Raw genomic sequence first — 56673 nt, forward strand, 5'->3', positions numbered from 1 at the left:
CCGGCGGCCGCGGGGGCCAGTCGACGGCCGCGCGCGCGGCGGCGTGTTGCGTACGGTCTGTGCATCTCGTATCTCCGTCTGGTCATGGGGGATGTACGGAGCCGGGTGAGTCGGGGGAGTCGGGGCGGGCGGCGGGGAGACCCGGGAGGCGCCCATCGGCGTGGCACCTCCCGGGAGTTGAGGCGGCCCGTCCCCCACCGGTCAGGGAAGCTCGTGGTTCTCGTCGAGCACGGCGCCCTCGTCCGGGTTGTTCTGGTCGTAACCGCGTGTGTCGCACTGCAGGCCGCCGACGATGCAGTGATCCACCATGGCCGCCAGCGTCCGGTCGTCCCAGGCGCTGAAGAAGTCGTAGTGGAAGCTGTACGCCGGCCCGCTGGCCAGGCTCAGGCCCGACAGATCACCGCTGACCGGGAACGCCATCTTGAACTCGATCATCGGCAGGGCGACGGGATGGTCGTCCGGGCACACGTTGTTGTTCGTGCCGGACTCCACCAGCGGATACGCCATGTGGCTCTGGTGGTCCGGCGAGTCCAGGTTCTTCCCGTCCCAGCAACTGGGCGCCTGGAAACGGATGTTGACCTGGTTGTTCTCGGTGGCCGGGCAGTCGGTGGGGAAGTCCACGTTGAAGTAGTCCTCACCGCACTCCCAACCCTCCACGAAACCAGGGTGGTTGCGGAACTCCTCGGCCGTCTGCATCGGACTGCCGACCACGAACCGCATCCCCTTCGGGAACGGCTGCACGCTGGTGTAGTCCGTGATACCGGCCTTGTAGTAGATCGTCTGCTCACCGACGGGCAGCACCGGCTCGCCGTCGTTGAGCATGGTGGGCATCCAGTACGCGGACTTGTCGCCGGGCGCGAGGCAGTTCGTGGAACCGCTCTCCAACGACTCCGTGGTGCTGTGTGCGTCCGTGGTGGTGTTGCCCATGAACGTGTGGTCGTGCGACTTGCCCGGCTGCCCCGGGTAGACGACCGGGTCGTCCGGCGCCGTGTGGCCCACGAAACAGTGCGCCTGGAACTCGTGGAAGTACCGGTGCGGCGGATCCGCCTTCGAGGGCTTCACGCCGGTGACGGGCTCGTCGGCGGGGACGTAGCCGTCGCCGTTCCGGTCGTCGGCCGCGGCCTTGGTGGAGGGCCGCATCTTGTGGCCCTCGGCCTGCCCGGCGTGGTCCTGGTGCCCTGCCACGGCACCGCCGCTTCCACCGGCCGCCGGCTCCGCATTCGCGCTCACAGCGATCCCACCGATCCCCAACGAGGTCAGCAGCACCGCCCCTGCGATCAGAGCCCGTGAAACGGTCTTCGCTCTCCGTGCCGTCTTAGCAGTACGTGCCGTCTTCGCTCTACGTGCCATGGAGAACTCCTGCCATGCACTTGGGGGTTGTGGAGGGAGACGGCCTCCCATCCGGGAATCCGGAAATCCGGGAGACCGGGAAACCTGGGAGAGCGCTCTCCCAAACGGGAGTGTCACGGGCCGCCATGCCCGTGTCAACCCTTGCGGCCGCGGGCCGCAGGCGGCGCCGGGACCCTTACGGCCCCCTCTCCCCTCCCCCGCGAACGGCCCCGACGCCGCCCCACCACTCCGCGACGGGGACAACCACCGATCCGGTACCCTGTCCGACGAGCGCCCTACGGGACGCCCCACCGCCTGCCCCGGTCCCACCCCGGCACAGGCAAACCCCGCCTTCGTAGCTCAGGGGATAGAGCACCGCTCTCCTAAAGCGGGTGTCGCAGGTTCGAATCCTGCCGGGGGCACTGCATTTGCTCAGCTCAGAGCACCTTTCACCCCCTCGGAGATCACTCCGAGGGGGCTTTTTCATACCCCGGAGGGCAAGCCGGGAGACAGATCGCAAGCTTCCGGTAGTGCCGAAGTCCGGAGCGGTCATCACCACCTTGAGGAGCGGGCATCACCACCTTGAGGCAGAGTAGACTTGCATAGAAGAAAGTTTCACCAACGAAACTTTCAAGCATCCCCTGTGAGGTAGTACGTCATGAGCGGGTTCATCGGCCGCCAAACTGAACTCGGCCTCCTGAACGATCTGTTGCAGCCCGTCAGGACCGGTGGGCGCAGTGGGCGTCCCGGGCGGGCAGTGGTGATCCGCGGACGCCGCCGTGTCGGCAAGTCCCGACTGGTGGAGGAGTTCCTGGAGCGCACCGAGCTGCCCCACGTCTTCTTCACTGCCGTGGGCGGCTCGAAAGAAGAGGATCTGGCAGGCTTCTCCGCGGAAGTGGCAGCCTCCAGCCTGCCCGACGCGAGCCGCTTCGCGGACTTCACCGCACCACACACCTGGGACTCCGCCCTGAGTCTGCTCGCCACCGCGCTACCGACCGATACACCCAGCGTCGTCGTCCTCGATGAGATGCCCTACCTCGTGCGTGCGGATCCCACCTTCGAGGGGGCCCTGCAGAAGGCCTTCGACCGAACCCTGTCGAAACTGCCGGTGCTGCTGCTCCTGATCGGCTCCGACATCGCGATGATGGAACAGCTCAACACCTACGGACGCCCCTTCTACCAGCGCGGCACCGAACTGGTCGTCCCCCCGCTCAACCCGGCCGAAGTGGCCACCATGCTCAACCTGCCACCCGCCGACGCATTCGACGCCTACCTCGTTTCCGGCGGACTCCCGCTGATCCTGGAAGAGTGGCCGCACGGTGCCGGGCTGTGGGACTACCTCGCGTCAGCTCTGCGAAAGCCGACCTCCGCCCTGCTCGTCAGCGGCGAACGCACTCTGGCCGCCGAGTTCCCGACCGAAGCGCAGGCCCGAACCGTGCTCGGCGCCATCGGCCACGGTGAACGCACCTTCACCTTGATCGGCCGTGCCGCCGGCGACCTCAACCCCGGCTCGGTCAAACGCTCCCTTGAACTCCTCACCACCCGTCGCATGGTCGCCGCCGACCTGCCCCTGTCCACCAAGCCCAGCAGAGAGACCCGCTACCGCATCGACGACCCGTACCTGCGCTTCTGGCTCTCCTTCATCGGTCCAGGCATCTCCGCCGTCGAACGCGGCCGGGGCGACCGTGTCCTCGACTCCATCCGCACCAGTTGGACATCCTGGCGCGGCCGGGCGATCGAACCCATCATCCGCGACGCCCTCTGGCAGCTGGCCGACGACCAACTCCCCCGAGGCACCAACGCTGTCGGCGGCTACTGGACTCGCACCAACAATCCAGAAATCGATCTCGTCGGTGCGGACCGCTCGCCCATCGCCAAAAAGATCACCTTCGCCGGATCCGTCAAATGGCTGGAGAACAAACCTTTCGACCACCGCGACCTCGCCCGGCTCATCACCCACCGCTCGCAACTTCCCGGCGCCGACGAAGACACTCCTCTCCTCGCCGTCACCCGCAGCGGCTGCAGCATCAAGGGCATCCACATCGTCACCGCCGACGACCTTCTCAAGGCCTGGACCTGACCCACGCTCGGCACCAGGGTCCTCTCTCCGGTGTTGGACCTGTCGAACCCGGCTGGGTTCACTGCGCGCCGGCGAGCAGCTCGGCCAGGCGCGTACTGGTGAAGTCGGTGCACGGCACGTTCTGCATCACCGGCAGGGAGCCGAGCCGATGGTACGGCTGCGGATCAGGTCGGCGGCAAGAGCCTCGGCTCCCAGCTGGGGGATGCACCTGCTGACCCGCAGCTGGGCAGAGGAGATCCTCGCCAACGCCGTGATGTACCGGGGGCATTGGCCCAGCGCTGTGCGCCGCATGTCAGCGTTTGCGTAGGCGCCAGATGCACTCGACCGGCCAGCGCCGCGCCCAGGCATGGGTTCGTGCGCCCCAGTACGAGCTGGTCGCGTCGGCAGCCGGACGGGGCTCGATCAGGTCGAGTACCTCGAGGCCGTTCGCGCGGAACAGCCGGATCCATCCGCCGTACGGCAGGTTGTACGTCACCCCGTCGTCGGGGTCCAGCCGGTGGAGGCTGAAGTAGTCGCGGTGCAGTGACTCGTCCGGGTCCTCGGCACCGTCTGGCCAGCACAGTTCCGAGAGCGGCGACATGTGTGAGAACGCCAGCAGCCCGCCGGGCCGCAGCAGCCGGGCCGCCTCCGGGACGGTGCGGTACGGATCAGCGAACGACAGCGCGCCGTGGTCGCAGAACACCACGTCGAACGACTCGTCCGGCAGCGGAACGGACTCGGCGCTGGCATGGACGAGCGGAAAGTCCAGCCCGGCTGCCGTCATCGCGCGCCGGGCATGCTCGAGCTGGCGTTCCGACAGGTCGAGCGCGACCATCCGCGCGCCCTTGCGGGCAAGGCCGATCGACCACTGCGCGGCGCCGCAGCCGAACTCCAGGACGTCCAGGGCGGCGACCTCGCCGAGCACCTGCAGTTCCGCCTCGGGGACGCTCCAGCCACTCCACGTCAACCCGCCGTGCTCGGCCAGCGAATCCCCGTGCTCGGCTTGGTACTGGTCCGCCCGGGTGTTCCAGTCGGCCTGATTACGTGCGGCGTACTCACTGACGCTGTCAGCCTGCTCGCTCATGGCCGACAGCATATTCCCGGGCCGGCGCGCGCAGGCTCCGCAGAACCGCCTCGGGCGCCGGGACAGGTGCCGACGACGTGGCTGATCTCCGATCGGGGCAGGGATCGGAACGTGCGCTGTCCGCATTCCACGAAGCCGCCGTCCGGCTCGTCGGCGGGGTGCGGAGCGGCCAGGGCGGATGCAGGCCGTGCGGACAGCGCAGGGCACGGCGCCGCTCACGGGCCTGTGTACTCGAAGACCCCTCCCTGCGGATGCCGCAGGATCGCGCGGTGACCATTCGGGGTGGGAGCAGCGGGCACCACCACCTCCGCCCCCTCGGCCACAGCCGCCTCCACCGCCGCGGCAAGATCCGCAACCGGCAGCGTCGCCTTCACCCCGGCCACCCGTCGCACGGCCTCCTCCTCACCACTGACGAGCAGAAAGGGTCCGACAGCCGCCAACGACACACCCGCGAAGGCGAAACGAGACGCGACGCCTCCGGTCATCTTCTCGTAGAAGGTGACGGCCGATTCCAAATCATCAACCTGCAGCCTCACTACCGCCGACTGAATTGTCATGCACCCATCGTCGCAGCCCGACGCTCCAGCCACTCGCGGAGATTGGAGGAAGATTCAGACGGCACCCGGCGCCCGCCCGAAATTCGTTGGCGACCGAAATTCGTTGGCGGAGGTCTTGGGGTCGTGGCTAGGGTGCGGTGCGTATTGCCGGTTGTGTGCCGGGCCCTCGTGTCCGGTCGTTGGGCCTGTGGCCGTGGAAGGGTGTCTTGATGTTCCGGATCGCGCCGAGCGCGCCTCGCCGTAACGCGTAACGCTCCGCTCGGGGTGACCTGATCCGCGTCCGTACGCGGAAGGGCACCTCTGGGTCGAGGCGCCGCTCGGCCTGCTCTTGCTGTCATGTCTGACCTCTCAGCAAGGAGCACCGGGTGTCCACCCACAGCACCTCGAACAACACACTCGGCATCGGCACCTTCGCCTGTGCCTGGTGCGGGCTCACCGTGTCCGCCACCGCGGCCGACGGTCGTCCGCGCAATCACTGCCCGTCCTGTCTGCATTCGCGGCACGTGACCGACCTCGTCGAGGGCGGCGCCGGCGAATGCCACGGGCGGATGTCGCCGATCGCCATCGCCGTGCTGCGTACGGGCGACTGGATGGTGATCCACCGCTGCGTACGCTGCGACGAGCTCACCTCCAACCCGGTCTGTGCGGACGACAATCAGCTCGTCCTGATGCGTATGGCCGTACGTCCGCTCGCCCAACCTCCGTTCCCGCTCGAAGCGTTCGGGGCCCTGTGACGGGCCTCGGGAGGGACCCGGGGAGGGGCGTGGGGAGAGACGAGTGGGGAGGCGCGGACAATGCCGCGGCGTAACACCACCCGGGCACGGGCTTCCGTACGCCGCCGTCCGCAGCGGCACAAGGACGTGCTGCACACGCAGGGCGGGCACCGCGCGAACGACTTCAAGTGCGCCGGCTGCCTGCTCGACGTGCCCCTGGACGCGCCCGGCACCGGGCATCGCAATCACTGCCCCAACTGCCTGCTCAGCCTGCATGTGGACGCCCGCGTCCCGGGCGACCGGGCGGCCGGCTGCCGGGGCCGCATGGAGGCGGTGTCGATGTCGGCTCGTCCCGACGGCGAGTGGTTGCTCATCCATCAGTGCCTGACCTGCGGAGAGCTCAGCGCCAACCGCATCGCGGGCGACGACAATCCGCTCGCCCTGGTCCGCCTGGCGCTCAGACCGCTCCAGGGCACGGGGACGGGTATGGCCCGCAGCGCCCTGCTCAGCCTCTGAGCGACGGCCCGGCAGCAGGCGGCTCGGCAGTAGCCGGCCCGGCAGCAGCCGGCGCGCCCCGGGCCGCGGTCCCGCGGCCCGGGCCTCGCGCAGCGAGTGGTGTCCCCAACTCGGCTGCCTGTGCTAGATGTTGAGCCGACCGGCACGGGGGGTGCGGATGAGGCGGGCGACGGCGAGCGTGGTGGTCGATGTCACCTGGGCCGAGCGGGTCGTGCCCGCCGGGGCGGAGTGGCGTGCAGGGCCGCTGACCGCCAGGTGGATCGACGGGACCGTCGCCGATCGGGAGCGGCGGATGACATATTTCGAGCCGCGCATCGCCGCCTCGCTGTACGGCACGCCCGGGCGGCCTTCGCGCTGGCACCGGCACGGTGCCGGCAGCGGGCGGGTGCGCGCCGTGGAGCTGCTGCGCGCACCGAAGTCCGCCGGGGGCGGAGGGCTCGCGGTCCTGCATGTGACACTCGGCGAGGACGCCCTTGCGCAGCTGCCGGAGATCGGTCGACCGGCCTTCGCGAAGGAGGAGTTGGCGGGTCTGCTGCCGCTCGGTGTGACCGTCGCGGAGCAGGCGCGGCGCCCCTGGGTGCTCAGCCACGTCACGTTCGCCGGTGGGCGGCCGCCCACCGTACTGCCCGGCCCTGAGTACGCCGACTGGTCGCCACGCGACCAATGGCTGTGGCTGCTCGCCTCGGCCACGCCCTTCGACCGGTTTCCGCCGGACCCGCAGGACGCGTCGCTGTTCGCGGGCCGGGTGCGGTTCTCCGCGGACTGGCAGGCGCTCGTCCTACGGGACGGGACGGCCTTCCTCGGCACGTCCCCCGATCCGGGCGGCGACAGCACGTTCCACGCGGCCGCCGCCCGCCTCGTCCACACGCTCTACCTCGACGTGTTCCTGCTCGGTCGCCTCCAGCTCGCGGGCACCAACGCCCTGGCCAACACCCTCGCCGCACTGCGCGCGCCGCAGGCCGACGCGGCCCGGCTGCAGCAGTACGAGGAGCGGCTGATCGAACTGCGCCGCACCCTGTGGTCCACCCACATCACCGCGCACGGCAAGGCGAACGAGCTGCTGGAGAAGTTCCAGGACCAGCACCGGATGCCGCAGCTCGCCGAGTTCACCGCGAACGGCCTCGCCGACGCGGCCCGGTACGTCGAGGCGACGCGCGCCCGGCGCAGCGGCATCGCCCTCGGACTGCTGTCCGCCGTGGGCCTGCCGTTCGGCCTCGCCTACGGCGCCGGCGCCCTGTGGGGCGAGCCGAGCCCGGACACGTTCGCCCTCTGCACCGTGATCGCCATGGCCGTCACCGTAGTCCTGTTCGCCCTGCTGCCCCCGCTCCGCAGCGGGGCCGCCGAAGCGCTGCGCCGACCGGAGGACTGATCCACCGTGCTCACCGCCCTGTACCGAACGAGCCCCCTGACACAACGGCCGGCCAAGGCGTACACCGCCCACGACCCGATCGGCACCGGCCTTTCGGCACAGCGCGTACCGGAGGCGGCTTGTCGCGGTAAGGGACGGAATGCCGGCCCGCGGCTACGGTAGGACGGCCGACGTGGTCGCCTAGCACACCGCACGGGTGTGCCCGTCGACGAGGCGTGACCCGAGGGCGTCACCCGCGACCAGTGGCTCGCCAGTCCGCGGATCGGCCGCCCCCAGCCCCCCCCCTCACGAACTCAGCAGAGCCTGTGCAGCTTGGCCGAGAAGGTGTTGGCCAGCTTGGGTGTTGTCTTGAACTTGTCGGTGCTGCCGTTGACCTTGAACTCGACCTTGGTGCCGCTGAAGGTGAACGTCGCGCGGACGATGCATTTGTCGCCGGCGTTGAGGTCCTGCACCTTCCCCTCGACGAACGAGAAGACGTTCTTGTCGAGGCCCGCCGAGCACCGGGTGTACGTCACCTTGCCCCAAGCTGCGGTGATGGACTGGGCCTTGGTGCATTTGTACGATCCGGCCGCCGCCGGAGCCGCCGTGAGCACGCACACCCCTGCCACCGCCACAGCCGTGCTCCCCAGCACCGCGATCGAGCGTCGTACTGCCTTCATCCCGTATCCCCCTTGGTCTTCCGATGGCTGTGGGGGGCGCAGTGGCCTCTATTCAAGGCCCAGTCAATTCGCCCCCATGGGACAGTAAATCAGGCGCCAGCGTCCGAGGCCCCACCGTCCGGGGCCCCGCCGTCCGAGGACGGACGTGCGGCCGCCAGTAGGTCCGCGGTGGTGGTGACCCGGGCGAAGCCGCCGCCGTGGAGGGATGTGGCGGTCGCGCGGGAGAGGGCTTCGGCCGACTGGTGCCAGCCGAAGGGGCCCGTCAGGTCGAAGGTGTGGGTGGCGTCGAGGGGGAGCAGGACGCGGTAGCCGAGGTTGCCGCCCATGCGGGCCGTGGTCTCCACGCACATGTTGGTCTGGATGCCGGTCAGGACCAGATCGGTGATCCCCGCTTCCTGGAGCCAGGCGTGCAGGTCGGGGGTGCCGTAGAACGCCGAGTTCACCGTCTTCGAGACCAGCAGCCCCGGTCCGGTGCCGGACCGTTCGCGGCGCAGCTGCACGTACTTCTTGAAGTCGTTGCCCGCGTATCCCGGCCGCAGGGGCGAGTCGGGCTTGGCCGAGTCATGTCGTACGAAGACGACGGGGCGGGCCGTCTGCTGCCAGGTGTCGATGAGTGCGGCGATGTTGTCGTCGGCGGCCGGATTGTTGCGCGGTCCCCAGAACTCCTCCTCGTCGAAGCCTTGTTGTACGTCGATGACGAGCAGGGCTGCGTTCCGTGTGATGTCCATGGCTCCATGCTGCGCTGCGCGTGCGCCTCTCTTCCAGATGTCCGGAAGTCGGCGATCGATGGTTTACTGCCAGGGTGTCCACACAGCAGCCTGCACAGCCCGCACCCCGTCGCATCGCCATGCTCGCCTTCCCCGGCATCCGCGCCTTCGACGTGTCCGTGATCTCCGAGGTGTGGGGCGTGGACCGCACCGACCGGCAGGTGCCCGCCTTCGACCTGCGCCGGGTCGCCGCGAGCCCCGATCCGGTCACGATGCGCGGCGGGCTGTCCGTCACCCCGGACCGGACGTTGCGCTGGCTGGCGCGCGCCGAGCTGATCCTCGTACCCGGATTGGACGACCGCGTAACTCCCGCCCCTGCAGCGGTACTTGATGCGCTGTGCCGCGCCCACGCCCGCGGTACCACCATTGCCGCGCTGTGCGGCGGCGCGTTCACGCTCGCCCAGGCCGGGCTGCTCGACGGCCGTCGCGCGCTCACCCACTGGAGCCTCACCGACCAGCTGGCGGCACGGCATCCGCGGGTGCGGGTCGAGCCCGATGCGCTGTTCATCGAGGACGGCAACCTCTGGACCTCGGCGGGCACCGCCGCCGGCATCGACCTCTGTCTGCACCTGGTACGGATCCGGCACGGCGCGGAGGCCGCCGCGAGCATCGCCCGGTCCATGGTCACCGCGCCGTTCCGGACCGGGAGCCAGGCCCAGTTCATCGAGCGGCCCACGCCGAGCGCCGACTGGGACGCGGACGCGCTGGCCGAGGTGCGCACGTACGCGCTCGGTCACCTGCGCGAGCCGCTCACCGTGGCCGCGCTCGCCGGGCGCGCCGGGATGTCGCCGCGCACCTTCGCCCGGCACTTCTCGGCCGCCACCGGGACCACGCCGATGCAGTGGCTGCTCGACCAACGCCTCGCCACGGCGCAGAAGTTGCTCGAACGGACGGACCTGGCGATGCCGGAGGTGGCTCGGCGGTCCGGCTTCGGCAGCGAGGTCACGATGCGGCAGCGTTTCGCGTCCCGCTTCGGCACGAGTCCTCGTGCGTATCGCATTGCCTTTGCGGAGGGTGGAACGCCCCAGTCCCGCCGCTGAAGACAGCCCCTCCGGCGTGTTTGAGGATGCCCGTCCGGCAGGACTTTCGGGAAGGGGCGGGGAGGGGAACACCACACCCAGAGGGAGAACACACCCGATGAACACGTCACCGCTCCGCATCGGAGCCCTCGCACCCCTGACCCGCCCCGGCTGGGTCGCCGCAGGGCAGCAGCTGCTCGCCGGCCTCGAGTCGGGCGTACGGGACGCCAACGCGGCGGGCGGGGTCGACGGCAGGCCACTGGAGTTGGCCGTACGGGACACCGCGGCCGACCCGGCACGCGCCGCCGCGGCCGTGGACGAACTGGCCGACCTCGGCGCCGCGGCCGTCGCCGGCGAGTACCACAGCGTCGTCGCCCGCGCCGCCGCCGCGCGGGCCGACGCCCGCCGCATCCCGTTCCTCTGCTCGTCCGCGGTGCTCGACGCGCTGACCGACGAGCCGACCGAGTGGGTCGCGCGCGTGGCGCCGGCCCAGTCCCACGGCTGGCGGGCGTACGCGGACTTCCTGGTCGGCGCGGGACGGCGCCGGATCGCCGTGGTGACGCAGCCGAGCGTGTACTGGGCGTCCGGGGCACGCATCCTGAGCGAGCACCTCGGCACCCACGGCGGCTCCGTCGTCGAACTCGACGCGAACGCCCGCACCCCCGAGGCCCTGTGCGACGCGCTAGTCGAGCAGGAGGTGACGGCGCTGCTCCTGCTCGTCGGGCATCCGGAACCGGCGGTGCCGATCGTCCGGGCGGTACGGGCCGACCGGCGGCTCGCGGACGTCCTCCTCGGAGCGCCCGCCGGACAGCCCGAATTCGCCGACTGGGGAACAGAGTTGGGTGCGGACGGCGCGGAGGTCCCGTTCCTGCGTTATCTGCCCGAGCGCCTCGGCCCGCTCGGCGAACGCGTCGCGAAGGAGTTGACCGCGCGGATGGGCGCGGCACCGTCGTTCGTCGCCTTCGAGGGGTGGGACACGATCGCCGTACTCGCCGACGTCCTACGGGCGGCGCGCGGCACGGACCGGGCGGCCGTGGCCGAGGCATGGACGAAGGTGGCGGTCGAGGGCACCCGGGGCCCGATCCGGTTCTCGCGCGTCCCCGGGATCGGCGTGCGGCAATGGGCGTGGGCCCCGATCCAGGTCGTGGACCGCGACCCGGCGGACCCGGGCCGCTTCCGCGTACTCCACACCGGCTGAACGGCGGCCCCACCCAGACCCCTGAAAACCGGTGGCCCGACACCGCAGCGCCCTATTACCGTGCAGCCGGATCACCGTGCAGCCGAATGACCGTGCAGCCGAACCGAGTTGCCCGGGTTCCAGGTGCCCAGGTGCCCAGGTGCCCAGTCGTCCAGGTAAGGACGTGCCGTTGTACATCGCGTGAGACCTCCCGAGAGCTGATCTGTCGCGCGTCGCGCAGCTGCGCCGCGCTGCTTCCTGCTGCGGACTTCTCACTGGAACCGGTGTACTTCTGTGCTCACCTGCTGGGTGGTCATGCCCACCTGCCTACCGACCGTTCTCCGCCGTTGCCGCGCCTGCCCGTCCGGCCGTCTCCGGCCGAACGGCAAATTCCGTGTCAACGCCCATCACAAGCTCATCGACGCCTGGCTCCTCGCGCTGTGCACGACGTGCGGGGAGACGGCCAGGATCACAGTCCTCGAGCGGACCCACGTACGCTCCGTACGGCCCGGCCTGCTCGACCGACTGCACGCCAACGACCCCGACCTGGCAGCCGAGTTGCTCCACGATCCGGTCGTCCGGCGCCGCAACCGCCTCGCCCTCGACTGGGCGGGCGCCTGGCGCCTGGACACCGACGACGCGGATCATCTCGACCACGAGGTCGCCGACGTCACGGTCCGCTTCGCCGCGCCGATCCCGGTACGGCCGGCCCGCCTGATCGCCGACGGCTGCGCGCTCTCACGGGGCGAGGTCGTCAGGCTGGCCGAGGAGGGGAAGCTCGTCTCGGCGGTCCGCCTGGACAGAAGGACCTCCGTCGGCTTCACCTTCACCCTCAAGCGCTGACCGCGCCCGACCGATCAGGAGGACTCCGCATGCGCGGGACGGGACAGGAGCCCGGCCACCGGTCCGAGGGCCGGCCGGTGGTCACGCCCGCAGATAAGCCAGCACCGCCAGGACGCGGCGGTGGCCCTGGCCGTCGAGGCGGAGGTCGAGTTTCTGGAGGATGTTGCCGATGTGTTTGTTGACCGCGGCCTCGGTGACGTAGAGGTCGCGGGCGATCTCCGTGTTGGCGCGGCCCTCGGCCATCAGCGCGAGGACCTCGCGTTCGCGCGGGGTGAGGTGCTGGAGCGGGTCGCGCCGGCGGTTGAGGAGCTGGCCGACCACCTCCGGGTCGATGACCGTCGCGCCCGATGCGACCTGCGCGACCGCCGCCGCGAACTCGTCGACCGCGCTGACCCGGTCCTTGAGCAGATAGCCGACCCCGGCGTCACTGCCGAGGTCGAGGAGGTGGGCGGCGTACGACTGCTCGATGTACTGGCTGAGCACCAGGACCGGCAGGTCGGGGCGTTCGCTGCGCAGGGTGACCGCGGCGCGCAGGCCGTCGTCGGTGCGGTCGGGTGGCATCCGTACGTCGGTGACGACGATGTCCGGGGCGTGCTCGCGCACCGCGGCGATCAGGGCGTCCGCGTCACCGACGCCGGCGGGCACCCGGTGGCCGAAGCGGGTGAGCACGCTGATCAGGCCGTCCCGCATCAGTACGGAGTCCTCGGCCACGACGACGGTCAACGACACGGCAGCTCCACATGCAGCAGGGTGGGCCCGCCGGGCGGGCTGGAGACACGGAGTCTGCCATCCGCCGCGGCGACCCGGTCGGCGAGGCCGACGAGCCCGGTGCCGCCCTCCGGGGTGGCGCCTCCGCTGCCGTTGTCGCTGATGGACAGGGTGAGGACGTCGGTGTGCAGGCGGGCGTGCACTTCGGCCCGGGTCGCGCCGCTGTGCTTGAGGGCGTTGGTGAGGGCTTCGGCCGTCACGTAGTACGCGGTGGTCTCGACGGCGGCCGGCGCCCGGTGCGGAAGGCGGATGTCGACGGTGACGGGGAGCGCGGAGCGGGCGGCGAGATTCTCGACGGCGTCGGCGAGCCCGTGATCGGTGAGGGCTCCCGGGTGGACGCCGCGGCTGAGTTCCCTCAACTCCTCTACAGCGAGAGTGACTTGGGACTGTGCATCGGCGAGCTGCGCGGCCTGCGGGGAGTCGGGCTCGGCGTCCAGGCGGGCCAGGCCGAGCAGGACGTTGAGCGAGACGAGGCGCTGCTGGGCGCCGTCGTGCAGATCGCGTTCGATCCGGCGCCGCTCCGCGTCGAAGGCGTCGACGAGACGGGCCCGGGAGGCGCGTACGTCGGTGAGTTCGCGACCCAGTTCGCTGTCCCGGGGCGCCAGCATGAGGCGGGTGACCGCGGCCCGCGCACCGGCCCAGGCGGTGACGGTGTACGGGGCGGCCACCAGCAGGCACCCGCCGAGCACCGCGACCGGCCAGGCGCCGGGGTCGCCCACCGGCGACATCATCAGCAGGACCGGCACCACCAGGGCGAAGCCGAGCACGAGAAAGTCCATCCACCACAGCGCGGTCGCCGACACGGCGGTGAAGCCCAGCTCCCGCCAGGTGGCCGGCTCCGCGAGACGCGTCTGCAGCCATGCCTTGAACCCGGCCCGCTCGGGCGGCCGGTGCGGGTCGGGCACCGGGTCCAGATCCACCAGACGCAGCCGCCACCGTTCGAAGCGGGTGACGACGATCCCGGACAGGGCGACACCGAGCAGGACCACCGCCCCGACGAGTACGACGAGGAGGACGACTCCCGTGACGAGAGCGGCGGCCAGTACGGCGATGGCCACGGCGCCGAAGGCGACGCCCGACAGCAGATAGCCGAAGGACCGCCACGGCCAGCTGGAGCCGAGCACTTTCAGCGGGTTCTGGCCGAGCGCCTGCCACGCCGTTCGCTCTCGCACCCGTCCCTGTCGCGACCGTCCCTGTCGCGCCCGTCTCTCTCGCACCCGACGACCCTACTGAGCAGGCGCGACGAGGGCAGTAGTGCGGGCACCACCATCAGGACTCCCCTGCGCACCCGTGCACGGGCAGGGGGTGGACCGGTGCACTGGTCGGCATGAAGATCCTCACCGGCCGCACCGGGTTGCGGCGCAGAATCGGTGTCCTGGCGGCCGTGCTCGGCATCGTGGCGGCAGCCGCGGCGCCGGCCTCGTCGGCCGCCCAGGCCACCGGGTCCACGGCCACCGCGTCCACGGCATCCGAGTCCACGGCCACCCTCGACCCCGCCGCCATCGACCGTTTCGTACGCGACTACATGGCGCAGACCCGGCTGCCGGGCGCGGTGGTCGCCGTGACCCGCGGCGACCGGGTCGTCCACACGGCCGGATACGGGCACACCGCGTCCGGCAAGGCCATGACCGCCGGGACCCGGGTGCCCGTGGCGTCCCTGTCGAAGGCGATGACGGCGCTGGCCGTGATGCAGCTGGTGGAGGCGGGCAAGGTCGATCCGGACCGGCCGGTGCACCGGTATCTGCCGGAGTTCACCATGGCCGACGGGCGCGCCGGGAAGATCACCGTACGGCAGCTGCTGACGCAGACCTCGGGGATGGCGGACTCCAGCTACCCGGACCTGACGCGCGCCCAACCGCACTCGCTGCGCGAGGCGGTGGCCGCGATGCGCGAGGCTCCGCTCGCCGCCGAGCCCGGCACCCGGCACCGCTACCACAATCCGAACTACTTCGTCGCGGCACGGCTGGTGGAGGTGGTCTCCGGGCAGCCCTTCGACTCCTATCTGACCGAGCGGCTCTTCGGGCCACTGGGCATGACGCGCACCGCTTCCGTCGACACCAGCACGCAGATGCCGGACCGGGCCCGCGGGTACGTCCGGGCCTACGGCAGCACGGTCCCCGTCTCCCATCCGCGCTGGTTCACCGCGGGAGGCCACGGGGTGGTCAGCACCGCCGACGACTTCGCTCAGTGGCTGATCGCGCAGAACAATCAGGGGGTGTCCGGCGACGGCCGTCGCATCGCCGACGCGGCCACCCTGCGGGCCACGCACACCCCGCCCCGGTCTCCGGACGACACGGAGTACGCCATGGGCTGGCGGGAGAGCCGGGAGGACGGCGAGCCGCGGCAGCTCCAGCACACGGGGCAGCTGCTCACCCACAACTCGATGGCGACACTGCTGCCCGGCAGCAAGGTGGGCATCGCGGTGGTCACCAACACCGGCATGCTCGCCGGGGACGACGCACCGCAGATCGTGCAGGGCCTCGTCGACCTCGCCGAGGGCAGGAAGCCCCAAGTCGCCGAGCCGTTCTCGATGACGGCGGATTGGGTGCTGGCGGCCCTGACGCTGCTCGCCGCGGCCCTCGGTGTCCGCGGCACGCTGCGCGCACGCCGCTGGGCGCGACGCACGGCGGGGCGGCCGTGGTGGCGAGTGGCGCTGCGGCTGCTGCCGGGGACCCTGCCGATCCTGCTGCTGTCCCAACTCGCGGCACTGGCAGGCCTCTTGATGAATCGCTCCGGCACCCTGCAGCAGGTCTGCTACGCCTGGCCTGCGCTCGTCGTATGCACCGCCACCGCGGCCCTGGCCGCCACTGCGGTCCTCGTCGGCCGTCTGCTGGCCGCGCTCGGACACCGGCGGCGCACCCGGGCGACCGCTCCCCCGAACGGCTATGCAGCCTTGACCAGTTCGGCCCGCACAGCGGCGGACCACGCCTCCACGAGTACCTGATACTCCTTGCGCTGGGCGTCGTTCAACCGGCCGGCCGAAGCGGTCATCAGGGCGCGGATCTGTTCATTCAGGGCGTCGGCGGACCGTGCGGTGGTAGGGGTCGGAGGTGTGGAAGGCATGCGTACAGACTAGGGGCCGGGACTGACAGTGGCGCCCCATCAACAGAGAGGCGCCGCTCACACTCGCCGCGGACTCAAGTCGCGGCGGTGCTGGGCGAGTTGGCGAAGCGGGCGGGCGGTGCCTACTCCGGGCGCAGCACCGTCCTGGTCGAGGGCGTGTTGTAGCCCGGGGACTCCATGACCTCCAGGATCGCGGCGGACACGGCCTCCGGCTCGATCAGCCCCGCCATGACCTGCGTCGGGACCGAGTCCGGGTCGTCCAGGACGGCGAGCATCAGGTGCTCCACCCCCAGATACGAGTGCCCCATCCCGGCGGCCTTCCGGTCCGCGGCTTCGAGTATCCGCCGCGCCCTCGGTGTCGGTACGGGCACGGGTACGGGCCGGTCGAGCGCCGCAGCCGCGGCCGCCACGAACGCCCGCGGATTGTCGAGCATGATGTTGTGCCCGCAGTCCGGGACGGCGACCACATGTACGCCCGCCTCGGTGAGAGCCGCGGCGCCGGGGAGCGGCCCGTCGTCCTCGGGCAGCAGGTACGTGCGCGGGATGCTCAGGTCCGTCAGGAGCTCGCGCAGGGTGGGTACCGTGCCACGGGCGAGGTGGACCGCGCTGCGGTACAGCGCCCGACGGTCCGTCAGGCGCAGGGTGGACCACCAGTGTTCGCCGGCCCGGTCGCGGAATTCGGCCCAGCCGCCGGACAGGAACTCCTGCTCGGAGTACGCGGCGATTCCACTGCTGCCGACGGCGCCGGGCGCGGGCGCCGCCGCGTCCAGGTTGGCGTCCACCAGGACCAGGCGGGACACCAGATGCGGATGCCTCGCGGCCAGCACGACGGCCACCGAGCCGCCCATGCTGTGCGCGATCAGCTCCGCGCCCGCAACGCCGGCCGAGGTCAACGCCTCGGCCAGCGCGTCGGCGTGCGAGGGGAGGGAGTAGTCGAAATGCTCGGGCCGGTCGCTCAGCCCGTGGCCGAGCAGATCGATCAGCAGCGAGCGGTGGCCGGCGAGACCGGGATCCGCGGCCACCTCGGTGAAGTACGCGGGGGACGAGGCACCGAGGCCGTGGACGTACACACGGGTCGGTTCCCGGCCCGGGAGTTCGACCCAACGCATCCGGTCACCCTCGGGTGTCACCTCGGCGTCCCGCACTTCGGCCCCCTCCGCTGTCGTCGCCCCACGCGCTGTCGTCGCCCCACGCTGCTCGCGCTGCATCGCGCTGATCGCGACGGCTCACGGTACGCGAGCCGGAGCACGCGGCACGAGCCTCGGGCGGCGGCCGCCCCCGTCACGCCTCCTCGATCACATGGACCGCCGCCTCCTCCGCCGTGGCCGCGCCCGCGTCGATGCCCACGTCGCGCGCGTCCAGGTCACGGGACGGGAAGAAGCCGGGACCGTCGCCGTCGGACCAGCCCGGTACGTCGGCGACCAGGCGTCCCGCCCGGCGGCCACCCACCTCGCCGTCGAGGAGTTCACCGTCCGTGTCGACGCTGTCACCGACACCGTCGCCGTCCGCCGGTGCCACGTCCGGCACTTCCTCGGCGAGGCGCTGGTCGAGGGTCTCGCCCCGGGAGCGCTCGGCCGCGGTGACCCCGGTGTGCTCGACGGCCCACGGGCGATCCGGCGGTACGTACCCCTGGTCGAGCGGGCTGCTGCCCAAGGGGCCGTCCAGGGTGTCCGAGGCGTCCAGGAGACCGGCGTCGTCCTGCACCTCGCTGCCGTCGGGCTGGTAGACCTCGTCGCCCCACGTGGCGTTCTCGCTCATGCGGCACTCCTGACGGTGTCCGGCCCGGCCTTCCTCCCGTACGGCCTGGCGGACGGCCTCCGTCCGGCCCGTCACCGTACGCTCCGGGCCTCCCCCGTACCTCCCATGCTCCGCGAGGAAGGACTCACCCGCCACCGCGCGGACCGCTCGCGCGCGGCCCAGCCGGGGAACCCGGGCCGGGACCCGGCCGGATGCCGGCCTGCTGCGCGGCGCGCAGGGCCTCCGGGGCGGCGGCGGCGACCGCATCGTGCACGGCGGCCACGGCCCTGCCGGCCGTCGGCACGTCAGCGAGGACCACGAAGGGCCCCGCCGGTCCTCGGACCGCGGTCGCGATCGCGGTGCAGGGCTCGGCGGGGCCGGTGGAGCCGTGAACTCCCGCCGGATCAGCCGAAGTTGACGACGGCCTGGTAGTACGTCCACGCGGTCGCGTTGCAGCTGGTGCGCTGGGCGCCGGAGTAGGCGTTGCAGACGCGTTTGAGGTCCTCGTGGAAGGCGTTGTCGAGACGGGGCTTGTTGGCGTCGAAGGAGCCTGCGGCCTTGTAGTTGCGGTAGCCGAAGTCGTGCCGTGCGCAGGCGGTGCTGAAGGGGAAGCCGAAGGGGTTGTCGGGCGACGAACTGCAGTAGTCCGTCGTCCAGTTGAACTCGTAGGCAGACCAATTCCCCTGGTTCGCACGGGCGTCGACCCAGGCGTTGTACGAGCTCGCGCTGGTCTGGGTCCACTGGCTGAGCACCTGCGGCCTGTCGGCGGGGGCGGCCGACGCCGTCCCCGACAGGCCGAGCACGGCGGACAGGGATGCGGCGGTCACGGCGAGCGGCACGGCAAGGCGGCGGCGCATGGCGTCTCCTCGGAGTCTGCCCGCCGGCCGGTGCCGACGGGGGCCGATCCACTGTTGCGGACCGCCGAGCGGCGCCACCAGACACTCGGGGTACCGATGGCCCGGGGTCGCCGGAATTCACTCCTTCGGCCCTGCCCGTACGCCCAACAGCCTTTGTTTCAGGCTTGCATGACGATCCGTCGGAGACGCGGGCGCAGAGCGGATCCGCTGCCTCCGCCACCCGGGCCTGCGACTCGGCTCCGTCCGCCCCGCTCTGCCCACAGCGAATCTGCCCACGGCCGAGAACCCTCACCGGACCGCCCGCGCGGGCCGACAGTGGGAGGGCAGACGGCGATCGGCGCCGCACCAGTACCGGGAGGACCAGTGGGAACGTACGGCACGTCCCTCGCGCCAGGGCCCCACCAGCGCACGCCAGACCTCGCGCCCCGCGCCGCGGGCGACGCGGGCGCGGCCCTCCGCTTCGACGAACAGCTGGCCGCACAACTGCAGCAGCAGCGCATCGTGCTGCTCGGCACGGAGGTCGACGAGACGTCGGCGAACCGGGTGTGCGCCCAGCTGCTCGTCCTGTCCGCGGAGGACCCGCGCACCGACATCGCCCTCTATGTGAACAGCCCCGGCGGCTCCGTCAGCGCCGGCCTCGCCATCTACGACACGATGCGCCTGATCCCCAACGACGTCTCGACCCTCGCCATGGGATTCGCCGCGAGCATGGGGCAGTTCCTGGTCACGGTCGGCACGCCGGGCAAGCGCCTGGCGCTGCCGAACGCGCGGATCATGATGCACCAGCCGTCCGCCGGCATCGGCGGTGCGGCCGCCGACATCGCGATCCAGGCGGAGAACCTCGAATTCACCAAGCGCGCGGTCGAGCGCATCACCGCCGAGCACACCGGCCAGAGCGAGGAGACCATCTCCCGCGACGGCGACCGCGACCGGTGGTTCACGGCCGAACAGGCCAAGGAGTACGGGATGGTCGACCGGGTCGTGGAGTCGCTGCACGACATCCGCCCGGACACCACACGGCAGCGCATCGGACTGGGGGTCTGAGAGCCATGGGCCAGTACACGATTCCGAACGTCGTCGAGCGCACCCCGCAGGGCGAGCGGTCCTACGACGTGTTCAGCCGGCTCCTGTCGGAACGCATCATCTTCCTGGGCACCGAGATCGACGACGGCGTGGCGAACGTCGTCATCGCCCAGCTCCTCCACCTCGAGTCCGCGAGCCCCGACACGGAGATCGCGATCTACCTCAACTCCCCTGGCGGATCGGTTACTTCCCTGATGGCCATCTACGACACGATGACCTTCGTACGGGCGCCCATCTCGACGTTCTGCGTCGGCCAGGCCGCCTCCACCGCAGCGGTACTCCTTGCCGGCGGCGATCCGGGGCGCCGCTTCATCCTGGACCACGCCCGCGTCCTGCTCGGGCAGCCGGCCAGCGGCGGCCGCCAGGGCACGGTCTCCGACCTCACCGTCCAGGCCAAGGAGATGGCCCGGATCCGCACCCAGATCGAGGAGGTCCTCGCGCACCACACCGGCCACGACGTCACGGCCCTGCGCACGGACATGGACCGCGACAAGATCTTCACGGCACAGGAGGCGGTGGCCTACGGACTGGCGGACGAGGTGCTGACCCGACGTGGCGTCAGGGCACTTGCCGCATAACGGAGTTGCTGCTCCGGGCCGCGGTGGGCGCGGCCGCGACGAGGGTGCGCCGCCCTCCCGCCGAACCCACCTACCGCGGCCCGGAGACCGTCCGCGCCACCCGAAGCTCCGTCAGATACCGCTTGGTCACCCGGCCCCCGTACCGCCCGTCGATCAGCGCACCGATGCACGCGAGCAGCGCCTCCCTGGCGCCCTCCGCCAGCGTCCGGTGACCGGAGTACGTCCGCAGCACGTCCAGATACCCGGCCGTGGTGTACGTCAGGTCCCACTCGTAGCGGCGGAACACGACCGGCCCGAACCGCCCGCTGCGGGCGACCTCCTCCGCATGGTCGGAGGTGTCGACATCGTCCGCGGCAGGCAGCCTCAGCCCCGGCGGAGTCGCCGGGTCGAACCGCTCGTAGCAGCCCTGCACCTCGGCGAAGAAGTCCTCGCTCCCGCCCGCCACATGCTGCGTGGCCACCACGGCGAGGGCGCCACCGGGCCGCAGCGCATCGGCGGCCCTGACCATCCGCACCGCCGGATCGATCCAGTGGAAGGCGGTCGCCGCGACCACCGCATCGAACGGCTCGCGCGGCAGCGGCCAGGTCTCGAAGTCCGCCGTCACGATCTGCACGTCCTCGAACCGGACCAGCTTGCGCCGGGCGACGGCGGCCATGCCCTCCCCCACCTCGACACCGACGATCCGGCACCCGCGCTCGGCCAGCGGCAACGTCGCCTTCCCGGTCCCGGCCCCCACCTCGAGGACCCGGCACCCGTCCCCGACCCCGGCCAACTCCTCGAGATCATCGAACAATTCCGCTGGATACCCGGGCCTGGCCCGCTCGTACAGCTCCGCGCCGTCGTCGAAGCTCCGACTCAGCCCCACCCTCCGCACTTCGTCAGGCTTGTCGTCACGCATACGGGCACACTAGGGCCTGCCAGCAGCACCCTTCCCCACCCACACCCGGGAGGCCACGGCGTGACCACGGATTCGGACTCAGGCTCAGATTCAGGTTCCGATTCGGCGGACCCCGAGATCACGGCACTTCTCACCGCCCTGGACGGACAGCGGCGGCACGTCCTCGACATCCTCGGCGGACTCGACGACGAGGCGCTGCGGCGGCCCGCACTCCCGTCCGGCTGGACCTGCGTGGGACTCGTCCAGCACCTCGCGCTCGACGTCGAGCGCTTCTGGCTGCGCGCCGTCTTCGCCGGGGACACGGACGTCATCGGCGCCCTGGACGAGATCGACGACGCCTGGCAGGTCGGTCCCGGCGTACCGGCCGCCGAAGTCCTGGACCGCTACCGCCGCGAGATCGACCTCGCGAACGCCACCGTCGCCACCTCATCCGCGGATGCGGCCCTGGCCTGGTGGCCCCACCACCTGTTCGGCGACCCGCACCTCCACACCCTCCGGGACGCGCTCCTCCATGTCATCACCGAGACGGCATGCCACGCCGGCCACCTCGACGCGGCACGCGAACTCATCGACGGCCGCCAGTGGTTGGTCCTCACCTGAGCCCGCCTCACACCGGCCCGCCTCAGGAACTCCGCCGGCTCCACCACCTGCGCCGGACGACCGGACCGAGTTCGGCGTCCAGTCGCTCCGGCCAGTCCCGGTGGGCGAGCCCGGCCGCCATCAGCAGATCCCGCCAGTCCAGCCGCGCCAGCTGCACCGCGTCCACGAACCCGCGGACACTGCCCCGCGCGGCCAGCACGACCGCCGCCTGCACCCGCTCGCTCCCGAGCATCCGCGGGTCGTACCCGGCGACCTCCGGCAACGCCTCGAGCAGCCGCAACAGCTGCTCCGCGAACCCCTCCCCGGGAAAGTCCCGCCGAATCCGCCTCTCGACCCGCCCACTCACCGACACCCGACCACTCCTCTCACCACGCCCGACCGGACCCCGACCAGGGCACTGACCGGTCCTGGGGCGCTCACGCCTCAGGCAGCCAGCCGTACTTCGCAATGGGCGGAGGTCGGCCCCGGGGTGGTGGGTGTGGGGTGGTGGCCCAGGTGGGAGATGGTGGATACGGGGCGAGCCGGCTCGGTGGCTGCGAGCAGGTCGTCGCGGACGAGGGTGAGGAGGTCGGCGAGGGCCAGGCCCAGGGCCTGGGCCGCGGCGGCGAGGACCTCGGACGAGGCCTCCTTGCGGCCGCGCTCCAGCTCGGAGAGGTACGGCATGGAGATGCGGGCGGCCTCGGACACCTCCTTCAATGTCCGGCCCTGTGCCAGCCGTTCGCGGCGCAGCACCTCCCCCACGACGTCCCGCCACAGCGGCTCCTTCGGAGCGGGTGGCGCCTGCGTGGCCGGTCGCAGGGGGACGACTCGGGCGTGGTTCCGCGCTTCGGTGGTCACGGTCCCAGCGTAGGAGCGCACGTACGGACCCGGCAGTCCGAAGCACTCTGCTGTCCGCGAAACCGTCCCTGAGCAGGCACTACGGACCGGCGTTTGACCTTGCCCCCGGGTCAGGGCGCACCTTGCTGCCCGCCGGGCGGATCGGCCGCCCGGTGACGGAGGATGGTGCGGTGGACGATGCGGAACTGCTGACCATCGGGGCGTTCGCGGCGCGAGCCCGCCTGTCGCCCAAGGCGCTGCGGCTCTACGACAGGCTGGGCCTGCTCCCGCCGGCTCATGTCGACGGCCCGAGCGGCTACCGCTACTACCGCGCCGATCAGGCCGAACGAGCCCGTCTGGTGGCCCAGTTGAGGCAGCTGGACATGCCGCTCGCACTGATCGCCGAGGTGGTGAGTCTGCCCGGCCCCGAGGCGGCCGAGGCCCTGTCCGCGTACTGGGCGGGGGTCGAGGAACGCCTCGCCGGGCAGCGCACGCTGGCGGACTACCTCCGTGGACGACTGAGCGGAAGGAGTTCGGACATGTACGGGAAGTTCACGGTCGAGACGACTGAGACGGCCGAGCAGTTCGTGATCACTGAATCGCGGCACACCCTGGCGGACCATCTGCCGACGTTCATCGGCGAGTCCCTCGGCCGCCTGGAGGAGGCCGCCCGGGAACACTGCGGAGGCGTGGCAGCGGTGCCGTATGTCGCCTATCACGCCGAGGTCACCCAGGAGAGCGACGGACCGGCGGAGAGCTGCGTACCGGTCGCCGATCCGGCCGCAGCCCGCTCCTGGGCCGAGCGGTACGGCCGCGGCGTACGGGCCAGGACGGAGCCCGCGACGCGCCTCGCCTACACCAGGATCACCAAGGCGCAGGTGGCGTACCCGCAGATCATCGCCGCGTTCGAGGCGGTGGAGGAGTGGATCGCGAGCAACGGCCTGGAGATCACCGGCCCCTGCCGCGAGCTCTACTTCACGGACTGGACGACCACGGGGCCGGACGATCCGGCCTGCGACGTGGCGTTCCCCGTCGCCGAGCGTCCCACGCCGTAGCGGGACGGCCCGGGGCACCGGTCAGGGCGCCGTCGCGCGGAGTTCCTCGGGGCAGGGGGTGCCGCGGGGGAGTTGGTAGGGGGCGGCGAGGCGGTAGGTGCCGGCGTGGGGGGCGATGAGTTCCGTCCAGGTGTCGCCCGCCGCGTCCTCTTCCGTCTCGGTGAGGCAGCCGTTGATGTTGTCGTACTGCTTGGGCGTCTGGTCGTCGTCGCGCTGCTTGGAGGCCTCGGTCTCCTGCGGCGGCTCGACGCCCTTGCCCTCGGCGTCGACCAGGCCCAGCCACGGCGAGTACGGGACGCGGACCAGGACCCGCCCCGCCGACTTGACCTCGATGGTCCACTGGCCCTGGTCGGCGCGCTGCACCGTGGCCGGCGGGTCGGCGAGCGGCTGCGGGTCGGTGACCTCGAAGAGCTGCCAGTTGCTGTTGCCCCAGATCTGCTTCAGATAGGGCTGGCCCTTCTGCACCAGCTCGCGCTCCCGCTCGCCGCCGTCGCCGTCGGGCGCCTCGCGGGGCAGGACGACGTGGTGGACGGCCCAGCGGCGCAGCCACTCGCGGTAGTTGGCCGAGTTCAGGGTGTCGTCGTAGAAGAGGGGGTTGCGCTCCATGTCGGCCTGGCGGTTCCAGCCGCGGGCCAGGTTCACGTACGGCGCGAGCGCGGAGGCCTCGCGGTGGCTGCGGGCCGGGACGACCTCGACTCGGCCCTTGTCGGCGCCCGTCTTCTGCAGTTCGTTGACCAGCGGGGCCAGCTCGCGGGTCCAGGACGCGGCGGGCGTGGTGTGGACGACGTCGTTGACGGACTTGATGCCGATCCAGAGGTTGACGCCGACGGCCGCCAGGACCACCGCGTACCACTTGCGGCTGCGCGGCACCGTGAACGGCAGCGCGGCGAGCAGCACCACGCCGGCGACGAGCATCGGAAGCCGCGTGATGTTGGACCCGATCTGCGAGTCGACGGCCGTCGCGATGACCGTGCCGACGACATAGATCCCGGAGGTCAGCCGCACCGTCCGCCAGCCGTGCGGCACCAGGAAGAAGACGAGTACACCCGACACCACCGGCAGGCTGGCCGACCAGATGCTCATCGGCTGCGTACCGGAGAACGGGAACAGCCAGGCGGACAGGCCCACCACGGCGACCGGCGCGAGCCCGAGCGCGTACGCCCCCGGCCGCCGGCCCTGCAGGAAGAGCGCGGCCGCGACGAGACCGGTGAACAGGCCGGCGACGGGACTCGCCGCGGTGGCGAGCCCGGCGAGCGGCGCCGCGACCGCGGCCTTCGCCCAGCGGCGGGTGCGCCAGCGGTGCGGCCAGCAGAACACCGTGGCCACGGCGGCGAGCCCGAACATGGTGCCGAGCCCGAAGGTGACCCGCCCGGAGGCGGCGTTGCACAGCAGCGCGAAGACCCCGGCCAGCGCCGCCGGCAGCGGGTTGCGCACGACGCGGCTGCGCATCAGCATCAGCGCGATCAGCGCGGCCGACGCCGTCCCGGCGAGCATCATCGTGGTCCGCACACCGAGCACATGCATCAGATACGGCGACACGACGCTGTACGAGACGGGGTGCATCCCGCCGTACCAGGCCAGGTTGTACGCGGAGTCCGGGTGCCGTCCGACGAACTCCGCCCAGGCGTCCTGCGCCGCGAGGTCGCCACCGCTGTTCGCGAAGGTGAAGAACCAGACGAGGTGCAGCACGGCGGCGGTGACCGAGGCGACGAGTACGGGGTGGCGCAGGGTGCGGCGGAGTCTGCTGTCCGGCGCGGCGGGCGGGACGGGGCCGGCCGGTGCCGGGTCGCCGTTGCGCTGGCTGGGGACGCGCGGGGTGGCGGCAGTGGGTTCGGCGGCAGCAGGTTCGGTGGTAGCGGCGGTGGCAGCGGCTTCGCCGGCCGTCGGTCCCGTCTCCGGGCGGCGGCCCGGGTCCGTGCCCGCGCCCGGGTCGGCGTCGTCGCCCGCGCGCGTCGGCCCCGCAGTCGCCACTGAATGCTCCCCGTGTCGTCCCCGGCCGGTCCCGACCGCCGGGTCTGTGCCGGTTCGTTCCGGGCGGGCGGCTGCTCGTCCCCGAAGCGCCGTCCGTCGTTGTCCGCGTCGTGCTCGTCCGCGTCGTGTTCGTTCCGCGTCGTGTTCGTGGTGTGAGTCGCGCTCTTCACGCGCTCGTCGATCCCGTCGGCGGCACGCAACGCCCCGTACCGTCCGATTCCGGCGACGCTAGCACGCGACATGCCCGGGCGGCCTGTCGGTTCTGCACCGATGGATCCGCCCGGGCGGGGGCAGGCGCGCGCGTCGGGTGAGGGGCACGCGCGCGGGGTCAGGTGATCCGCGTGACCTTCGCGCCGAATCCGGGCTCGGTCAGGTCGGCCTGGAGGGCGACCGGGACCTCCACGGCGTCGCCCGTACCGTCGCCGACCGTCAGGACGCCGACCTTCGTACCGGCCTTCGCGGTGTGCGGGATCGCCTTGCCGTCGTCGGCCAGGTCGAGCTTCACCGTGAGTCCCGGCCAGCCGACCGCGGAGACGTCCTTCGTGGCGACGACCGGCGTCGTGCCGCCCAGACCGTCGTCCACCTCGCCGACGACATCGCCCTTCTTCACCACGGACTTGGCCTCGAGCGCATCCTGCGCGGCGCGCATCAGGACGTCGCCCGCATCCAGCGCACCCTTGAGGATGGACGGCGGGTCACCCGCCGCGGGCTGCCTGAGGACCGCGCCGACGACGGTCTGGGTGCTGCCGCCGACCTTCTTCTCCGCGGCGAAGAGCAGATTGCCGAGGGCGGCGGTGGTGGTGCCGGTCTTGATGCCGACGACGCCGTTCATCGGGACGAGCTGGTTCCAGTTGGGCTGCCGCTTGTCGTTGATGTCCTTGTACTCGGGCAGCCGGACGATCTCCCGGAAGAGCTTGTCCTCCATCGCCTTCTTGCCGAGCTTCACCTGGTCGACGGCGGTCGAGACCGTGGACTTGTTGAGCCCCGACGGGTCCGTGTACGTGGTGTTCTTCATCCCGAGCTCGTCGGCCGTCTCGTTCATCTTCTCGACGAAGGCCTTCTCCGAGCCCGCGTCCCAACGGGCCAGCTGCCGCGCGATGTTGTTCGCGGAAGCGATCATGATGGCCTTGATGGCCTCGTCCTTGGTGAGCCGCTGCCCCTTGGTCACGTCGACCGTGGACTCGCCCTCCTCGGACTTCTTCGCGTCGTCCTCGGCCTGCTGGTCCATCGGGATCGTGGCGCCGCCCGGGTGGTCGCGCAGGATGATGTACGCGGTCATCACCTTGGCCACGCTGGCGATCGGCACGGGCTTCTGCTCGCCCGAGCTGCCGAACGTACCGAGGCCGTCGACGTCCATCGCGCCCTGCCCGTTCTCGGGCCACGGCATGGACGGCTTGTCGCCCTCGAAGGACACGGTGTCGTTCGCCGTCAGATTCAGCTTCGGCTCCGGCAGCGGGCGCAGTGTCTGCACCACACCGAAGGCGATGACGAGCAGCGCGACCAGCGGCGTCCAGATCTTGAACCGGCGCACGATGGTGCGCATCGGGGTCTCGGGCGGGGCCGGCTTGTTGGTCAGCTCGGCGAGCAGGTCGAGCGGCGGCAGCGGCGGTACGGGCTGCTGGGTGGTGCGCTCCGGGCCCTGGTTGCCGACGGACGCCGGGGGCTCGCCGGGCTTCGGGGGCGCGGGCGCCTCGGCGGCGGGCTGCTCGGGTTGTGCGGGCTTCGCCGGCTCGGCGGGCGGCTCGTCGAGCGGCTTGAGCGCGACGAACTTGCTGGTGCGCTCGGCCGGGGACTCGCCCTTGCCGGGCTCGGGCGCGGCTTCGGGTGCGGCGGCCTTCCCGTCCTCGGGCGCCTTGTGGCCGCCGTCCGCCTCGGCCTCGGCTTCTTCCGCCTCGGCCTCCGCGTCGGGCCGTACGGCCTTGAAGACGGCGGTCGGCTGGTCTACGGGCGGCGGCTGTACGGCCTTGAAGACGGCGGTGGCGTGATCGACGGGGGTCGCCGGGGCGGAGTCGTTTGCATCCGCATCGGGCGTGTCCGTCGTGTCGGTCTCGTCGGTGGTGTCAGGCCGGTCGGACGGGTCGTGCTCGTCGGACGGGTCCTGCTCGTCGGACGGGTCCGGTGCGTGCCCCTCGTCCGGGGTGGCCGCCGCGTCCGCCGCGTCCGTCGCCTCGGGTTCGCTCGCGGTCGCGGGCTCGCCGTCGGTGGGGGTGGTGGCGTCAGGCGCGGTGTCGGGGCTGTCGGCTTCGCCGGTGTCGTCGCTGTCGTCGGGTCCCTCGCCGCCGGTGCCGGCTTCGGCCTGCGCGTTCGCGTCCGCTTCCGGTCCGGCATCCTCGTCGGCGTCGTCTCCACCCTCGCCGCCGGCGTCAGGCGCTGCCGCTTCGCCGGCGGGCACGGTGGCTTCGGGTTCCGCTTCCGCTTCGGGGGCGGCGCCCTCGCCGGATGTCACGTCTTCGTCCGTAGCGGACTCCGAGTCCGCGCCGGCCGCCGAACCCGCGTCCGTCGGGGCCACGTCCGAGCCGGCGGACTCTTCCGTACGAGCACTCGAGCCGGCGGACTCGTCCGTACGAGCACTCTGGGCGCCGCCCTCGGAGGCATCGCCCTCCTCGGAGCCGGCGCCGTCCCCGGACGGCTCCCCGTCGGTCGAGGTCGCCGCCTCGTCGTCGGCGGACACGTCCTCGTCACCGGAAGCATCTTCGGCAGAGTCAGCATCAGAGTCCGAGTCGGCCTCGGCGTCCGCGCCGTCCGCACCCGAAGACGCCACCCACGCGGCAACGGCCGCCCGCAACCGCGCGTCATCCGCACCATCACCATCACCGGCAGCGGCACCCGCTCCCGCCCCGGCCTCGCCCCCCGTCGACTCCGCCTCGCCCCCGGAGGCATCCGCCGCCTCAGAGGACGCGTCCGAAGCCCCCGCACCCGCATCCCCCTCCGACGACTCCGCCGACTCCGCCGAGGAACCGGACGCACCCGAGGAACCAGAACTCCCCGAGGGAACCGCCGGACCGGACGAGGAGACCGCCGGACCGGACGAGGAGACCGCCGGACCGGACGAACCGGAACCCCCGGAGGCCCCCGCCGACACCGCTCCACGCGCCACCGCGAGCCGCGGGTCGAGGGGGGCGTCGGACGCGGGTTCGGGCGGGTTGGCAGGCACCGACGGCGTTCCGGACGCACGCCCGGCAGGGCTCGGGGCAGAGATCTCCGAAGAGTTCCCCGCCGACTCCTGCTGCTCCGACCTGTCGGGGGTCTCGCCCGCCACCGATGCCTCCTCGATTCCGTGATTCCGTACTTCTCGCTTCTCGTACCGCGCTGCCCGCACTCCTCGTACCGCGACCGCTCGTCAGCTGCCCGTACGCCACCCGGACTCCGCCCGTCCGCATACATCCTGCGCCAAGGGCGGAACCAAGACGCCCACTGGCGATGTCCGAAGCATGTACCAGTGTCCTGTGTGGGGGATTGACCCCCGTGGTAGACGAGAACGACATACCTACCGGTTCCACTACGAACCGGTCACGCACTCTCGACAGACCAATGTGAGAGGGGTCACCCTGTCAGACATCCACGCGGGGAGGCATGGATGGGCAGGAGCCGCAGAACACTTCCGGAGGAGCTTCTGCTGCTCGCTCTGGACCCGACCACGGGTACCACAGCGCAGCCGCAGTCGCTCGACCTCGGTCTGGCCGGTGCACAGCTAGTGGAGCTGGCGCTGGCCGGACGGATAGCCCCAGACGGGGATCGTATCGCCGTGGTGGCACCACGGCCGACAGGAGATCCGACCCTGGACTGTGCACTGGAGTTGCTGCGCAGGCGCGGCGCACCGGTGCGCGCGGTCCACTGGATCGGCGGGCCCCGACTGGGGTTGCGCCAGACATATCTCTCGCATCTGGAGCGGTGCGGCATGGTTCATGCCGTGGCGGGCCAGATGTGCGGGGTGCTGCCGACGACGCGCTACCAGGCGACGGAGACGGCGATCAGCCGGGAGATCAGGGCCCGGCTGGACAGCGCGATCCGGACCGGCGTCCCGCCGGACCCACGGACCGCGGCGCTCGCCGCGCTGGCCCATGCGGTCGGACTCGGCAAGCACCTGTACCCGGGGAACGAGGGGCGGTCCTCCCGCTCCCGGCTCCGGGATCTGATCCGGCACGACCCGATGGGCGGCCTCGTGGCACACGCCGTGATGGACGTCCAGAACGGTGTCGCGGCCCAGCCGCGGCGCGCCCCCGCCCCGAGCGGACGGCAGCCGGCACGGGCGACCGGCGCCGCGGAGCCAGGAAGGGTTCCGATGCAGCCACGCCGAGGATCAGTACGAGCCGTGGCCCACTGAGGGACCCGCACCACACAGTCCCACCGCACACCCAGCTGTACCGGCACCACACAGTTCCACCGCACCACCGCACATCCCCACCGCATCCCACGATCCGGTTCGGGAGCCGCTGAACGCGCGGGGTGACGGGTCCGTCGTCCGGGACGACGCGCGGACCCGCCACCCCGCGCGTTCGCCATGCGGGCCACGGACGGGCGCGGAACGGCGCCATTCGGTCGCGCGGAGATCACAACTGGCCCTGCGGGCGCACATCCTGGGCCNATTCGGTCGCGCGGAGATCACAACTGGCCCTGCGGGCGCACATCCTGGGCCATTTCCCAGCGCTGCGTCACCAGTTGGTGGCAATCTGCTGAACAGCAGATACGCATGAACTGCCGATCCGCATCAACAGCGCATCAACAACCGATACGCAGAACGCAGAACGACAGGCCCGCAGCCGGAGGTGCACGTCCCGTGGCGTCCAACGTCAATCCCACCGTCAGGCGACGCCGTCTCGGTCAGGAACTGCGCCGACTCCGCGAACTGAAGGGAATGACGGCGGAGGAAGTCGCCGAGCGACTCCTCGTCTCGCAGTCGAAGATCAGCCGTCTGGAGAACGGCCGGCGCAGTATCAGCCAGCGCGATGTCCGTGATCTCTGCGGGGTGTACGAGGTCGAGGACCATCGCATCGTGGATTCGCTGATGCAGATGGCGAAGGATTCCCGGCAGCAGGGTTGGTGGCACGCGTTCGGCGATATTCCGTACAGCGTCTATATCGGTCTGGAAACGGACGCGGCGTCCCTGCGCGTGTACGAACCGCAGGTCATTCCCGGACTTCTGCAGACCCGCGCCTATGCCGAGGCTCTGATCACCGGAGCGCTGCCGGAGACGGCGACCACGGACATCGAAAAGCGTGTGCAGGTGCGAGTGCGCCGCCAGGAACGGATCAATGCGGAGGATTCCCCGCTGCGGATGTGGGCGGTGCTCGACGAGGCGACGCTGCGCCGCGCGGTCGGCGGAAAGCAGGCGATGATCGAGCAGTTGGAGCACCTCGAGGCGATGTCCCGGCTGCCGCATGTGACGATCCAGGTGATGCCGTTCAGCATGGGCGCACACCCGGGGGTCAACGGCCAGTACGCGATCCTGGAGTTCCCCGACGCCGCGGATTCGAGTGTGGTCTACATCGAGGGCGTGACGAGTGATCTTTACCTGGAGAAAGCGAATGACGTGCAGAAATACAGCGTCATGTACGAGCATCTCCGGGCGCAGGCGCTGAATGTGGATCAAACCCGGCAATTCATCTCCGACACCGCCAAGGAGTACGCGCGTTCAACGTCTTCCTAATGAGCCGGCGCACGGTACACCGTGCTTCCGTCAAAATGGAAGACTCCACTGGTATATGCCATCCGGTCGAGTGAATGGGCACTTCCCCGGCCGATGCCGGCGAGTAGCGTCGATCACGCCAACACATTCCGTTGGCGAGCAACTCACGACCGGCAAGCGGAGCGAACATGGCAATTCATCAGGGCGCGACGGACACCTGGACGAAGTCTTCGTACTCCACGGGCAACGGCGCATGCGTAGAGGTCAAGTCGCCCGTACGGCAGGCGATCGCGGTACGGGACTCGAAGGTCGAGCAGGGGCCGGCACTCAGCTTCGCCCCCGACTCGTGGAACGTTTTCGTGGGACAGGTCTGCCGGGGGACGTTCGACCTCGTCTGATGCACGTGACCAGACCGGACAACCGGACAGTGCAACACCGCAGGGCCCTCTCGACTGGTTCGCCGTCCCGGCCGAGAGGGCTCGGTCTGTTTCCCGGCCCTTCTGCCGCGGCGCGCAACACCAGGAACAGCTAACGGAGTTGGTCGACGTACCGGTCCGTCCCCGGCACCGTCGGGACGAACGGCGCAAGCAACTCCACCCTGCCCAGGCCGGATCCAGCCACCGCCTCCTCCCGCCCCGCGAAGTACTGCTCCCAGCACTCGCGCGGATCCGTGTCCAGGAACCAGAGCAGGGTCAGCCGGTCGTCCACGCCCTCGACCTGCTTCACGTACGACATCCGGTCGCCAGGCAGCGGCGTCGGCCGGAACACCACCACCATCGCGGCCGGCCCTGCCGCCCGGCCGCCCGGTGCGAGCAGCCGCGGCAGCGCACGCGAGCGCAGCCACTCGAGCAACTCCGCGCGCTGTCCGGCGTCTTCGGCGTCCACGACCTCCAGGACCAGGCCGGCGTACGGATGGTCGAGGGCGTGGAAGTCGCGCGGTCCCGCGGCGCCGTCGCGGTAGACGGTCGCGACATGGTCCTGGAAGGCCGTGAAGACGTGCGTGCGGTCCTGGTAGACCCGCGCGTCGCGGTTGAGCCGCTTGTTGATGCCGACGGTCCACCGCATGTGTTCGTCGTAGCGGCCCTCGGTGATCCAGTACGTGGACAGATAGCACCCGGCGGTCACCGGCTGCGCGACGGCCGACTTCTCGGGCCGGCGCAGGAGTTGGAGCTCCCGGGTGGCGACCCAGCGCCGACCGGCGAACATCCAGGGCATCGCCATCGCGCCCGCGTAGTAGTGGTCGTCCTCGTACCAGCGGTTGTACGCGTACTCGTGGCCCGGGTGCGGCTCGACCATGGTGATCAGGGCGTGCCCGGGGCGCACGCCGTAGGGACCCACCGAGGCCAGCTCCGCGTAGGTGTCGCTCCGGGTGTCGTCGCTCATCAGCGCTCACTCCCCTGGTGACTCTTCGGCCCGCTTGCGGCTCTTCCGTCCTGCGCCGGACGCCCCTACTCTGACGCCCCGTCAGCAAATCCGCCAGCCTCCGGAGGCCCCGTGACACTGCTCGAGGGGAAGACCGTGATCGTGACCGGTGTGGGGGCGGGCCTCGGTCAGGAGGTCGCCGCGGCCGTCGTGCGCGACGGTGGCCGGGCCGTGCTCGGCGCCCGCACCGCGGAGAACCTCGCCAAGACGGCCGCCACCATCGACCCCGGCGGCGAGCGCACCGCCCACACCGCCACCGACATCACCGACGAGGAGCAGTGCCGGGCGCTCGCCCGGCTCGCGGTCGAGCGCTTCGGGCGGATCGACGCGCTGGTCCAAGTCGCGGCGATGGACGGGTACTTCGGCGGGCTGGAGGACGCCGACTTCGCCACCTGGCAGCAGGTCGTGGACGTGAATCTGCTCGGCTCGCTGCGGATGACCCGCGCCTGTCTGCCGGCGCTCGCGGAGCGGGGCGGCTCGGTCGTCCTCGTCGGCACCCAGTCCTCGGTCGCCGCGCCGACCCAGGTGCGGCAGGCGGCGTATGCGGCGTCGAAGGGCGCGCTCGTCTCGGCCATGTACTCACTCGCGCGCGAGCTGGGGCCCCGGCGCATCCGGGTCAACTCGGTGCAGCCCGGCTGGATGTGGGGCCCGCCCGTGGAGGCGTACGTACGCTTCACCGCGCACACCGAGGGCGTACCGGAGGACGAGGTGAAGGCGCGTCTGACAGACCGGATGGCCCTGCCGGAGATGGCCACGGACGGCGATGTGGCCGACGCCTGCGCGTTCCTCAGCTCGGACCGCGCCCGCGCCATCACCGGGCAGTCGCTGCTTGTGAACGCCGGGGAGGTCATGAGGTAGAGCCCGGCGGACTCCTCGGGTTCAGCTGCTCGCACGCTTTCCGCTACTCGCACGCTCCTCTTCACCGCCGCGCAGGACCCGCATCCGGCGCGGCCGTTCGTCATGTCCGGGGTCGGACGAATCACTGTGTTCCGTGTGGACGGAACGCGGTGTCCCGTGTCGGACGGAACACTCGGTCCGGCTGGCGAAGTGCCCGCCCATCGTCCGTACGGCGCCGCCGGGCCGACAACCGGCCGGGAAGTCAAGAGACGGCAAAATCGTTCGACTTACTGACCCTCGTTCACATCCCTGACCGAGTTATGTATTGACCGGCCACCACGGCGAGCGGTTCAATCCCCGAAGTCCCCGCTCCCGCACGGGGGCACCGCCCTTGGAGCGACTGGCGAAGCGCCGAGCAAGCCACCGGAAGTTCACAAGGCGGACCCCTTGGAGGGGGCAGGCATGAACAGTCTCGACTGGGCCGTACTCATCGGCTACTTCGGCGTGATGGTCGCGATCGGCGTCTACTCCCACAAACGGGTCGACGACGTCAGCGACTTCTTCACCGCCGGCGGCCGGATGCCGTGGTGGCTGTCCGGCATCTCGCACCACATGTCCGGCTACAGCGCGGTCATGTTCACCGGCTACGCCGGTATCGCGTACACCTACGGCGTGACGTCCTTCGTGACCTGGTCGTTCCCCATCGCGCTCGGCATCGCGATCGGCGCCCAGCTGTTCGCGCCGCGCATCAACCGGCTGCGCTCACGCCTGCACGTCGCATCCCCGCTCGAGTATCTGAAGAACCGCTACAACCTGGGCACCCAGCAGGCACTCGCCTGGTCCGGCATGCTCCTGAAGATCGTGGACGTCGGCGCGAAATGGGCCGCCATCGCCACCCTGCTGTCCGTCTTCACCGGCATGTCCCTCAACCAGGGCATCCTCATCACCGGCGTGATCACCGGCATCTACTGCACCATCGGCGGACTGTGGGCGGACGCGCTCACCGAGCTCGGCCAGTTCATCATCCAACTCCTCGCCGGTGTCGCCATGTTCGTGGCGGTCGTCGCCGAACTCGGCGAGTTCGGCGGCTTCTTCGGCGTCTGGGACGAACCGGCCCTGCAGGGGCACGAGAAGCCACTCGTCGGCCCCTACGGCACGGTGTTCCTGCTCGCGTTCCTCTTCATCAAGCTCTTCGAGTACAACGGCGGCATGCTCAACCAGGCCCAGCGCTACATGGCGACCCCCACCGCCCGCGAGGCCACCCGCTCCGCACGGCTCTCCGCCGTCCTGTGGCTGGTCTGGCCGCTGGTCCTCTTCTTCCCCATGTGGATGTCACCCCTGCTCGTCGAGGCACAGAACGCCGACGGCTCCGACAGTTACGCCCTGATGACCGAACAGCTGCTTCCGCACGGCCTGTTGGGTCTGGTCATCGTCGGATTCTTCTCGCACACGATGGCCATGTGCTCCTCCGACGCCAACGCCATCGCGGCCGTCTTCACCCGTGACGTGGCACCGGCCCTGTCCAGCCGGGCGCGGGAGTGGAACGGCAGCAAGGGCCTGCTCGTCGCGCGACTCACCACCGTGGTGTTCCTCGCCCTGTCCATGGCGGTCGCCACGCAGGTCAACTCGCCCACGTTCAAGGACATCATCACCGTGGTCATCAAGTGGGTGGCCGGCCTGATGGGCCCCATCGCCATCCCGATGATGCTGGGCCTGCTGCGGCCCTTCCGCCGCTCCGGGCCGACCGCCGCGCTCACCAGCTGGTCCATGGGCCTGCTCGCCTTCTGGCTGGTCAACTACCCGATCCACTGGCAGCTCGACGGCGGCGTCCCGCTCGAGTACCAGGTCTCCATCCCTCTCGCGGTCTCGCTGATCCTCTACATCGCCATCGGCTGGATCAAACCCGAGAACACCCCCGAGCGCGACGCGCTCATCGAGACGCTGAACACGGACGACGACTCGGCCGGCGTGGCTGTTCCGGCACCGGCGAAAGCAGGAGACGATGTGGCGGGGGCGCGCCTGGACGACTGACCCGGCACCCCTCGCGGTGGACGGGCGGTCACGGGGCCACCCGCCCCGCCGAGCCCAGGGGCCTTCCGGGCCACACCGACCCGGCCCGGCTCAGGCCCGCGGATACCGCGCCAGCCAGCCCGGGGCCGAGGCGGCCGGGCCGTGCAGGGCCGGGCCCTGGGTCATCTCCATGGCGAAGTCGTCGGCGAGCTCCAACACCGTGCTCCTGCCCTCCAGTTCGGCGAGCAGGGAGGGCGGCAGGGCGGTCTCGCCGTGCAGGGCGCCGAGCAGCGCTCCGGTGAGTGAGCCGACGGCGGCCGATGCGCCGCCGTGATTGACCGCGAGCCGCAGCCCGTGGCGTACGTCCTCGCAGACCAGGGCCGCGTACACGGCCGCCGCGAGCGCGGACTCGGCCGTGCCGTCGGACGCGCGGGCCAGCGACTCGACCTGGCCCGCGGCCGGCAGCCCCTGCCGCACCGCACCGAGCGCCTGGCGCAGCGCGTCCGTGACGGCCTGGTGCCCGACCCGGGTCGCGATCATCGACAGCGCCCGCTGCACCACCGCATCGAGCGCCTCGCCGCGCGCGAGCCCGTGCACGAGTACGGCGAACGCCCCCGCCGAGAGATACGCCGACGGATAGCCGTGCGTCTGCACCGCACACTCCACGGCCAGCTGCAGCACCAACTGCGGCTCCCAGCCCACCAGAAGCCCGAACGGCGCCGAGCGCGTCACGGCGCCCACGCCCCGCTCCGCCGGGTTCTTCGGCGCCTCCAGGGTGCCCATGGCGCCGTCGCCGAGCCCGGCAAGGGTCGCCCGCTCGGCATCCCGGCGGGCGTACAGCCACTCCTCGCGGGCCAGCCAGCCGTCGTCCTTGCGGCGCTCGTCCGGGCCCCAGTCCCGCTGGGTCGCCGCCCACCGCAGATAGGCGCGGTGCACATCGGTGGGCGGGTGCCAGGCCCCCGTGTCGCGGCGCACCTGTGCCCGTATCAGTCCGTCGACGGTGAACAGGGTCAGCTGTGTCGCCGCGGTGACGGCGCCCCGCCGGCCGTATGCGGGTGCGAACTCGCCGAGCCCTTCCGCGCCGTGCTCCTGCAGGATCTCCTCGAGGCTCAGCGGCCCCACCGGCGCGCCGAGCGCGTCTCCCGCCGCGACGCCGAGCAGCGCCCCGCGCACCCTGCTGCGGAAGTCCTGCTGCTCGACGCGCCCCCAGACGGCCGTGCCTGCTGTGCCCACCGTGCCCCTCCCGCTCGTACGTGCCGTGTGCGGCGCACCTCTCCGCACACAGAGGCCTGGCGTGGCACTGTAATCGACTGCGAACGGCCAGTGGCCACCCGCTTGCCCGTACGAGGCGGGGCGCCCTATTCCGCCGCCGCGGGCCCGGGCAGCCGGTACACGGAAACATGTCCGCGCGACTCGGCGGTGAACTCCGCGCCCGCCCAGTCCGCGGCCCTCGACTCCAGCTCGAATCCGGCCAGTTGGGCCATCAGGTCCAGCTCGGCGGGCCAGATGTACCGGTGCGGGCTGCGGAAGATCTCCGCCTCCGGCCCGTCCTCCCCGTACGAGAAGTGGTGCGAGACGACCTGCTGCCGCAGCACGTCGTAGGTGTCCAGGCCGACGTATCCGTCACCGGCCTCGAACACCACGGCCTGCTGCCCCGGCGGGAGCTTGCGCAGCTCCGGCACCCACAGCTCGATCACGAACCGCCCGCCCGGCTCGAGATGCCGGGCGGCATTGCGGAAGCACGCGACCTGCTCCTGCTGCGTGAGCAGATTCGAGATGGTGTTGAACACGAGATACACGAGCCGGTACGACCCCGGTGCGCGAGCGGACGCCATGTCCCCCACGACCACGGGCAGCTCCGCCTCGCCCGCCTTCGTCCGCAGCTGATCGATCATCGGCTGCGACAGCTCGATGCCCGTCACCGGTACGCCCTGCCCGGCCAGCGGCACGGCCACCCGCCCCGTCCCGACCGCAAACTCCAACACCCGGCCGTCCCCGGCGAGTTCACGCAGCCTGCGCACGGTCGGCCCCAGCACCTCGGGGGCGAACATCCCCGTCCCCGGGGTGTCGTACCGCCGCGCCGCCGCCTCGTCCCAGATCTCGTCCTGTCGTCGTCCCATCCCACCCACGATCCCGGGGTGGCGGCCTGCTGTCGACGCGATTTCCGCGAGGGAGCCGCATCCCCGGCCCTGCCTGCCGCTCAGGCCCTCGCGTAGCCGCCGTCGGCGAAGAGTTCGGCGCCGGTGACGAACGACGAGGCGTCCGAGGCGAGGAAGAGGGCGGCCTCGGCGATCTCCTCGACGTCGGCCAGCCGGCCCAGGGGGACCACGGCCTCGGCGAACCGGTCGGCATCCGCCCCCACGGCGCCCAGCAGGCCGGGGGTCCGCGTGGGTCCCGGGCTGAGCACGTTGACCCGGAAGCGGCGCTCCCGCGACTGGCGGGACCAGTTGTGCACGAGGTTGCTCAGCGCCGCCTTCGAGGCGCTGTAGACCTCGAGTTGCTCATTGGGCCGGACGCTGTTGGTCGAGCCGACGACCAGGACGGAGGCGCCGTCGGCCAGCAGCGGCAGGGCCTTCTGCACGGTGAACAGTGGGCCCTTGACGTTCACGGCGAGGGTCAGATCGACATGCGCCTCGGTGTGGGAGCCGAGCGCGGAGTCCGCGGCGATCCCCGCGTTGGCCACCAGTACGTCGATGCGGCCGGCCTCCTCGCGGACCCGCGCATAGAGCGCGTCCAGATCGGCCAGGACCGTGACGTCGACTCGTACGCCGACCGCAGCCGGGCCCAACTCCCCGACCGCCGCTTCGAGGCGGTCGGCGTCCCGGCCGGTCACGAAGACCCGCGCGCCCTCCCGGACGAAGCGGTGGGCGACGGCGAGACCGATCCCGCTGGTCCCGCCGGTGATCACGGCCACCTTCTCCTGCAGTACGCCTGGCCTGTCCGGCATGTCGAACCCCTTCGGTTGTGGAATCGATCGTCCATAACGTAGGCAGTTATGGACGATCGAGTCAAGAATGGTTACCCTGAACCCATGCCGAGACCACGCGCCTTCGACGAACGCCAAGTCCTGGAGCAGGCCCGGGAGCAGTTCTGGGTGACCGGCTTCGCAGGGACCCGGATGGACGACATCGCGCGGGCCACCGGCCTGGGCAAGGGCAGCCTGTACGGCGCGTTCGGCGACAAGGGCAAGCTGTTCCACCGGGTGTTCGGCGACTGGTGCACCGCCGTCGTCGGGGTCGCCGAGGAGCGGCTGGCCGGCGGCCCGGACTCCGAGGCGATGGCCCGCCTGTCGGCGTACGTGCACCTGATGGCGGAGAACACCGCCACCGACACCGAGCGCCGCGGATGCCTGCTGGCCAAGGCCTCGGCGGAGCTGGCCCAGCACGATCCGACGGTCGCCGGCCGGTCGGCCGAGACCATGACGGCACTGCAGGACCTGCTGCGCACGGAGATCACCGCCGCCCAGCGACACGGCGACATCGACAGCGCGGCGGACCCGGAGCGCCTGGCAGCACTGCTCCTGACAGTGGTCCGCGGCATCGAGGCAGCAGGCAAGGCCGGCATGCCCCCGAAGACCCTCCGGGACGTGGCAGCCACGGCACTGGAAGTCCTGCCGGCCCCCGAGGGCACGAAGCGCGACGGCGTCACCGTCCGCCCGACAACCGGGCACGACCCTGCCCGGGAGAGCTAGCCAGTCGCCACCACGGACGGCAGGGTCACCCCTCGCCGTGGCGCAGCTTCCGCACCCAGTGGCCGAGGTCGGCCCGGTAGGCGAAGTGGACCCGCAGACCGACCACTTCCCCCTCCCTCACGAGCAGTTCCAGGTCCCCGCCCTCTCCTGGGGCCAGTTCAAGCGTGTCGTCGCGCCACATGCGCTCCTCGATCCGCCACGTCGCCCTCGCACAGCGGAACGCCAGCACCCGGCGGTCCGTGAGTACCAGGACGGGCCCGGGCGCGAGCAGGAAGTACGGAAGGCGCCCTTCCCGGTACCGCACCGGAAAGATCAGCCGAGGCACCTCGTCCCGGCCCAGCTCCCCCGCCACGTCCTCGACCGACCAGGGCGACCGCAACAACGGGAGCGGCAAACCGCGGACCTTGTGCAGCCAAGTCGTCAGCGCGACGACAGTCACCAGCACTCCCCCGTACCACGCCCAGACACCGGCCGCCGGCCACCCGAAGTCCCACGGCAGAACGCAGAGAAGGACCAGAACCACCATCGGTACGTACGAGCCGACCCACCGAACGAACCTGGCCACGCTCTCACCCACGCCCATCGGCGAGTTCGGCCACGAACTTCTGCAGAGCGCGCCACCCGCCGGCCTTCACCGTGAATGTCTGATCGCCCGCCTCTGAGCGGACGGTGATGATGCCTCCACCAGGGTCGGATTCCGCCTCGCACTCCGCCCGTGCCGCGCTCGCACAGCTGCGGACCGGCGCGTCGAGCAGCCGGTTGTAGGCGAAGGCGAGCGCCTGCCGTTCCGTGAGGACGACGAAGCAGCCGCGCAGTGCGCGCTCGCGCACGCCCGCACCGGGCAGTACGGCGGGGACCACGGCCCGGGGCGTGTCCCCCGGCTCGAGCAAGGTCTGGACTCGGTCCCGCTCCTTCCACGACTGCCCGCTGTAGTAGACGGCCCCGAGCGTGCCGGCCACGAGCCCGAAGAACACGGGATCCGTGGCCGTACGCAGGTCAAGAACCTCGTGGACGGCCAGCAATCCCAAGGGAAACAGGACCAGTTGCCACAACACCAGCAGCACCCGCGCCCGCACACCCTGCCGAGCGGCCAGCCGCACTCGCTCCTGCACATCCACATCCATATCCACGCCCCCTCACGTCCCACCGGAAGCGAAGGTCCGCTGGTTCTGGAGGGAGAACAGGGTGCTGGCACATGCGGAGGCGGCGAGGGCTCCGACGACCAGCGGCATCCGTGCGTCGCCTCCCCGTGCCAGGGACAGGGCGGCGAATGCCGCCAGAGCCAGACCCGCCACGGCCGAACACCCCCATCTGCGCACCGCGCCGTCGCTCCGTGGCACCCGTTCCCGACCGATCAGGTGGTGCTCGGCGAGCAGCGCCGGTACGGCGTACGCGGCCGTGCCTGCGGCGAAGAGTGCGCTCACGACCCGGTCGCCGCCGAGGAACGCCAGGGTGCCGGCCGCCCCCATCATCGCCGCGGCGGCGAGCAGCATCACCCGGCCGATCAGGGACAGCGGCCCCGCTGTCCCCCGCCGTAAACGAACTGGCCCTGTCGTGCGTCTTCGTCCCATGTACCCCGCCCCCCCCGACGAAGTCCCGTGTCTCGGACGGCCGCCTCTGCGCTGCGAAAGGCGCGCGGGCGGACTCCCCGGAGCGTAGTCGGTGAGGGCGATGCCCTTGGAGGTGGCCAGGGCCTGGGGTCTCGCGCCCCGGGACCTGTGGGCGGTCCGTCAGGGCAGTGTGTCAGCGGGTGTCTGTCGCAAGACCACGGAGCCGAGTTCGGTCCGGGTCGCGTCGGTCAGGGGTTCCCCGTCGGTGCCGCTTGCTGCCAAGGTGTGGAGCAACTGGGTTACCGCGTCCACCAGTTGGTGTCGAGTGATCGGGCAGCCCGCGGCGGTCGTCGCGGCCGAGAGGACAGGGTCGAGGAGGTCCGCGGACTGGGCGAAGGCCGCGTCGCCGAGTTCCTCGGTCTCTGCCGGGCGGCCCGGCCGGTATGCGCGGCCACCGACCCGCCCCGCGGCGAACGGGAACGGCTGCTCGTACGGACCGTCGGCGAACCCGTCGCCGTCCGCCGGCACCCCCCAACCGAGCACCGTAAGAAGCTCCTCGAGGGTGGGCCGGCTGCCCAGGTCGTCGGCCATGTCCTCGATCACCCACCCGAGCGCCTCCGCCGCGTCCGCGAGGACGCCGGACGGCAGGGCGGGCAGCGGCGGCGGGACAGGCGGCACCGGCGTCACAGGCCCAGACGCGCGAGATGCGCGGGTACGTACTCGCTGAGCACCGTCTGCTCGTACGAGCCGTCCAGGAGCCCGATCTCCCGGGCCTCCGCCTCGTCGAGCTGTCGTGTCGTGCCGTCCGCCGCCTCGCCCATGCCGGACCCGCCGACCTCGGGTGCGTCGCTGTCCGCGAGCAGGTCGAGCAGATCGTCGTCGGCGCCCGCCGCGTGATAGATCTCCGGCTCCGGGAAGCGGGCCGCGAGCGCGGGATCGTGGGCCACGACGGACCAATCCCCGGAGCGCACCGCCTCCTTGTCGGTGTGCACGGCGTGCCGCCGCACCTCGGGCGCGCCCTCGGCAGGCGGCCAGTCCGCGGCCGCGAAGGTGCCCCGTACGAAACCGATGGCCGTCCCGAAGGCCCCCTCACCGAGCAGCACCCCGAAGTGGTACCCGCCGTCCGACGCGGGCACGGCCACCACATCGCCGACGCCTGCCCCCTTGCGTCCGCGTCCGCTCCTGCCCGTGCCGTCCGTCATCGGCCCACCGTTCCTCGTCGCGTTCCGTGGCTGCCCGGCGCGCGACCGGGTCCGCGCGCCAGCGTACCGCCGGAGGGTGCGCCGGGCGGGGCGCCCGAAGAGGGGCGCCCCGCAACCGTCACCCGCAGTTCTTCTTCTTCCACGCGGCGTCGCGACGCTTCCGCTCCGTCTCGTACCGCTCGTACTCGGCGCGGCGCTCGCCCGCGAGGGGGTTCTGCCGGTTGCCCCGGTAGTCCTTGCCCTTCTTGCCGATCACGGTCTTGTACTTCTCGGCGGTGCGCTGCTCCAGGAGCCGCGACTGGCCGTAGGTGCGGCTGCCGGGCAGGACCCGCATGCGGTCGCCGTTGGCCGGGTTGAACCTGTTGTTGTTCTTGCCGTGCCGGCGCTGCACCGTCTGCGGTGTCTCCTTGCCGCCGAACATGCCCGAGTAGTAGACCTTGCCGTTCTTGTCGACGAGCACGTAGTTCTTGTATCCGCCCTTGTCGAAGTACCCGTACGGACGGTCCTTGCCGGCCGGCAGTGCCGCGTGCACGACCCCGTTCGGAAGTCCGACGGGCCCGGTGTACACCGCCTGCACGACCGAGGTGCCGCCGCGGCGCTGCGGGGCTTGGTAGGCGACCGGGCAGAGTTCCTTCTTCTTGCGTTTGTGCTTGGCCGCGTCCGCCTTCTTCTTCAGGTCCGCGGCCTTCTTCTTCAGCTTGTCGATCTTCTTCGACTGGCTGTAGAGGCCCTTCAGGCCCTTGGCGACCTTCGAGCCGTTCTTGACGATCGACTTGCCGACGTTCCAGGCCTTCTTCGGGTTCAGGAGGTACTTCTTGGCGAGCTTCAGCGGCATGCCGCCGGCGGCCATCAGCAGGGCGTTGATGACGGTCTCGGTGCAGGCCGAACCGTCGCCCTCCGTGATGCACTTGAGCGCATCCGTGATGCCGGTCTCCTCGCCGGCGATCTTGATGAGTTCCTCGGCGGCCTTCTTCAGGTCCTCCTTGGTGACGTCGTATTCCTTCTGCGCGTCGTCGACTTCCTTCTGAGCGTCGTTGTACGCGCGCTCCTCGGGCGTGAGATCGCTGTCGGCCGGAATGTCGTCGCCCGCGGTCGGGGTGTCGCCGTTTCCGCCGTCGTCGTCCGGCTGAACGTCCGGCTTTCCGCGATCGCCGCCGTCCTTCGGGCCGTCGGCCTGGTTCTGTCCGCCGTCGCCGCCTCCGCAGCCGTCACCGCCGGTGATCTCGCAGACCTTGGTGGAGACCGTGTTCGCCACAGTCTCGTTGAGCGAGGTGCCGACGATCGCCACCACGATCAGGGCGACGATGACGAGCACGCCCGCGTACTCCGTCATGGTGGCGCCGCGGTCGAAATGCCGGAGCCCCAACTGGCGGGACAGGGAGAGTTTGCGGCGCAGCCGCGGCGACTGCACCGCCTTCCGTATTCGGCTCATGGCCGGGCTGCCCACGCTGTCGCCCCGTTTCGTCTCGGTCGCCTCGGGCCGGTCACCCCGGCCGGGTCGTCCGGGCCGGTCCGGCAGAAGTCACACCGGCCCATCCTGCCTCAACGATGCACGGAGCGGTTGGGCCCCAAGACCCATATTCCGGGCCCAAATCGGGGCGGAAACCGATCGGACGCGCGGCGCCCGGGAGACTGAGTGACGGAGGGTCAGTCCTCCAACACCGGCAGCAGTTCCGGGAGATGGCCGTCGGACGCCGCGGCCGCGTCCTGCCGCTCCTGCGGGACGTCGCCGTACAGGGTGGTACGCGGGCGGGACGGACGGCCCGCGGCCTCGGCGATCGCGACGAGATCCTTCACCGAGCGGTACGAGCCGTAACTCGACCCGGCCATACGGGAGATGGTCTCCTCCATCAGCGTGCCACCGAGGTCGTTCGCGCCGGAGCGCAGCATCTCCGCCGCGCCTTCGGTGCCGAGCTTCACCCAGCTGGTCTGGATGTTGGGGATGTACGGGTGCAGGAGGAGGCGGGCCATCGCGGTCACCGCGCGGTTGTCACGCGTGGTCGGGCCCGGACGGGCGATACCGGCCAGGTAGACGGGCGCGTTGGTGTGGATGAAGGGCAGGGTCACGAACTCGGTGAAGCCCTCCACGCCCTTCTCCAGGGCCTGTTGCTGCATTCCGGCGAGCGTACGGAAGTGGCCGAGCCAGTGCCGGGGCTGGTCCACATGCCCGTACATCATGGTGGAGCTGGAGCGGATGCCCAACTCGTGGGCCGTGGAGACGACTTCCTTCCAGGTGGCGGTGGGCAGCTTGCCCTTGGTGAGGATCCAGCGGACCTCGTCGTCGAGGATCTCGGCGGCCGTCCCCGGGATGGAGTCCAGGCCCGCCTCGCGCGCCCGGGTGAGCCACTCGCGGATCGAAAGGCCGGTGCGGGTCGCGCCGTTGACGACTTCCATCGGCGAGAAGGCGTGCACATGCATGCCCGGCACGCGTTCCTTCACGGCGCGCGCGATGTCGAAGTACGCCGTGCCGGGCAGGTCCGGATGGATGCCGCCCTGCATGCAGACCTCCACCGCGCCCACGTCCCAGGCCTGCCGGGCCCGGTCGGCGACCTGGTCGAGGGAGAGGGTGTACGCGTCGGCGTCGGTGCGGCGCTGCGCGAAGGCGCAGAAACGGCAGCCGGTGTAGCAGACGTTGGTGAAGTTGATGTTGCGCGTGACGATGTAGGTGACGTCGTCGCCGACCACGGACTTGCGCAGGTCGTCCGCGACCCGGGTGAGCGCGTCGAGGGCCGGCCCGTCGGCGTGCAGCAGGGCCAGTGCCTCGTCGTCGGTGAGCCGGGTCGGGTCGTCGGCGGCGGCCCGGAGCGCCTCGCGGACGTCGCCGTCGATGCGCGAGGGCACCATGCCGGGCGCCGCCGCCTCCCGCAGCGCCTCCCAGTCCCCGTACACCGCGTCGAAGTCGTCACGCCGGTCGGAGGTGCGCCCGGTGGTGTCGATGGTGTGGTGCAGATCGGTGCGGCCGCTCGCGGTGAACGCCTCGTCCGGCTCCTGCCAGGGCAGGCCCTCGGGCAGCGCGTCCGGGCGGGCCAGACCGGTCTCCGGGTCGGCGAGCGCGGTCACGTGCGGAAGGAGACGCGGGTCGAGCCAGGGCTCCCCGCGCTGCACGAACTCCGGGTACGCACACAGCCGTTCACGCAGCTCGAAGCCGGCGCCCGCGGACCGCTCGGCGAGCTCGTCGAGCTGCGGCCAGGGCTTCTCGGGGTTCACATGGTCGGGGGTGATCGGCGAGACGCCGCCCCAGTCGTCGATGCCGGCCGCGATGAGGCGCTCGTACTCGCCGTCGACGAGATTGGGCGGGGCCTGCAGGCAGCCCGAGGGGCCCATGATGTGCCGGGCCACGGCGACCGTCGCGACCAGGTCGTCGAGCTCCGCGTCCGGCATTCCGCGCATCGCCGTGTCCGGCTTGGCGCGGAAGTTCTGGATGATCAGCTCCTGGATGCCGTGGTACGAGCGGGCCACCCGCCGCAGCGCGAACAGCGAGTCCGCGCGCTCCTCGTACGTCTCCCCGATCCCGATCAACAGGCCGCTGGTGAACGGCACGGAGGAACGCCCCGCGTCCTCGAGGACCCGCAGCCGTACGGCGGGCTCCTTGTCCGGGGAGCCGTGGTGCGGTCCGCCCGGCTCGCTCCACAGACGGGTGGCGGTGGTCTCCAGCATCATGCCCATGGACGGGGCGACCGGCTTGAGCCGCTGGAAGTCGGTCCAGCTCATGACGCCCGGGTTGAGGTGCGGGAGCAGCCCCGTCTCCTCCAGGATGCGGATGGAGATCGCCCGTACGTACGCGATGGTGTCGTCGTAGCCGTGCGCGTCGAGCCACTCGCGGGCCTCCGGCCAGCGGTCCTCCGGCTTGTCGCCGAGGGTGATCAGGGCTTCCTTGCAGCCGAGTCGAGCACCCCGGCGGGCGATGTCGAGCACCTCGTCGGGCGACATGAACATCCCGTGTCCGGCCCGGCGGAGCTTGCCCGGGACGGTCACGAAGGTGCAGTAGTGGCACTTGTCCCGGCAGAGCCGGGTGAGCGGGATGAAGACGCTCTTCGAGTACGTGATGACGCCCGGCCGTCCCGCGGCCTCGAGCCCGGCGTCCCGCACCCGGGCCGCGGAGGCGGTCAGATCGTCCAGGTCGGTGCCGCGGGCCTGGAGCAGCACGGCGGCCTCCGCGACGTCGAGGGCGACCCCGTCCCTGGCTCTGCGCAGCGCCCGCCGCATGGCGTTGGCGGTGGGGCGGTTCGGTTCTCCCTGGCGTCGCGCCTGGTCATCCGTCATACGTCGAGCATACGGATCACGCCTCCGGTTGGAGCACGCGCCCGAGGAACCCGCGCAAGTGGCCGGCGACGGTGTGCAGATGGCTCTCCAGCAGGAAGTGGCCGCCGTCGACGAGGTGGATCTTGGCGCCCTCGGCGTCGCGGGCGAAGGCGCGCGGTGCTTACGGGCTTGCGCGGCTACTCTCCGTACGGTCGGGCAGCCTCAGCGTGGCGAGCATCCCGACCCCGAAGAGGACCACGGCAGCCAGCGCCGCCGACCACTCGCCGCTTCCCTGCGCGGGCCACATCCAGCCATGCGGCCGACCACCCGGGCCGGGCCCGATCAGCGCGCACAGCAACGGGACGGCCGCGACGGCGATCGCGCTGTACTGCACCCCGAGCAGCTGCCTGACGATCAGCCCGACGCCCAGATACCCGAGCAGATTGCGCGCCACCGCGAAGCCGAGCGGGAAGTCCAGCCAAGCGGCTTCGCCGAGCGCCACGACGACCGCGACCACGCCCGTACACACCACGGCACCGGCCCGCCACGCCGCCGTGCTCCGGACGCTCGCCGCATGGCTGCTGCCGCCGCTCGCCGAAGTGCACCCCAACCCGTAAAGGAGCAGACAGGCCGGCATCACGGGCAGCACCAGCGGCACCGGGATGCTGCCGGATACCCCGCTGAACATCGCGAGCGTCGGCACGGAAGAGCCGGCCAGTACGGGCGCGGCGGCGAAGCAGACCACAAGTCCCGTCACCCAGGCGGTGACCGCGTGCGCGCGCAGCCACCAGATCACGACGATGCCCGGTGCGCATAGGCGGCCGGAGAAAGGTCCGGCTTCACCGAACAGTCCCGCACGGAGCGCATATTGCGCGCGAACCAGGCCGCCTGCGCGTCCGCAGGCAGCCGCCGCACCTCTTCGGCCCGCCGTACGGACTCGGACGGCCAGTCCAGCAGCGCATCCGGCGCGACGCCTGCGGTCAGCGCCAGCCAGGGATGTATCACCAGCGCGGCCTCGTCCCCCGGATACGTGGCGTACGGGCGCTCGGCGCAGGCGGGCGGATCCAGGCGCACACCACTGGTCGCGGCCTCGACAAGGACGCTCTCGCGACTCGGCACCGGCTCGGCGAACTCGATCCGCTCGGCCGGGCCCACTCCGACGGCCCGCACCTTACGGTCGGCGTCCTTCACCCAGCGCCTGAACTCACTTGCTCTGCCCTGCTGTTCGGGCCAGAGACAGACCTGCGGCCGACTGCCGGTGCACTGCAGCAGCGCCCGGTCACGCGCCTGCTCCCCACCGAAGCCGAGCGGCACGGCCAGGGCGATCGCGCAGGCCAGGCCGGTGAGCGAGGCCGCGGTCGCCACGAGGCGTCGCCGCCCGGTCCGGCGCAGTACGACCACGATCACCGCCGCCACAACGAGACCCGCCGAGAACGCCGCCGTGGCGCCGAGACTGCGCAGTGACGGCTCCTGGTCGAGGCGGCAACAGTCCCCGACCCCTTGCCCGTTGAGATGCCTGAGCCAGGACGGCTCGGCGAGCGCGGCCGGCCAGAACCCCCAGAAGTACCCGCCGACGAGCATCAGGGCAGGCCCGAGCAGCTTCGGCAGCCACCGGCCCACGAGATACCCCGCGGCAAGGTGCCCGAGCAGCACCACGACCGCCGTCACCAGCACCGCAGCATCAGGCCCGCCCGGGAGACCGAACGCATCCCCGGGAGTGAACAGCCCCAAGGCCACCACAATGCCGAGCAGACCGTCGACAACAAGGGGCGCAAGCCGCTGCCCGACTATGCGCAACTCCCCCCGCACCGGAGCCCAAGCAGCGACACCCGACTCCCTGAGCCTGGCCGACTCCCACGCCGCCGCGGCCCCGCACACCGCACCGACCACTGGCAGCAGCAGAGTCGACTGCGCGGTGATCGAGCCCCAGTAGGCGATCGTGGTGTCGGTGTTGCCGGAACTGAAGAACAACAGCCCGGCAATCAGCAGCACACCCACCCACACCCCGGATCCGGTGCGCAGCAAGGTCTTGACCCGCACCGCTCACACCTCCCCGCGCACGAGGCTCCGGTACGCGTCCTCGGCCCGGCGCTCCGGCGACCCGTCACCGGGAGCAAGGCCGAGGAATCCCGCCGTGTCGCCCTGGAAGACGGGGACACCGCGGTCGAACACGACCACCGCGTCGTAGATGTCCGCCAGATCCTCGGTCTGGTGCGTGGAGACCACGAACCGGACACTCTCCGACAGCTCCCCCACCAACTCGCGGAAGACACCACGCTGCACCGGATCGAGGCCGGCAGTCGGCTCATCGAGCAGCACCAACTCGGCTTCATGCACGACGGCTTGGGCGATCCCGAGCCGGCGCAACTGCCCGCCGGACAGCTCATGACTGCGCCGCCCGGCCAGCTCCGTCAGGCGGACCCGTTCAAGCGCCCGCACCGACCGATCCCACGCCGCGCGCTTCGACAGCCCCTTGAGCCACCCCGCGTACGCCGCCTGCTCCCGCACGGTCAGGCCGGGCACAGCACCGATGTGCTGCGGCAGCCACCCGACGCGACGCCGATACTCCGCCCGCTCCCGCCTGCCCGAGGCACCGAGCCCACGCCACTCCACCCGCCCCGCATCCGGCACGAGCACGGACGCTCCGACCCCCATCAACGTGGACTTCCCGGCCCCGTTGGGCCCGAGCAGCACGGTGCACCTCCCTGCGAACTCCAGGGTGAGAGAACTGAGTACGGGACGGCGGGGCCGGTGAGCAAAGCTGCAGTCGGTATAGAGCAGAGACACTGAGCGACCGTACGGGCGCGGTCGGGGCTGTGGCGCACCGGGTGGTGATCTTGTCGGAATCGTGTACGGATCTTGGCTGAAACGGCATCTGACCAGGGATTTCCGGAAGCCGTCGGGTCGCGGGGCAGGTCAGCAGTATTTGGCGTAGGTGTCGAGGGTGGCGATGACTGTGGGGGTGTCGGACGGTGGGAGTTGGAGGATGACCTCGTCGATGCCCAGGTCGCGGTAGTAGGTGAGTTTGCCGGGGGTGGGGTCGACGCCGGAGAGGGTGAGGTGGAGGTCGTCGGGGTTGCGGCCCGCGTCCTTCCAGGCGGTGCGGAGGGTGGGGAGGGTCTCGCGGAGGCCGCTGCCGCCGACCGGCATCCAGCCGTCCGCCTCCGCGGCGATACGGGCGAAGAGTTGGGGTCCCGCGGCGCCCCCGATGAGGATCCGCGGGCCGTACAGCGGGCCAGCCGGGCCCGACCGCGGCGTACGGGCCGGCTTCGGGTGTACATCGGAAGCGGTGACACGGGCCAACTCCCCTTCGTACGCCGTGGGTTCAGGTGCCCACAGCGCGCGCATCACGGCCAGGCGGTCGCTCACCAGGGTGCGGCGGCGCGGCCAGTCGACGCCGTGGTCGGCGGCCTCCTCGCGGTTCCAGCCGTAGCCGATACCGAGGGTGACGCGGCCGCTGGAGAGGTGGTCCAGGGTGGCGACCTGCTTGGCCAGGTCGATGGGGTCGTGCTGGGCGACGAGGGTGATGTTCGTGCCGAGGTGAAGTCGCTCGGTCACCGCGGCGGCCTGCGCGAGCGCGACGAACGGGTTGAGCATGCGCGCGCACTCCGGGGGCATCACCCCGCCGGGGTAGCGGGAGGTGGTGGTGACGGGGATGTGGGAGTGCTCGGGCAGATGGAGGGCGTGGAAGCGGCGCTCCTCCAGGGCGCGGGCGAGGGCGGTCGGGGCGATGGTCCGGTCGGTCAGGAAGAGCGTGGCCGAGATCCGCAAGATTCCTCCCGGGGCGATGGGGGCTCAGGATCAGCCTTCCGGGCTGCGGTCTCAAGGCTTGGGTGGCCTCAATTGTCCGCCGGTACAGGAGTGGCCGGTCCACCGCGTCCGCCGGCCGGTCACCCCTGGCCCGCCGCCCCTCGCTCGCGGTCGACCGGCTGTGATCATGCCCGCGTTGAGCGGCACCGCCATCGATCTCCCGCCGCTCAGGTCACAAGCCCCCGCCGATACGCATACACAACCGCCTGCACCCGATCTCGTAGATCGAGCTTCGTGAGGATGCGGGAGACGAACGTCTTGACGGTCTCCTGGCTGAGGACGAGAGCCGCGGCTATCTCGCTGTTGGAGAGGCCGTCGGCGATCAGGCGGAGGACCTCCAGCTCGCGCGGGCTGAGCGGTACGTCCTGCTCGCGCTCGCCGTCCGCGGGGCGGATCCTCGCCGCGTACCGACCGACGAGCCGGCGCGTCACCTCCGGGTCGAGGAGCGCCGCGCCCATGGCCACCGTCCGGATCCCGTGCAGGAGTTGGGACGGCGGAGCGTCCTTCAGTAAGAAGCCGCTCGCGCCCGCGCGGAGCGCGTCGTAGACATACTCGTCCAGATTGAACGTGGTCACCACGAGCACCTTGACCGGATGCTCGACGCCGGCGCCGGCGAGCAGCTTGGTGGCCTCGATGCCGTCGAGGACCGGCATCCGGACGTCCATCACCACCACGTCCGGCTCGATCTCGGCGGCGAGGTCGACCGCGGCGCGGCCGTCCTCGCACTCGCCCGCGACCTCCATGTCCGGCTGCGAGTCGATGATCGTGACCAGGCCGGTGCGCACCAGCATCTGGTCGTCGCACACCAGGACCCGGGTGGGATCGGTCACGAGCGGTTCCCGGCCGGGATCCTGGCCCGTACGAGGAAGCCGCCGCCCGTGCGGCCGCCCGCGCTGAAGTCGCCGCCCAGTACGTCGACGCGCTCGCGCAGGCCCGCGAGGCCCCGGCCGCTGCCGCCGGGGACGTCGGACCGCATCCCCGACCCGTCCGTGCCGACCTCCACGGTTATCTCCCTGTCCCCATGCTGCACCTGCACCGAAGTTCGGCTTCCGTGAGCGTACTTGAGGGCGTTTGTCAGGGCCTCCTGTACGACCCGGTAGGCCACCAGATCGCCGCTGCCGGTCGATTCGGCGGGCGTGCCGTGCTCGCTGTACTCGACCGGCTGGCCGGCCCGCCTGGTCTGCTCGACGAGGGTGCGGATACGGCCGACGACGGGAACCTTCGGCTCGGTCCCGTGGTCCGGGTTGAGCAGGTCGAGGAGGTGACGCAGGTCGGTGATGGCCTGCCGTCCGGTGTCCGTGACGGCGGTCAGGGACTGGTCGAGGCGCTCGGGTGCCGCGGTGAGATAGCGGGCCGCCTCGGCCTGTACGACCATCGCGGTCACATGGTGGGTGACCACGTCGTGGAGTTCGCGGGCGATACGGGTGCGCTCCGCCTGCCGGGTCTCCTCGGCGACCCGCAGCCGGCGCTCGGCCTCCGCGGCCCGGGTGGAGCGCAGCCAGGATCCGATGGCCCAGGCCACGGCGAGGGCCACGTACAGGATCACCATCTCGCTGACCGGCTCACCCGAGCCCGTCCTGTCCAGGGCGACGGCAAGGGCGAGGAATGCGACCGTCAACAACCCTACGGCCAGGCGTCGTTGGCGCTCGAGACGGGAGCCCAGACAGATGAGGACGACGGGCAGCGCTGTCCCCGCGAGGGAGTGGTAACCGAGGAGCTGGTCGGCGGAGAATCCGACGGCGACGAGCGCGGTGGAGACCGCGGGCCACCGCCGGCAGACGACGAGCGGCAGCGCCTCGACGGCGATGACCACGACGGCGAGTACGTCGAAGGGCCTGGCCTCCACGCCACCGACCTGGGTGCCGTGATTCTGCATCGACGGCACGAAGGACCCGGCGAAGAGCAGTACACCGAGAAACGGATAGACCACCTTCGACCCGTACCGGCGCCAGAGCCCCCGGAGGTCCGGTGAACCGATCATCGGGGCAGTGTAGTTGCGGCGGATGACAGCGCGGCGGCGGCCGTACGTCTCATACTCATGCGGTGTCCTTCGGCCGGGTCGTGGATGCGGGTGCGGGCGCAGGTGCAGGTCCGGGTGCGTGACTGAAACGCTACGGCCCCCGGGCCACCGACTTCATCACCGCACGGTGGACACCTGCGTGTAGCTCTGCGGAGGGACAGAGATGCTGTGTCAATGCGGGTCAACAGCACGGCGGGCGGCGTTGATGACGTGGTGGGCCTCGGACCCGTACACGGCCGACTCGCGCAAGGTGTGCCAGACCTTCGAGTACAAGGCGATGTTGTCGGCGTCGTCCAGCCACATCTCGGCGTGCCAGTCCTCTGCGACGACCAGCCGGTCGTCAAGTACCCAGAAGCCGTTGGCGGGCACGATCTTGACGGGTGCCTTGAAGGGGACGACGCCCAGCTCGACCGTGTCCATGCCGATCATTCCGGTGAGGCGGTCAAGCTGGGCGGCCAGCACGGCGGGCGGGCAGATCAGCGAGCGCAACGCGGCCTCCCACATCAGGACGTGCAGCTTGCGGCCGGGCCGGTACAGCCACTCCTGACGCCGCACCCTGGACCGCACGGCGGCATCGACGTCATCGGCGCCGCCCAGCAGTTCGGCGTACCGCCGGATGACGTGCTGGGCGTACTCGGGAGTCTGCAACAGGCCGGGGATCACCGACTCCTCCCAGAGCCATATGTCCGAGGTGCGGTCGATCTCTGCGCTCAGCCCCTCGTGCATCGGCTTGAAGCCGTTCGCCAACGCTCTGCGCCACGACCTGATGTGGGACTCGAACCCCGCGAGGCGGGCGGCCAGTTCAGCATACGTATCGGGCTGCCCGGTGGCATCGGCCCACGCCCTCAGGTCCTCGGGGGTGGCCGTCTGCTTGCCGTTCTCCAGCTTGCTGACCTTGGAGCCCTGCCACCCGAGACGCTCGGCGAGCTGCTGACCGGTGAGGCGGCCACCAGGGCAGGAGAAGCGCAGCTCACGCAGCCGCACCCCCAGGGCCACCCTGGCCTGCTGGTAGTCGGTGCTCACCGGTCGCCCGCGCTATCCGGCCGCGGCCACCTGCGCGGCGAACTCGTCCCGCGAGACAGCGTGATGCATCGCCGCGTCACGGACGATGCAGTACCGGACGACCTCGGCCGGTTCGGTGATCAACTCGATGTCCGTGATGGTGTCCGCTTCGTCGAAGTGCAGCACCGCGACGAGTCGCGAGTCGAAGATCCAGAAGTCCTCGGCGGGCAGCGCGGCGCGGTGGGCGTCCTCACGCCACAGGTAGCGGATGTCCTCGCCCACCGCCGCGTTGTGCCGGGCGTAGTCGAGCAGGAACCGCTGCTCGGCGGTGGGTGGGCTGTCCGCGACGCGCACCCGGCCGACCGTCCTGCCGGCCTCGGTCTGGGCTTTGATGTTGACGAACCAGGGCTCGTCGGGGTCGCATGGCGAGGACCCGGTGGCCAGGAATGCCCGGAAGTCGGGGTCCTCGCGGTCCGAGGCGTAACCCCGTCGTGTCTCGAGCCGCCAGGCGGTGTGCTCGAAGGTCTCGAAGAGGCGGCGGAAGGTGGCCCGGTCCACGAGTTCGGGCACGCGCTCCATCTCCTTCGGCCCCCAGGTCACGAGCAGTTCGCGGGGCACGACCACCGCTGCATCTTCGGGCCCGAAGTGCTGGAGCTGCGCGAGGTCTTCGGGGGCGGTGACGGGCGCGCCCTGAACAATGACATCGCCGGTGCCCTCGTCCGTGTGCAGGGCGGGGCAGCCATCGACCTTGCTGTCTGTGCCGGTGAAGCGAAGCTGACGGGCCATGAAGCGCTCTCCGTTCCAGGGGACCTGATCCAACAGCATGGCCAGAGCCTCTGCCTCGGCACCACGGGATCGCGGCGGGCCGAAGAGAAAACACCGGCAATGTTCGTGACCGCCGAGCAAAGTCGAGAAAACAGCGTACCGCGCACCAACCCGCCGGTTCTAGCGTCCAGTTCATGACGACCAAGGAACAGGAGACCATCGACCCGTTCACGGCGATGGAGTCCCTCAAGGCCGCACTGGTCGGGGTGGGCATCGTCCTCCCCTCGCTCGCGGTCGATGCCGCGTCCCCGACTCTGAAGCTCGTGGAACTGGGTCGCGTACGAGCAGACGTGGCCGCAAGGCTGGCCGACGTCCTCCGGCAAGGAGGCCACGAGTGACCGGCCACGAGAAGGCGGCGACGACGCTCAACCACGGCGAACTGCCCTATCCACGCGGAACCCTCGTGTTGGACTCGATCTCCGAGCGCACGGGCCTGCTGATGGGTGTCGTCGAAGAACGCCTCAAGTCCAACGGCAAGCTGGTCAAGAGCCAGGCATTCATGGCTCCGGAGGGCGGCGGCATCGAATGGGATGTACCACTCGACCGCATCACAGCGGTGAGGTAGCACCGACCCAACGAAAGACGAGCCGGCAACAGTCCCCTTCCCTTTCACCGGAGTTCACTCCTAAATACCAGAGTGCCCTGCACACCCACGCGAGGACAGGCCGCCCACAACCATCCGGGAGCCACCACCATGTGCGAGGAACACAGCAGAGGCGCCGGCCGCCACCCCGACAGACGTGCGTTGCTCGTGACGGGCGCGGCGGCGGCGCTTACGTTGAACACCGTGACGTTCGCGAACGCTGCCGAGCAGCCCGGAGCCGACGGGGCCGAAGGGGGCAGGCGGGACCGGCCCCGGACGAAGACCGTCCGCGGCACGCTGCCCACCGGATCCCCCGACTACGTGTACCTGCCGGTCGAAGTGCCGCACGGAGTACGGGAGTTGCACGTCTCGTACACGTACGAGAAGCCCGAGGTGCCGGCCGGCACGCAGGGCAACGCCCTCGACATCGGCATCTTCGACGAGCGCGGCACCGCGCTCGGAGGCAAGGGGTTCCGGGGCTGGTCGGGCGGTGCGCGCAGTGAGTTCTTCATCCGGGCCGACGACGCCACCCCGGGGTACGTCCCGGGACGGATCCGGGCCGGGACCTGGCACATCGCGCTCGGCCCGTACACCGTCGCCCCCGACGGCCTCCCGTACGAGGTGACGATCACGCTGACGTACGGCGAACCCGGCCGCACCCCGAAGCCCAGCTATCCGCCGGAGCGCGCCAAGGGGCGCGGCCGGGCCTGGTATCGCGGTGACTGCCACATCCACTCCTGGTACTCGGACGGGCAGCGCACCCCGGCGGAGATCGCCGCGCTCGCCCGCGCCGCCGGGCTCGACTTCATCAACACCTCGGAGCACAACACCCAGTCCGCACACGCGCATTGGGCCGAGCACGCGGGCGACGACCTGCTGATCCTGCTCGGCGAAGAGGTCACCACGCGCAACGGGCACGTGGTGGCGCTCGGCACGGATCCGGGGACGTTCGTGGACTGGCGCTACCGGGCCCGCGACAACCGTTTCGGCCACTACGCACGGGAGATCCGCCGGGCCGGCGGCCTGGTCGTGCCGGCCCATCCGCACGCCACCTGCATCGGCTGCAACTGGAAGTTCGGCTTCGGCGAGGCGGACGCGGTGGAGGTGTGGAACGGCCCGTACACCCCCGACGACGAGGTGTCCCTGCAGGACTGGGACAACACGCTGCAGTCGTCGCGCCGCGGCTGGATCCCGGCCATGGGCAACAGCGACTCGCACAAGGACCCGGACCGTATCGGCGGCCCACAGACCGTGGTGCTCGCCGAGGACCTGACGCGCGAGGCGATCCAGGAGGGGATCAGGAAGGGCCGCAGCTATGTGGCCGAATCGGCCGCGGTGTCACTGGAGTTCGGGGCCGTGGGCGGGCGCGGGCAGCATGCGGGCATCGGCGGGCGGCTCGAGGTCGGCCCGGAGGAGCCGGTGTCGGTGCGCCTCGATGTGCAGGGCGCGCCCGGCTGCACGGTCCACTTCGTGACCGATCAGGGCACGCTGTTCACCGGTCCGGCGATCCCGGAGTCCGGTACGGCCTCCGCGCAGTGGAGCACCACGGCCTCCTACGCCTCCTATGTCCGCGCGGAAGTGCGGCACGCACCGGCCGTCGAGGGGCTGCCGGGGGCGCTCGCGGCGTTCACCAATCCGGTGTTCCTCGGGAAGGACTGAGGCCCACGCGCTCGTCGTCCCCGGGTCAAGCACGGCCGCCGCGGGACTACTCGGGGACGACCAGCGCCGGCGTCTCCTTCTTGAGGATCTCGCCGCGGAAGAAGGCCGGGCTGCGCCGCCCGAAGGCGATCATGATGATCGCGCCGAGGGCAAGCAGGCCGACCCCGATGACGAACACGGAGCCGACACCGAGCACCGAGGACCCGCTGCCGTACGCCGGGTCCCACATGTCGTAGAGCGTCTTGGCGAAGACGGCGGTGAGCAGCACCCCGCCGACGAACGGGAAGACACCCTTGAAGAGCAGATCGCGCCCGCTCGTCCGCAGATCGGCGCGGAAGTACCAGACGCAGGCGAAGGCGGTCAGCGCGTAGTAGAAGCAGATCATGAGGCCGAGGGCGTAGATCGTGTCGACCAGGACGTGCTCGGAGACCAGGGTCATGACCGTGTAGAAGACCGCCGTCGCGATGCCGGCCGTGACCGTCGCACGGCCCGGCGTCTTGAACCGCGGGTGCACCTTCGCGTACGAGGCCGGCAGCGCCTCGTACGTGGACATCGCGAGCACCGTACGGGCGACGGGGATGAAGGTGGTCTGCAGGCTGGCGGTCGCGGAGGCGACCACGGCGACGAAGAGCAGCACGCTGAGGCCGGGGCCCATGACGGGTCCGGCGAGCGCGGC

General features: G+C 71.0%; 56 protein-coding genes, 1 tRNA gene and 2 pseudogenes (1 of these 59 only partly in view). 22 read left to right on the top strand and 37 right to left on the bottom strand.

Going from position 1 to position 56673, the window contains the following annotated elements; translation table 11 throughout:
* Positions 1 to 201: 201 nt before the first annotated feature.
* Entirely contained in the window at positions 202 to 1350 is a 1149-nt protein-coding gene (locus DY218_RS13925) for a DUF1996 domain-containing protein (protein ID WP_128556321.1), read from the bottom strand.
* A gap of 328 nt (positions 1351 to 1678) precedes the next feature.
* On the opposite strand from DY218_RS13925, the gene DY218_RS13930 reads away from it, so the two are divergent.
* Positions 1679 to 1751 (top strand) — tRNA-Arg (locus DY218_RS13930).
* A 236-nt stretch (positions 1752 to 1987) separates the two neighbouring features.
* The gene (locus tag DY218_RS13935; RefSeq protein WP_128556322.1) at positions 1988 to 3409 is read left to right on the top strand and encodes an ATP-binding protein; all 1422 of its coding nucleotides are present in this window, start codon (positions 1988 to 1990) and stop codon (positions 3407 to 3409) included.
* Positions 3410 to 3701: 292 nt separating this feature from the next.
* Here the strand turns inward: DY218_RS13935 and DY218_RS13940 are convergent, their stop codons facing one another.
* A complete protein-coding gene (locus DY218_RS13940; protein WP_128556323.1) occupies positions 3702 to 4472 on the bottom strand; it encodes a class I SAM-dependent methyltransferase in 771 nt (256 codons plus the stop codon).
* A gap of 215 nt (positions 4473 to 4687) precedes the next feature.
* Positions 4688 to 5029 (bottom strand): VOC family protein, encoded by a 342-nt coding sequence (locus DY218_RS13945; RefSeq protein WP_128556324.1) that lies wholly within the window; start codon positions 5027 to 5029, stop codon positions 4688 to 4690.
* A gap of 365 nt (positions 5030 to 5394) precedes the next feature.
* Between DY218_RS13945 and DY218_RS13950 the strand changes: the two genes are divergently transcribed.
* The 3 genes from DY218_RS13950 (at position 5395) to DY218_RS13960 (ending at position 7627) form a co-directional block, all read left to right on the top strand.
* Entirely contained in the window at positions 5395 to 5763 is a 369-nt protein-coding gene (locus DY218_RS13950; RefSeq protein WP_128556325.1) for an RNHCP domain-containing protein, read from the top strand.
* 60 nt (positions 5764 to 5823) lie between these two features.
* On the top strand, positions 5824 to 6258 hold the full coding sequence (locus DY218_RS13955) for an RNHCP domain-containing protein (protein WP_128556326.1): 435 nt from the start codon (positions 5824 to 5826) through the stop codon (positions 6256 to 6258).
* A gap of 157 nt (positions 6259 to 6415) precedes the next feature.
* Positions 6416 to 7627, top strand: coding sequence for a hypothetical protein (locus DY218_RS13960; RefSeq protein ID WP_233521587.1), 1212 nt, complete (start codon positions 6416 to 6418; stop codon positions 7625 to 7627).
* A 293-nt stretch (positions 7628 to 7920) separates the two neighbouring features.
* On the opposite strand, the gene DY218_RS13965 is transcribed toward DY218_RS13960, so the two are convergent.
* The gene (locus DY218_RS13965) at positions 7921 to 8286 is read right to left on the bottom strand and encodes a hypothetical protein (protein ID WP_128556327.1); all 366 of its coding nucleotides are present in this window, start codon (positions 8284 to 8286) and stop codon (positions 7921 to 7923) included.
* Between the two features lie 89 nt (positions 8287 to 8375).
* Positions 8376 to 9014, bottom strand: a complete 639-nt coding sequence (locus tag DY218_RS13970) for a cysteine hydrolase family protein (RefSeq protein ID WP_128556328.1) — start codon at positions 9012 to 9014, stop codon at positions 8376 to 8378.
* A gap of 119 nt (positions 9015 to 9133) precedes the next feature.
* On the opposite strand from DY218_RS13970, the gene DY218_RS13975 reads away from it, so the two are divergent.
* From DY218_RS13975 to DY218_RS13985, 3 genes are all read left to right on the top strand, one after another.
* Positions 9134 to 10093, top strand: coding sequence for a GlxA family transcriptional regulator (locus DY218_RS13975; protein WP_128556401.1), 960 nt, complete (start codon positions 9134 to 9136; stop codon positions 10091 to 10093).
* 97 nt (positions 10094 to 10190) lie between these two features.
* On the top strand, positions 10191 to 11270 hold the full coding sequence (locus DY218_RS13980; RefSeq protein WP_128556329.1) for an ABC transporter substrate-binding protein: 1080 nt from the start codon (positions 10191 to 10193) through the stop codon (positions 11268 to 11270).
* A gap of 273 nt (positions 11271 to 11543) precedes the next feature.
* Positions 11544 to 12092 carry a DUF1062 domain-containing protein gene (locus tag DY218_RS13985; RefSeq protein ID WP_199566726.1) on the top strand — a complete coding sequence of 183 codons (549 nt, stop codon included), beginning with the start codon at positions 11544 to 11546 and terminating at the stop codon, positions 12090 to 12092.
* A gap of 81 nt (positions 12093 to 12173) precedes the next feature.
* Here DY218_RS13985 and DY218_RS13990 read toward each other — a convergent pair whose 3' ends face one another.
* Positions 12174 to 12821, bottom strand: a complete 648-nt coding sequence (locus DY218_RS13990) for a response regulator (RefSeq protein ID WP_128556330.1) — start codon at positions 12819 to 12821, stop codon at positions 12174 to 12176.
* Positions 12812 to 14032, bottom strand: a complete 1221-nt coding sequence (locus tag DY218_RS13995) for a sensor histidine kinase (protein WP_128556331.1) — start codon at positions 14030 to 14032, stop codon at positions 12812 to 12814. The genes DY218_RS13990 and DY218_RS13995 overlap by 10 nt, the downstream gene beginning before the upstream one ends.
* A 155-nt stretch (positions 14033 to 14187) precedes the next feature.
* Between DY218_RS13995 and DY218_RS14000 the strand changes: the two genes are divergently transcribed.
* Entirely contained in the window at positions 14188 to 15804 is a 1617-nt protein-coding gene (locus DY218_RS14000; protein WP_128556332.1) for a serine hydrolase domain-containing protein, read from the top strand.
* A 241-nt stretch (positions 15805 to 16045) separates the two neighbouring features.
* Here DY218_RS14000 and DY218_RS35615 read toward each other — a convergent pair whose 3' ends face one another.
* The 4 genes and pseudogenes from DY218_RS35615 to DY218_RS14020 all read right to left on the bottom strand — a co-directional run bounded on the left by DY218_RS35615 (position 16046) and on the right by DY218_RS14020 (position 18517).
* The gene (locus DY218_RS35615) at positions 16046 to 16333 is read right to left on the bottom strand and encodes a Clp protease N-terminal domain-containing protein (protein ID WP_267899374.1); all 288 of its coding nucleotides are present in this window, start codon (positions 16331 to 16333) and stop codon (positions 16046 to 16048) included.
* A pseudogene (locus DY218_RS14010) lies at positions 16307 to 17068 on the bottom strand (alpha/beta fold hydrolase); the annotation flags it as partial. The pseudogene DY218_RS14010 and the gene DY218_RS35615, both read right to left, overlap by 27 nt.
* Before the next feature lie 136 nt (positions 17069 to 17204).
* A complete protein-coding gene (locus DY218_RS14015) occupies positions 17205 to 17681 on the bottom strand; it encodes a DUF5709 domain-containing protein (RefSeq protein ID WP_128556335.1) in 477 nt (158 codons plus the stop codon).
* Positions 17682 to 18064: 383 nt separating this feature from the next.
* On the bottom strand, positions 18065 to 18517 hold the full coding sequence (locus DY218_RS14020; protein ID WP_128556336.1) for a phospholipase: 453 nt from the start codon (positions 18515 to 18517) through the stop codon (positions 18065 to 18067).
* Between the two features lie 363 nt (positions 18518 to 18880).
* Between DY218_RS14020 and DY218_RS14025 the strand changes: the two genes are divergently transcribed.
* The gene (locus DY218_RS14025) at positions 18881 to 19561 is read left to right on the top strand and encodes an ATP-dependent Clp protease proteolytic subunit (protein WP_128556337.1); all 681 of its coding nucleotides are present in this window, start codon (positions 18881 to 18883) and stop codon (positions 19559 to 19561) included.
* Positions 19562 to 19566: 5 nt separating this feature from the next.
* Entirely contained in the window at positions 19567 to 20178 is a 612-nt protein-coding gene (locus DY218_RS14030; protein WP_128556338.1) for a ClpP family protease, read from the top strand.
* 70 nt (positions 20179 to 20248) lie between these two features.
* Here the strand turns inward: DY218_RS14030 and DY218_RS14035 are convergent, their stop codons facing one another.
* Positions 20249 to 21076, bottom strand: coding sequence for a class I SAM-dependent methyltransferase (locus tag DY218_RS14035; RefSeq protein ID WP_128556339.1), 828 nt, complete (start codon positions 21074 to 21076; stop codon positions 20249 to 20251).
* A 60-nt stretch (positions 21077 to 21136) separates the two neighbouring features.
* Here DY218_RS14035 and DY218_RS14040 point away from each other — a divergent pair, with 60 nt between their 5' ends.
* A complete protein-coding gene (locus tag DY218_RS14040; RefSeq protein ID WP_128556340.1) occupies positions 21137 to 21676 on the top strand; it encodes a DinB family protein in 540 nt (179 codons plus the stop codon).
* Between the two features lie 22 nt (positions 21677 to 21698).
* Here the strand turns inward: DY218_RS14040 and DY218_RS14045 are convergent, their stop codons facing one another.
* Both DY218_RS14045 and DY218_RS14050 read right to left on the bottom strand, forming a co-directional pair.
* Positions 21699 to 21956 carry a hypothetical protein gene (locus tag DY218_RS14045; protein ID WP_233521588.1) on the bottom strand — a complete coding sequence of 86 codons (258 nt, stop codon included), beginning with the start codon at positions 21954 to 21956 and terminating at the stop codon, positions 21699 to 21701.
* Between the two features lie 143 nt (positions 21957 to 22099).
* The gene (locus DY218_RS14050; protein WP_128556342.1) at positions 22100 to 22513 is read right to left on the bottom strand and encodes a helix-turn-helix domain-containing protein; all 414 of its coding nucleotides are present in this window, start codon (positions 22511 to 22513) and stop codon (positions 22100 to 22102) included.
* 152 nt (positions 22514 to 22665) lie between these two features.
* Here DY218_RS14050 and DY218_RS14055 point away from each other — a divergent pair, with 152 nt between their 5' ends.
* Positions 22666 to 23547 carry a MerR family transcriptional regulator gene (locus tag DY218_RS14055; RefSeq protein ID WP_128556343.1) on the top strand — a complete coding sequence of 294 codons (882 nt, stop codon included), beginning with the start codon at positions 22666 to 22668 and terminating at the stop codon, positions 23545 to 23547.
* A gap of 21 nt (positions 23548 to 23568) precedes the next feature.
* On the opposite strand, the gene DY218_RS14060 is transcribed toward DY218_RS14055, so the two are convergent.
* The gene (locus DY218_RS14060; RefSeq protein ID WP_128556344.1) at positions 23569 to 25518 is read right to left on the bottom strand and encodes an MFS transporter; all 1950 of its coding nucleotides are present in this window, start codon (positions 25516 to 25518) and stop codon (positions 23569 to 23571) included.
* Between the two features lie 328 nt (positions 25519 to 25846).
* Positions 25847 to 28189 (bottom strand): D-alanyl-D-alanine carboxypeptidase, encoded by a 2343-nt coding sequence (locus DY218_RS14065; protein ID WP_325051998.1) that lies wholly within the window; start codon positions 28187 to 28189, stop codon positions 25847 to 25849.
* Positions 28190 to 29095: 906 nt separating this feature from the next.
* Here DY218_RS14065 and DY218_RS14070 point away from each other — a divergent pair.
* The 3 genes from DY218_RS14070 to DY218_RS14080 all read left to right on the top strand — a co-directional run bounded on the left by DY218_RS14070 (position 29096) and on the right by DY218_RS14080 (position 31542).
* Positions 29096 to 29842 (top strand): GOLPH3/VPS74 family protein, encoded by a 747-nt coding sequence (locus DY218_RS14070; RefSeq protein ID WP_128556346.1) that lies wholly within the window; start codon positions 29096 to 29098, stop codon positions 29840 to 29842.
* 453 nt (positions 29843 to 30295) lie between these two features.
* A complete protein-coding gene (locus DY218_RS14075; RefSeq protein ID WP_128556347.1) occupies positions 30296 to 31165 on the top strand; it encodes a helix-turn-helix domain-containing protein in 870 nt (289 codons plus the stop codon).
* A gap of 167 nt (positions 31166 to 31332) precedes the next feature.
* Positions 31333 to 31542: a DUF397 domain-containing protein gene (locus DY218_RS14080; RefSeq protein WP_128556348.1), complete on the top strand. Its 210-nt coding sequence runs from the start codon at positions 31333 to 31335 to the stop codon at positions 31540 to 31542.
* A 130-nt stretch (positions 31543 to 31672) separates the two neighbouring features.
* Here DY218_RS14080 and DY218_RS14085 read toward each other — a convergent pair whose 3' ends face one another.
* Positions 31673 to 32527, bottom strand: a complete 855-nt coding sequence (locus DY218_RS14085; RefSeq protein WP_128556349.1) for a hypothetical protein — start codon at positions 32525 to 32527, stop codon at positions 31673 to 31675.
* 111 nt (positions 32528 to 32638) lie between these two features.
* Between DY218_RS14085 and DY218_RS14090 the strand changes: the two genes are divergently transcribed.
* Positions 32639 to 33424 (top strand): SDR family oxidoreductase, encoded by a 786-nt coding sequence (locus DY218_RS14090; RefSeq protein WP_128556350.1) that lies wholly within the window; start codon positions 32639 to 32641, stop codon positions 33422 to 33424.
* A 441-nt stretch (positions 33425 to 33865) separates the two neighbouring features.
* Positions 33866 to 35434 carry a sodium:solute symporter family protein gene (locus DY218_RS14095; protein ID WP_128556351.1) on the top strand — a complete coding sequence of 523 codons (1569 nt, stop codon included), beginning with the start codon at positions 33866 to 33868 and terminating at the stop codon, positions 35432 to 35434.
* A gap of 90 nt (positions 35435 to 35524) precedes the next feature.
* Here the strand turns inward: DY218_RS14095 and DY218_RS14100 are convergent, their stop codons facing one another.
* From DY218_RS14100 to DY218_RS14110, 3 genes are all read right to left on the bottom strand, one after another.
* Entirely contained in the window at positions 35525 to 36646 is a 1122-nt protein-coding gene (locus DY218_RS14100) for an ADP-ribosylglycohydrolase family protein (RefSeq protein ID WP_128556352.1), read from the bottom strand.
* A 125-nt stretch (positions 36647 to 36771) separates the two neighbouring features.
* Positions 36772 to 37533, bottom strand: coding sequence for a class I SAM-dependent DNA methyltransferase (locus DY218_RS14105; protein WP_128556353.1), 762 nt, complete (start codon positions 37531 to 37533; stop codon positions 36772 to 36774).
* Between the two features lie 80 nt (positions 37534 to 37613).
* Positions 37614 to 38360 (bottom strand): SDR family NAD(P)-dependent oxidoreductase, encoded by a 747-nt coding sequence (locus DY218_RS14110; RefSeq protein ID WP_128556354.1) that lies wholly within the window; start codon positions 38358 to 38360, stop codon positions 37614 to 37616.
* Between the two features lie 84 nt (positions 38361 to 38444).
* On the opposite strand from DY218_RS14110, the gene DY218_RS14115 reads away from it, so the two are divergent.
* Entirely contained in the window at positions 38445 to 39104 is a 660-nt protein-coding gene (locus tag DY218_RS14115; protein ID WP_128556355.1) for a TetR/AcrR family transcriptional regulator, read from the top strand.
* A 25-nt stretch (positions 39105 to 39129) separates the two neighbouring features.
* On the opposite strand, the gene DY218_RS14120 is transcribed toward DY218_RS14115, so the two are convergent.
* The 16 genes and pseudogenes from DY218_RS14120 to DY218_RS14195 form a co-directional block, all read right to left on the bottom strand.
* The gene (locus DY218_RS14120) at positions 39130 to 39543 is read right to left on the bottom strand and encodes a hypothetical protein (RefSeq protein ID WP_128556356.1); all 414 of its coding nucleotides are present in this window, start codon (positions 39541 to 39543) and stop codon (positions 39130 to 39132) included.
* Positions 39544 to 39673: 130 nt separating this feature from the next.
* On the bottom strand, positions 39674 to 40228 hold the full coding sequence (locus tag DY218_RS14125) for a hypothetical protein (RefSeq protein WP_128556357.1): 555 nt from the start codon (positions 40226 to 40228) through the stop codon (positions 39674 to 39676).
* A 12-nt stretch (positions 40229 to 40240) separates the two neighbouring features.
* Positions 40241 to 40600 (bottom strand): hypothetical protein, encoded by a 360-nt coding sequence (locus tag DY218_RS14130; RefSeq protein WP_147336143.1) that lies wholly within the window; start codon positions 40598 to 40600, stop codon positions 40241 to 40243.
* A 234-nt stretch (positions 40601 to 40834) separates the two neighbouring features.
* On the bottom strand, positions 40835 to 41332 hold the full coding sequence (locus DY218_RS14135; RefSeq protein WP_128556359.1) for a hypothetical protein: 498 nt from the start codon (positions 41330 to 41332) through the stop codon (positions 40835 to 40837).
* 5 nt (positions 41333 to 41337) lie between these two features.
* Entirely contained in the window at positions 41338 to 41856 is a 519-nt protein-coding gene (locus DY218_RS14140) for a hypothetical protein (protein ID WP_128556360.1), read from the bottom strand.
* A 118-nt stretch (positions 41857 to 41974) separates the two neighbouring features.
* Positions 41975 to 43288, bottom strand: coding sequence for a hypothetical protein (locus DY218_RS14145; RefSeq protein ID WP_128556361.1), 1314 nt, complete (start codon positions 43286 to 43288; stop codon positions 41975 to 41977).
* Positions 43289 to 43503: 215 nt separating this feature from the next.
* Positions 43504 to 46119 carry a bifunctional FO biosynthesis protein CofGH gene (locus DY218_RS14150; protein ID WP_128556362.1) on the bottom strand — a complete coding sequence of 872 codons (2616 nt, stop codon included), beginning with the start codon at positions 46117 to 46119 and terminating at the stop codon, positions 43504 to 43506.
* 16 nt (positions 46120 to 46135) lie between these two features.
* A pseudogene (locus DY218_RS35105) lies at positions 46136 to 46273 on the bottom strand (alpha/beta hydrolase); the annotation flags it as partial.
* A 6-nt stretch (positions 46274 to 46279) separates the two neighbouring features.
* Positions 46280 to 46894: a hypothetical protein gene (locus tag DY218_RS14160; RefSeq protein ID WP_128556363.1), complete on the bottom strand. Its 615-nt coding sequence runs from the start codon at positions 46892 to 46894 to the stop codon at positions 46280 to 46282.
* Positions 46891 to 48138 carry a DUF7224 domain-containing protein gene (locus DY218_RS14165; RefSeq protein WP_128556364.1) on the bottom strand — a complete coding sequence of 416 codons (1248 nt, stop codon included), beginning with the start codon at positions 48136 to 48138 and terminating at the stop codon, positions 46891 to 46893. The genes DY218_RS14160 and DY218_RS14165 overlap by 4 nt, the downstream gene beginning before the upstream one ends.
* A 3-nt stretch (positions 48139 to 48141) precedes the next feature.
* Positions 48142 to 48885, bottom strand: coding sequence for an ATP-binding cassette domain-containing protein (locus DY218_RS14170; RefSeq protein WP_128556365.1), 744 nt, complete (start codon positions 48883 to 48885; stop codon positions 48142 to 48144).
* Positions 48886 to 49014: 129 nt separating this feature from the next.
* Complete coding sequence (locus tag DY218_RS14175) at positions 49015 to 49869, bottom strand: LLM class F420-dependent oxidoreductase (protein WP_128556366.1); 855 nt, start codon at positions 49867 to 49869, stop codon at positions 49015 to 49017.
* A 206-nt stretch (positions 49870 to 50075) separates the two neighbouring features.
* Positions 50076 to 50738 carry a response regulator gene (locus DY218_RS14180; protein WP_128556367.1) on the bottom strand — a complete coding sequence of 221 codons (663 nt, stop codon included), beginning with the start codon at positions 50736 to 50738 and terminating at the stop codon, positions 50076 to 50078.
* A complete protein-coding gene (locus DY218_RS14185) occupies positions 50735 to 51889 on the bottom strand; it encodes a sensor histidine kinase (RefSeq protein WP_128556368.1) in 1155 nt (384 codons plus the stop codon). The genes DY218_RS14180 and DY218_RS14185 overlap by 4 nt, the downstream gene beginning before the upstream one ends.
* A 210-nt stretch (positions 51890 to 52099) precedes the next feature.
* Entirely contained in the window at positions 52100 to 52951 is an 852-nt protein-coding gene (locus DY218_RS14190) for a helix-turn-helix domain-containing protein (RefSeq protein ID WP_128556369.1), read from the bottom strand.
* Between the two features lie 12 nt (positions 52952 to 52963).
* Entirely contained in the window at positions 52964 to 53716 is a 753-nt protein-coding gene (locus DY218_RS14195) for a DUF6879 family protein (protein ID WP_128556370.1), read from the bottom strand.
* Positions 53717 to 53889: 173 nt separating this feature from the next.
* On the opposite strand from DY218_RS14195, the gene DY218_RS14200 reads away from it, so the two are divergent.
* From DY218_RS14200 to DY218_RS14210, 3 genes are all read left to right on the top strand, one after another.
* On the top strand, positions 53890 to 54093 hold the full coding sequence (locus DY218_RS14200) for a hypothetical protein (RefSeq protein WP_128556371.1): 204 nt from the start codon (positions 53890 to 53892) through the stop codon (positions 54091 to 54093).
* On the top strand, positions 54090 to 54320 hold the full coding sequence (locus tag DY218_RS14205; protein ID WP_128556372.1) for a hypothetical protein: 231 nt from the start codon (positions 54090 to 54092) through the stop codon (positions 54318 to 54320). Before DY218_RS14200 ends, DY218_RS14205 begins: the two co-directional genes overlap by 4 nt.
* Before the next feature lie 129 nt (positions 54321 to 54449).
* Positions 54450 to 55997 (top strand): CehA/McbA family metallohydrolase, encoded by a 1548-nt coding sequence (locus tag DY218_RS14210; RefSeq protein WP_128556373.1) that lies wholly within the window; start codon positions 54450 to 54452, stop codon positions 55995 to 55997.
* A 46-nt stretch (positions 55998 to 56043) separates the two neighbouring features.
* On the opposite strand, the gene DY218_RS14215 is transcribed toward DY218_RS14210, so the two are convergent.
* Positions 56044 to 56673, bottom strand: the end of a protein-coding gene (locus DY218_RS14215; protein WP_128556374.1) for an APC family permease. It continues 948 nt past the right edge of the window; 630 of the gene's 1578 nt are visible here — the last part of the coding sequence; its start codon lies beyond the right edge, outside the window; the stop codon is at positions 56044 to 56046.

This window comes from Streptomyces triticagri (genome assembly GCF_003429565.1).
Classification (GTDB): domain Bacteria; phylum Actinomycetota; class Actinomycetes; order Streptomycetales; family Streptomycetaceae; genus Streptomyces; species Streptomyces triticagri.

Coding starts and splice junctions, on each gene's coding strand:
- DY218_RS13925 (WP_128556321.1), bottom strand. CDS start 1,350: ATGGCACGTAGAGCGAAGACGGCACGTACTGCTAAGACGGCACGGAGA.
- DY218_RS13935 (WP_128556322.1), top strand. CDS start 1,988: ATGAGCGGGTTCATCGGCCGCCAAACTGAACTCGGCCTCCTGAACGAT.
- DY218_RS13940 (WP_128556323.1), bottom strand. CDS start 4,472: ATGAGCGAGCAGGCTGACAGCGTCAGTGAGTACGCCGCACGTAATCAG.
- DY218_RS13945 (WP_128556324.1), bottom strand. CDS start 5,029: ATGACAATTCAGTCGGCGGTAGTGAGGCTGCAGGTTGATGATTTGGAA.
- DY218_RS13955 (WP_128556326.1), top strand. CDS start 5,824: ATGCCGCGGCGTAACACCACCCGGGCACGGGCTTCCGTACGCCGCCGT.
- DY218_RS13960 (WP_233521587.1), top strand. CDS start 6,416: ATGAGGCGGGCGACGGCGAGCGTGGTGGTCGATGTCACCTGGGCCGAG.
- DY218_RS13965 (WP_128556327.1), bottom strand. CDS start 8,286: ATGAAGGCAGTACGACGCTCGATCGCGGTGCTGGGGAGCACGGCTGTG.
- DY218_RS13970 (WP_128556328.1), bottom strand. CDS start 9,014: ATGGACATCACACGGAACGCAGCCCTGCTCGTCATCGACGTACAACAA.
- DY218_RS13975 (WP_128556401.1), top strand. CDS start 9,134: ATGCTCGCCTTCCCCGGCATCCGCGCCTTCGACGTGTCCGTGATCTCC.
- DY218_RS13980 (WP_128556329.1), top strand. CDS start 10,191: ATGAACACGTCACCGCTCCGCATCGGAGCCCTCGCACCCCTGACCCGC.
- DY218_RS14000 (WP_128556332.1), top strand. CDS start 14,188: ATGAAGATCCTCACCGGCCGCACCGGGTTGCGGCGCAGAATCGGTGTC.
- DY218_RS14015 (WP_128556335.1), bottom strand. CDS start 17,681: ATGAGCGAGAACGCCACGTGGGGCGACGAGGTCTACCAGCCCGACGGC.
- DY218_RS14020 (WP_128556336.1), bottom strand. CDS start 18,517: ATGCGCCGCCGCCTTGCCGTGCCGCTCGCCGTGACCGCCGCATCCCTG.
- DY218_RS14030 (WP_128556338.1), top strand. CDS start 19,567: ATGGGCCAGTACACGATTCCGAACGTCGTCGAGCGCACCCCGCAGGGC.
- DY218_RS14035 (WP_128556339.1), bottom strand. CDS start 21,076: ATGCGTGACGACAAGCCTGACGAAGTGCGGAGGGTGGGGCTGAGTCGG.
- DY218_RS14070 (WP_128556346.1), top strand. CDS start 29,096: ATGGGCAGGAGCCGCAGAACACTTCCGGAGGAGCTTCTGCTGCTCGCT.
- DY218_RS14080 (WP_128556348.1), top strand. CDS start 31,333: ATGGCAATTCATCAGGGCGCGACGGACACCTGGACGAAGTCTTCGTAC.
- DY218_RS14085 (WP_128556349.1), bottom strand. CDS start 32,527: ATGAGCGACGACACCCGGAGCGACACCTACGCGGAGCTGGCCTCGGTG.
- DY218_RS14095 (WP_128556351.1), top strand. CDS start 33,866: ATGAACAGTCTCGACTGGGCCGTACTCATCGGCTACTTCGGCGTGATG.
- DY218_RS14105 (WP_128556353.1), bottom strand. CDS start 37,533: ATGGGACGACGACAGGACGAGATCTGGGACGAGGCGGCGGCGCGGCGG.
- DY218_RS14110 (WP_128556354.1), bottom strand. CDS start 38,360: ATGCCGGACAGGCCAGGCGTACTGCAGGAGAAGGTGGCCGTGATCACC.
- DY218_RS14115 (WP_128556355.1), top strand. CDS start 38,445: ATGCCGAGACCACGCGCCTTCGACGAACGCCAAGTCCTGGAGCAGGCC.
- DY218_RS14125 (WP_128556357.1), bottom strand. CDS start 40,228: ATGGATGTGGATGTGCAGGAGCGAGTGCGGCTGGCCGCTCGGCAGGGT.
- DY218_RS14140 (WP_128556360.1), bottom strand. CDS start 41,856: ATGACGGACGGCACGGGCAGGAGCGGACGCGGACGCAAGGGGGCAGGC.
- DY218_RS14145 (WP_128556361.1), bottom strand. CDS start 43,288: ATGAGCCGAATACGGAAGGCGGTGCAGTCGCCGCGGCTGCGCCGCAAA.
- DY218_RS14150 (WP_128556362.1), bottom strand. CDS start 46,119: ATGACGGATGACCAGGCGCGACGCCAGGGAGAACCGAACCGCCCCACC.
- DY218_RS14185 (WP_128556368.1), bottom strand. CDS start 51,889: ATGATCGGTTCACCGGACCTCCGGGGGCTCTGGCGCCGGTACGGGTCG.
- DY218_RS14195 (WP_128556370.1), bottom strand. CDS start 53,716: ATGGCCCGTCAGCTTCGCTTCACCGGCACAGACAGCAAGGTCGATGGC.
- DY218_RS14200 (WP_128556371.1), top strand. CDS start 53,890: ATGACGACCAAGGAACAGGAGACCATCGACCCGTTCACGGCGATGGAG.
- DY218_RS14210 (WP_128556373.1), top strand. CDS start 54,450: ATGTGCGAGGAACACAGCAGAGGCGCCGGCCGCCACCCCGACAGACGT.